The sequence below is a fragment of the Pseudidiomarina sediminum DSM 21906 genome, from assembly GCF_000423165.1.
GTDB lineage: Bacteria > Pseudomonadota > Gammaproteobacteria > Enterobacterales > Alteromonadaceae > Pseudidiomarina > Pseudidiomarina sediminum.
This window is the reverse complement of the sequence record NZ_KE383983.1, coordinates 1,021,634-1,077,365: the sequence shown is the minus strand read 5'-3', so window position 1 is coordinate 1,077,365 and position 55,732 is coordinate 1,021,634. Positions and strand designations below refer to the sequence as shown.

General features: G+C 48.7%; 60 protein-coding genes and 8 tRNA genes (2 of these 68 cut by a window edge). 30 read left to right on the top strand and 38 right to left on the bottom strand.

The features are described 5' to 3' along the window. A protein-coding gene (locus G535_RS0110470) for a TIGR01777 family oxidoreductase (RefSeq protein WP_034728048.1) crosses the window boundary here: on the bottom strand, nt 1–302 show its start. 616 nt of this gene lie to the left of the window's left edge; 302 of the gene's 918 nt are visible here — the first part of the coding sequence; it begins with the start codon at nt 300–302; its stop codon lies beyond the left edge, outside the window. A 123-nt stretch (nt 303–425) separates the two neighbouring features. Here G535_RS0110470 and G535_RS0110465 point away from each other — a divergent pair, with 123 nt between their 5' ends. Continuing rightward, the gene (locus tag G535_RS0110465) at nt 426–980 is read left to right on the top strand and encodes an inner membrane-spanning protein YciB (RefSeq protein WP_026862008.1); all 555 of its coding nucleotides are present in this window, start codon (nt 426–428) and stop codon (nt 978–980) included. Further along, entirely contained in the window at nt 961–1,824 is an 864-nt protein-coding gene (locus G535_RS13485) for an alpha/beta hydrolase family protein (protein ID WP_051207143.1), read from the top strand. The genes G535_RS0110465 and G535_RS13485 overlap by 20 nt, the downstream gene beginning before the upstream one ends. Before the next feature lie 20 nt (nt 1,825–1,844). On the opposite strand, the gene G535_RS0110455 is transcribed toward G535_RS13485, so the two are convergent. Both G535_RS0110455 and G535_RS0110450 read right to left on the bottom strand, forming a co-directional pair. Then, complete coding sequence (locus G535_RS0110455; RefSeq protein WP_034728045.1) at nt 1,845–4,358, bottom strand: ABC transporter permease; 2,514 nt, start codon at nt 4,356–4,358, stop codon at nt 1,845–1,847. Further along, a complete protein-coding gene (locus G535_RS0110450) occupies nt 4,348–5,028 on the bottom strand; it encodes an ABC transporter ATP-binding protein (protein ID WP_026862006.1) in 681 nt (226 codons plus the stop codon). Before G535_RS0110450 ends, G535_RS0110455 begins: the two co-directional genes overlap by 11 nt. A gap of 2 nt (nt 5,029–5,030) precedes the next feature. Here G535_RS0110450 and G535_RS0110445 point away from each other — a divergent pair, with 2 nt between their 5' ends. Beyond that, the gene (locus tag G535_RS0110445) at nt 5,031–5,681 is read left to right on the top strand and encodes an arylesterase (RefSeq protein WP_026862005.1); all 651 of its coding nucleotides are present in this window, start codon (nt 5,031–5,033) and stop codon (nt 5,679–5,681) included. 39 nt (nt 5,682–5,720) lie between these two features. Here G535_RS0110445 and G535_RS0110440 read toward each other — a convergent pair whose 3' ends face one another. The 9 genes from G535_RS0110440 to gltX all read right to left on the bottom strand — a co-directional run bounded on the left by G535_RS0110440 (nt 5,721) and on the right by gltX (nt 11,037). After that, nucleotides 5,721–5,990 carry a hypothetical protein gene (locus G535_RS0110440; RefSeq protein ID WP_026862004.1) on the bottom strand — a complete coding sequence of 90 codons (270 nt, stop codon included), beginning with the start codon at nt 5,988–5,990 and terminating at the stop codon, nt 5,721–5,723. Nucleotides 5,991–6,060: 70 nt separating this feature from the next. Next, entirely contained in the window at nt 6,061–6,792 is a 732-nt protein-coding gene (locus tag G535_RS13940; RefSeq protein ID WP_126775138.1) for a hypothetical protein, read from the bottom strand. A 262-nt stretch (nt 6,793–7,054) separates the two neighbouring features. Beyond that, a tRNA-Glu gene (locus G535_RS0110430) sits at nt 7,055–7,130 on the bottom strand. Nucleotides 7,131–7,253: 123 nt separating this feature from the next. Further along, nucleotides 7,254–7,329: transfer RNA gene (locus tag G535_RS0110425), tRNA-Glu, on the bottom strand. Nucleotides 7,330–7,353: 24 nt separating this feature from the next. Next, nucleotides 7,354–7,429: transfer RNA gene (locus G535_RS0110420), tRNA-Glu, on the bottom strand. Between the two features lie 28 nt (nt 7,430–7,457). After that, a tRNA-Ala gene (locus G535_RS0110415) sits at nt 7,458–7,533 on the bottom strand. A 127-nt stretch (nt 7,534–7,660) separates the two neighbouring features. Beyond that, on the bottom strand, nt 7,661–8,932 hold the full coding sequence (locus G535_RS13935) for a sensor domain-containing diguanylate cyclase (RefSeq protein ID WP_084616848.1): 1,272 nt from the start codon (nt 8,930–8,932) through the stop codon (nt 7,661–7,663). 52 nt (nt 8,933–8,984) lie between these two features. Next, entirely contained in the window at nt 8,985–9,614 is a 630-nt protein-coding gene (gene can / locus G535_RS0110405) for a carbonate dehydratase (protein ID WP_026862002.1), read from the bottom strand. A 10-nt stretch (nt 9,615–9,624) separates the two neighbouring features. Continuing rightward, complete coding sequence (gltX, locus tag G535_RS0110400) at nt 9,625–11,037, bottom strand: glutamate--tRNA ligase (protein WP_026862001.1); 1,413 nt, start codon at nt 11,035–11,037, stop codon at nt 9,625–9,627. A 203-nt stretch (nt 11,038–11,240) separates the two neighbouring features. On the opposite strand from gltX, the gene G535_RS0110395 reads away from it, so the two are divergent. Both G535_RS0110395 and G535_RS0110390 read left to right on the top strand, forming a co-directional pair. Beyond that, nucleotides 11,241–11,316, top strand: a tRNA-Val gene (locus tag G535_RS0110395). Nucleotides 11,317–11,344: 28 nt separating this feature from the next. Next, nucleotides 11,345–11,420 (top strand) — tRNA-Val (locus tag G535_RS0110390). Between the two features lie 124 nt (nt 11,421–11,544). Here the strand turns inward: G535_RS0110390 and G535_RS0110380 are convergent. From G535_RS0110380 to G535_RS0110370, 3 genes are read right to left on the bottom strand one after another with little or no spacing between them, the layout of a single operon-like run. After that, nucleotides 11,545–12,012, bottom strand: a complete 468-nt coding sequence (locus G535_RS0110380; protein ID WP_051207139.1) for a DUF2919 family protein — start codon at nt 12,010–12,012, stop codon at nt 11,545–11,547. Nucleotides 12,013–12,015: 3 nt separating this feature from the next. Then, nucleotides 12,016–14,040, bottom strand: a complete 2,025-nt coding sequence (gene uvrB, locus G535_RS0110375; protein WP_026861999.1) for an excinuclease ABC subunit UvrB — start codon at nt 14,038–14,040, stop codon at nt 12,016–12,018. Then, on the bottom strand, nt 14,040–15,398 hold the full coding sequence (locus tag G535_RS0110370) for an MATE family efflux transporter (RefSeq protein WP_026861998.1): 1,359 nt from the start codon (nt 15,396–15,398) through the stop codon (nt 14,040–14,042). The genes uvrB and G535_RS0110370 overlap by 1 nt, the downstream gene beginning before the upstream one ends. A 259-nt stretch (nt 15,399–15,657) precedes the next feature. Here G535_RS0110370 and G535_RS0110365 point away from each other — a divergent pair, with 259 nt between their 5' ends. The 3 genes from G535_RS0110365 (at nt 15,658) to G535_RS0110355 (ending at nt 17,547) form a co-directional block, all read left to right on the top strand. Next, on the top strand, nt 15,658–16,842 hold the full coding sequence (locus tag G535_RS0110365) for a pyridoxal phosphate-dependent aminotransferase (RefSeq protein WP_026861997.1): 1,185 nt from the start codon (nt 15,658–15,660) through the stop codon (nt 16,840–16,842). 521 nt (nt 16,843–17,363) lie between these two features. Next, nucleotides 17,364–17,440 (top strand) — tRNA-Asn (locus G535_RS0110360). Nucleotides 17,441–17,470: 30 nt separating this feature from the next. After that, nucleotides 17,471–17,547, top strand: a tRNA-Asn gene (locus G535_RS0110355). A 15-nt stretch (nt 17,548–17,562) separates the two neighbouring features. Here G535_RS0110355 and G535_RS13470 read toward each other — a convergent pair. Beyond that, nucleotides 17,563–18,636 carry an MJ1255/VC2487 family glycosyltransferase gene (locus G535_RS13470; protein WP_051207137.1) on the bottom strand — a complete coding sequence of 358 codons (1,074 nt, stop codon included), beginning with the start codon at nt 18,634–18,636 and terminating at the stop codon, nt 17,563–17,565. A 22-nt stretch (nt 18,637–18,658) separates the two neighbouring features. After that, entirely contained in the window at nt 18,659–19,186 is a 528-nt protein-coding gene (locus G535_RS0110345) for a phosphatase PAP2 family protein (protein ID WP_026861996.1), read from the bottom strand. Between the two features lie 176 nt (nt 19,187–19,362). Between G535_RS0110345 and rsxA the strand changes: the two genes are divergently transcribed. Genes rsxA through G535_RS0110295 form a run of 10 tightly spaced genes read left to right on the top strand, consistent with a single transcriptional unit; the run spans nt 19,363 to nt 26,840 of the window. Then, on the top strand, nt 19,363–19,947 hold the full coding sequence (gene rsxA / locus G535_RS0110340; protein ID WP_026861995.1) for an electron transport complex subunit RsxA: 585 nt from the start codon (nt 19,363–19,365) through the stop codon (nt 19,945–19,947). After that, nucleotides 19,944–20,507 carry an electron transport complex subunit RsxB gene (gene rsxB, locus G535_RS0110335; RefSeq protein ID WP_026861994.1) on the top strand — a complete coding sequence of 188 codons (564 nt, stop codon included), beginning with the start codon at nt 19,944–19,946 and terminating at the stop codon, nt 20,505–20,507. The genes rsxA and rsxB overlap by 4 nt, the downstream gene beginning before the upstream one ends. Next, on the top strand, nt 20,507–22,120 hold the full coding sequence (gene rsxC, locus G535_RS0110330) for an electron transport complex subunit RsxC (protein WP_051207135.1): 1,614 nt from the start codon (nt 20,507–20,509) through the stop codon (nt 22,118–22,120). The genes rsxB and rsxC overlap by 1 nt, the downstream gene beginning before the upstream one ends. Continuing rightward, nucleotides 22,117–23,175, top strand: coding sequence for an electron transport complex subunit RsxD (gene rsxD / locus G535_RS0110325; protein ID WP_026861992.1), 1,059 nt, complete (start codon nt 22,117–22,119; stop codon nt 23,173–23,175). Before rsxC ends, rsxD begins: the two co-directional genes overlap by 4 nt. Next, entirely contained in the window at nt 23,172–23,807 is a 636-nt protein-coding gene (gene rsxG / locus G535_RS0110320; RefSeq protein WP_026861991.1) for an electron transport complex subunit RsxG, read from the top strand. The genes rsxD and rsxG overlap by 4 nt, the downstream gene beginning before the upstream one ends. Continuing rightward, nucleotides 23,804–24,490 carry an electron transport complex subunit E gene (locus G535_RS0110315; RefSeq protein WP_034728042.1) on the top strand — a complete coding sequence of 229 codons (687 nt, stop codon included), beginning with the start codon at nt 23,804–23,806 and terminating at the stop codon, nt 24,488–24,490. Before rsxG ends, G535_RS0110315 begins: the two co-directional genes overlap by 4 nt. Nucleotides 24,491–24,508: 18 nt before the next feature. Next, complete coding sequence (gene nth, locus G535_RS0110310; RefSeq protein WP_026861989.1) at nt 24,509–25,147, top strand: endonuclease III; 639 nt, start codon at nt 24,509–24,511, stop codon at nt 25,145–25,147. 10 nt (nt 25,148–25,157) lie between these two features. Continuing rightward, nucleotides 25,158–25,556 carry a lactoylglutathione lyase gene (gloA, locus tag G535_RS0110305; RefSeq protein ID WP_026861988.1) on the top strand — a complete coding sequence of 133 codons (399 nt, stop codon included), beginning with the start codon at nt 25,158–25,160 and terminating at the stop codon, nt 25,554–25,556. Next, the gene (gene rnt / locus G535_RS0110300) at nt 25,553–26,185 is read left to right on the top strand and encodes a ribonuclease T (RefSeq protein WP_026861987.1); all 633 of its coding nucleotides are present in this window, start codon (nt 25,553–25,555) and stop codon (nt 26,183–26,185) included. Before gloA ends, rnt begins: the two co-directional genes overlap by 4 nt. A gap of 37 nt (nt 26,186–26,222) precedes the next feature. Continuing rightward, on the top strand, nt 26,223–26,840 hold the full coding sequence (locus G535_RS0110295; RefSeq protein WP_084616847.1) for a DUF2238 domain-containing protein: 618 nt from the start codon (nt 26,223–26,225) through the stop codon (nt 26,838–26,840). Here G535_RS0110295 and G535_RS0110290 read toward each other — a convergent pair. Continuing rightward, complete coding sequence (locus G535_RS0110290) at nt 26,837–28,144, bottom strand: MFS transporter (RefSeq protein WP_026861985.1); 1,308 nt, start codon at nt 28,142–28,144, stop codon at nt 26,837–26,839. The genes G535_RS0110295 and G535_RS0110290 overlap by 4 nt on opposite strands. 84 nt (nt 28,145–28,228) lie before the next feature. Beyond that, a complete protein-coding gene (locus tag G535_RS0110285; RefSeq protein ID WP_026861984.1) occupies nt 28,229–29,143 on the bottom strand; it encodes a hypothetical protein in 915 nt (304 codons plus the stop codon). Between the two features lie 135 nt (nt 29,144–29,278). Here G535_RS0110285 and G535_RS0110280 point away from each other — a divergent pair, with 135 nt between their 5' ends. Next, nucleotides 29,279–29,956, top strand: a complete 678-nt coding sequence (locus G535_RS0110280; RefSeq protein WP_026861983.1) for a YoaK family protein — start codon at nt 29,279–29,281, stop codon at nt 29,954–29,956. A gap of 21 nt (nt 29,957–29,977) precedes the next feature. Continuing rightward, nucleotides 29,978–30,415, top strand: coding sequence for a hypothetical protein (locus G535_RS0110275; protein ID WP_026861982.1), 438 nt, complete (start codon nt 29,978–29,980; stop codon nt 30,413–30,415). 396 nt (nt 30,416–30,811) lie between these two features. On the opposite strand, the gene G535_RS0110265 is transcribed toward G535_RS0110275, so the two are convergent. The 9 genes from G535_RS0110265 to G535_RS13460 form a co-directional block, all read right to left on the bottom strand. Further along, entirely contained in the window at nt 30,812–31,678 is an 867-nt protein-coding gene (locus tag G535_RS0110265; RefSeq protein ID WP_026861980.1) for a type II toxin-antitoxin system PemK/MazF family toxin, read from the bottom strand. Nucleotides 31,679–31,764: 86 nt separating this feature from the next. Next, nucleotides 31,765–32,889 (bottom strand): hypothetical protein, encoded by a 1,125-nt coding sequence (locus tag G535_RS0110260; protein WP_026861979.1) that lies wholly within the window; start codon nt 32,887–32,889, stop codon nt 31,765–31,767. A gap of 101 nt (nt 32,890–32,990) precedes the next feature. Next, the gene (locus tag G535_RS0110255) at nt 32,991–33,575 is read right to left on the bottom strand and encodes a Swt1 family HEPN domain-containing protein (protein ID WP_026861978.1); all 585 of its coding nucleotides are present in this window, start codon (nt 33,573–33,575) and stop codon (nt 32,991–32,993) included. 3 nt (nt 33,576–33,578) lie between these two features. Beyond that, entirely contained in the window at nt 33,579–34,217 is a 639-nt protein-coding gene (locus tag G535_RS0110250; protein ID WP_241970439.1) for a DUF5343 domain-containing protein, read from the bottom strand. A gap of 548 nt (nt 34,218–34,765) precedes the next feature. Beyond that, nucleotides 34,766–35,389 carry a site-specific integrase gene (locus G535_RS13930; RefSeq protein ID WP_051207134.1) on the bottom strand — a complete coding sequence of 208 codons (624 nt, stop codon included), beginning with the start codon at nt 35,387–35,389 and terminating at the stop codon, nt 34,766–34,768. A 273-nt stretch (nt 35,390–35,662) separates the two neighbouring features. Further along, nucleotides 35,663–36,715, bottom strand: a complete 1,053-nt coding sequence (locus G535_RS0110240) for a hypothetical protein (RefSeq protein WP_026861976.1) — start codon at nt 36,713–36,715, stop codon at nt 35,663–35,665. Nucleotides 36,716–36,798: 83 nt separating this feature from the next. After that, nucleotides 36,799–36,999 carry a helix-turn-helix transcriptional regulator gene (locus G535_RS0110235; RefSeq protein WP_026861975.1) on the bottom strand — a complete coding sequence of 67 codons (201 nt, stop codon included), beginning with the start codon at nt 36,997–36,999 and terminating at the stop codon, nt 36,799–36,801. Further along, nucleotides 36,996–37,406: a hypothetical protein gene (locus tag G535_RS0110230; RefSeq protein WP_034728035.1), complete on the bottom strand. Its 411-nt coding sequence runs from the start codon at nt 37,404–37,406 to the stop codon at nt 36,996–36,998. Before G535_RS0110230 ends, G535_RS0110235 begins: the two co-directional genes overlap by 4 nt. 91 nt (nt 37,407–37,497) lie before the next feature. Then, entirely contained in the window at nt 37,498–37,974 is a 477-nt protein-coding gene (locus G535_RS13460) for an energy transducer TonB (RefSeq protein WP_051207132.1), read from the bottom strand. 173 nt (nt 37,975–38,147) lie between these two features. Here G535_RS13460 and G535_RS0110220 point away from each other — a divergent pair, with 173 nt between their 5' ends. Beyond that, nucleotides 38,148–38,888 carry an HNH endonuclease family protein gene (locus tag G535_RS0110220; protein ID WP_034728033.1) on the top strand — a complete coding sequence of 247 codons (741 nt, stop codon included), beginning with the start codon at nt 38,148–38,150 and terminating at the stop codon, nt 38,886–38,888. A gap of 63 nt (nt 38,889–38,951) precedes the next feature. On the opposite strand, the gene G535_RS0110215 is transcribed toward G535_RS0110220, so the two are convergent. Further along, nucleotides 38,952–40,268, bottom strand: a complete 1,317-nt coding sequence (locus G535_RS0110215; RefSeq protein WP_026861972.1) for a DEAD/DEAH box helicase — start codon at nt 40,266–40,268, stop codon at nt 38,952–38,954. A gap of 205 nt (nt 40,269–40,473) precedes the next feature. On the opposite strand from G535_RS0110215, the gene G535_RS0110210 reads away from it, so the two are divergent. The 3 genes from G535_RS0110210 to G535_RS13455 all read left to right on the top strand — a co-directional run bounded on the left by G535_RS0110210 (nt 40,474) and on the right by G535_RS13455 (nt 42,657). Next, nucleotides 40,474–41,088, top strand: a complete 615-nt coding sequence (locus tag G535_RS0110210; RefSeq protein WP_026861971.1) for a hypothetical protein — start codon at nt 40,474–40,476, stop codon at nt 41,086–41,088. Between the two features lie 70 nt (nt 41,089–41,158). Next, on the top strand, nt 41,159–41,887 hold the full coding sequence (locus tag G535_RS0110205; protein ID WP_034728031.1) for a hypothetical protein: 729 nt from the start codon (nt 41,159–41,161) through the stop codon (nt 41,885–41,887). 29 nt (nt 41,888–41,916) lie between these two features. Next, complete coding sequence (locus tag G535_RS13455; RefSeq protein WP_051207130.1) at nt 41,917–42,657, top strand: class I SAM-dependent methyltransferase; 741 nt, start codon at nt 41,917–41,919, stop codon at nt 42,655–42,657. A 53-nt stretch (nt 42,658–42,710) separates the two neighbouring features. Here G535_RS13455 and G535_RS0110195 read toward each other — a convergent pair whose 3' ends face one another. After that, entirely contained in the window at nt 42,711–43,211 is a 501-nt protein-coding gene (locus G535_RS0110195; RefSeq protein WP_026861969.1) for a lactoylglutathione lyase family protein, read from the bottom strand. 112 nt (nt 43,212–43,323) lie between these two features. On the opposite strand from G535_RS0110195, the gene G535_RS0110190 reads away from it, so the two are divergent. Beyond that, complete coding sequence (locus tag G535_RS0110190) at nt 43,324–44,208, top strand: LysR family transcriptional regulator (protein ID WP_026861968.1); 885 nt, start codon at nt 43,324–43,326, stop codon at nt 44,206–44,208. A 24-nt stretch (nt 44,209–44,232) separates the two neighbouring features. On the opposite strand, the gene G535_RS0110185 is transcribed toward G535_RS0110190, so the two are convergent. Then, complete coding sequence (locus G535_RS0110185) at nt 44,233–46,905, bottom strand: DUF2339 domain-containing protein (protein ID WP_026861967.1); 2,673 nt, start codon at nt 46,903–46,905, stop codon at nt 44,233–44,235. A gap of 166 nt (nt 46,906–47,071) precedes the next feature. Here G535_RS0110185 and G535_RS0110180 point away from each other — a divergent pair, with 166 nt between their 5' ends. From G535_RS0110180 to G535_RS14105, 3 genes are all read left to right on the top strand, one after another. Then, nucleotides 47,072–47,455 (top strand): septal ring lytic transglycosylase RlpA family protein, encoded by a 384-nt coding sequence (locus G535_RS0110180; protein ID WP_026861966.1) that lies wholly within the window; start codon nt 47,072–47,074, stop codon nt 47,453–47,455. Nucleotides 47,456–47,586: 131 nt separating this feature from the next. After that, nucleotides 47,587–48,006 carry a hypothetical protein gene (locus G535_RS0110175; protein WP_026861965.1) on the top strand — a complete coding sequence of 140 codons (420 nt, stop codon included), beginning with the start codon at nt 47,587–47,589 and terminating at the stop codon, nt 48,004–48,006. 144 nt (nt 48,007–48,150) lie between these two features. Further along, on the top strand, nt 48,151–48,522 hold the full coding sequence (locus tag G535_RS14105; protein WP_084616846.1) for a VOC family protein: 372 nt from the start codon (nt 48,151–48,153) through the stop codon (nt 48,520–48,522). Here G535_RS14105 and G535_RS13450 read toward each other — a convergent pair. From G535_RS13450 to G535_RS0110160, 3 genes are all read right to left on the bottom strand, one after another. Beyond that, the gene (locus tag G535_RS13450; RefSeq protein ID WP_084616845.1) at nt 48,422–49,546 is read right to left on the bottom strand and encodes a bifunctional transcriptional activator/DNA repair enzyme AdaA; all 1,125 of its coding nucleotides are present in this window, start codon (nt 49,544–49,546) and stop codon (nt 48,422–48,424) included. The genes G535_RS14105 and G535_RS13450 overlap by 101 nt on opposite strands. A gap of 178 nt (nt 49,547–49,724) precedes the next feature. Further along, entirely contained in the window at nt 49,725–50,039 is a 315-nt protein-coding gene (locus tag G535_RS13445) for a DUF2845 domain-containing protein (RefSeq protein WP_034728028.1), read from the bottom strand. A 74-nt stretch (nt 50,040–50,113) separates the two neighbouring features. Beyond that, entirely contained in the window at nt 50,114–51,430 is a 1,317-nt protein-coding gene (locus G535_RS0110160; protein ID WP_026861963.1) for an APC family permease, read from the bottom strand. 81 nt (nt 51,431–51,511) lie between these two features. On the opposite strand from G535_RS0110160, the gene G535_RS0110155 reads away from it, so the two are divergent. Continuing rightward, nucleotides 51,512–52,792: a retroviral-like aspartic protease family protein gene (locus tag G535_RS0110155; RefSeq protein WP_034728025.1), complete on the top strand. Its 1,281-nt coding sequence runs from the start codon at nt 51,512–51,514 to the stop codon at nt 52,790–52,792. Between the two features lie 49 nt (nt 52,793–52,841). Here the strand turns inward: G535_RS0110155 and G535_RS0110150 are convergent, their stop codons facing one another. Then, nucleotides 52,842–53,447 (bottom strand): peroxiredoxin, encoded by a 606-nt coding sequence (locus G535_RS0110150; protein WP_026861961.1) that lies wholly within the window; start codon nt 53,445–53,447, stop codon nt 52,842–52,844. Between the two features lie 41 nt (nt 53,448–53,488). Beyond that, entirely contained in the window at nt 53,489–53,827 is a 339-nt protein-coding gene (locus G535_RS0110145; protein WP_026861960.1) for a Grx4 family monothiol glutaredoxin, read from the bottom strand. A 243-nt stretch (nt 53,828–54,070) separates the two neighbouring features. Between G535_RS0110145 and sodB the strand changes: the two genes are divergently transcribed. After that, a complete protein-coding gene (sodB, locus tag G535_RS0110140; protein ID WP_026861959.1) occupies nt 54,071–54,652 on the top strand; it encodes a superoxide dismutase [Fe] in 582 nt (193 codons plus the stop codon). A gap of 65 nt (nt 54,653–54,717) precedes the next feature. Here the strand turns inward: sodB and G535_RS0110135 are convergent, their stop codons facing one another. Both G535_RS0110135 and fadR read right to left on the bottom strand, forming a co-directional pair. Further along, the gene (locus G535_RS0110135; protein ID WP_034728022.1) at nt 54,718–55,122 is read right to left on the bottom strand and encodes a hypothetical protein; all 405 of its coding nucleotides are present in this window, start codon (nt 55,120–55,122) and stop codon (nt 54,718–54,720) included. 160 nt (nt 55,123–55,282) lie between these two features. Next, a protein-coding gene (gene fadR, locus G535_RS0110130) for a fatty acid metabolism transcriptional regulator FadR (protein ID WP_026861957.1) crosses the window boundary here: on the bottom strand, nt 55,283–55,732 show its 3' portion. The gene runs 261 nt beyond the window's last position; the window shows 450 of its 711 coding nt (coding positions 262–711); its start codon lies off the right edge, out of view — the gene reads right to left on this strand; its stop codon occupies nt 55,283–55,285.

Genomic DNA, 55,732 nt, shown 5'->3' with positions numbered 1-55,732 from the left:
TTCTGAATCGCCTCAGCCAACGCTGAGGTGATGTTCCAACGGCTTTGCTGCAAACGGTGCTTTTGTTGCGCACTCCAGCGTTTCCCTGCAATACTCTCACCTTGCAAGTTGATCACCGCTAGGTAATCTTCGAGTGACGGCAATTCAGGCACACACAGCACTCCGGCCCCGAAGCGTCGCTCCGCCTGTTGCGGTTGACGTGTCGTCACGGTGATCGCATAACGATCACGCAACGCCATAATTAAGGCGCTGCCGATTAACCCTGTGCCACCGGTGATCAAAATTTTCTGTTGTTGTGTCATGTTCTGCCTCACTTCATCCTGTCCCTGTCAGCCAGCTCAGTTTGCCTATTTGCAGGTAGTCGTTGCGCGACTTTTCTGGCAAACTCTGTTCATCATAGTCTTTGTCGTTAATGGAAGCCAACCATGCTGCTGTTTCTTGAATACTTGCCGTTAGCATTATTTTTTCTGTTTTATTTAATGGGCGACATCTTTCTTGCCACAGGTGTACTTATGCTAGGTACCGTGCTTCAGATCACAGCGCTGAAGTTTATGAAAGAAATTGTCACACCGCGGCACTGGATCATTCTTTGGGTAGTTCTGATTTTCGGTACCATCACCCTGCTGTTGCACGACGAATGGTTTATCAAACTCAAAGTGAGCGTCATTTACGTCGCTATCGCCGCTTTCTTGTTGGGTGGACTATGGTGGAAGAAACGCAGCCCTCTGCAAGCCTTTCTTGGCGAGGAAATTAACCTACCCGATTTCGCTTGGCGTCGACTGACCTATGTTTGGGTCGCTTTCGCAATTGCGGTGGCCTTGGTTAACCTCTATATCGCGGAATACTGGTCGCTGGACGCTTGGGTGAACTTCAAAGTCTTTGGCATTATTGGTGCAACCCTAGTGCTCTCGATTTTTACCGGCGCCTATATGTTCAAACACCACACCGATCGTGACAAAGATGCCGAAGAACTTGAGTAATGCCTTTCAACTGACGACCGCTCCGGGACGTCAGATTAGCGTGCATCACTATCCTGCTGAGCACGCTCAGAAAGTTGTCATTATGGCGCCGGCGATGGCGGTCCCACACAGCTATTACCGCGCTTACTGCGAATGGTTAGCAGCACAGGGCTACCACGTACTCGGCTTCGACTATTACGGCATAGGGGCAAGCGGTAACGGCACCACCAAGCAACGCAATAGTAGTATCACTGAGTGGGCTCACCATGATGCACAAGCGGTACTTAATCACGCATTAGACAACTACCCAGATTTACCTACAGTGTGGTTTGCCCATAGTATCGGCGGTCAAATTTTCGGCTTGCTCGAGCGCCATCAGGAAGTGGAACGGATGATCACCATCGCGACCGGGACTGGGTTTTGGCGCGACACGCAACCCAAATTAAAGTACAGCTCCTGGTTACTATGGCGCGGTATTGTGCCTTGGCTTGTGCCTCTGGCCGGTTATTTTCCTGGACAACGCTTAGGAATGATTGGCGACGTGCCGAAAAGCGCGATGCTGCAGTGGCGACGCTGGTGTTTGCATCCCGATTATGTGGTCGGTGCCGAACACGCCTACCAACGTTACGCAGCAGTACGCACGCCCATTATCAGCTTATCGTTCAGTGATGATGAACTACTGACAGCGCGCAATATTCAGGCCATGCACGACTTTTACAAAAATGCGCCACAGCAGCGTATTGAAGTGCGTCCCGAACAGTTTCAGTTAGAGCAATTGGGGCATTTTGGCATCTTTCGTCCGCATGCTGAACAGCTCTGGCGCGAACTCTTCGCGCCACAATTGCAGACCGCACTGCCCCAATAACACTCGAGGTGAGCCGCCCCTTACGCGAGGCGGCGGATCAACTGTGCGGTATTCCGTCGAATCAAACGCGTACAAGCAAGACGTCCCATGCTGCCAACCACCAAGGCCCCAGCTAAAGGCCCCACCAACCAGAAGCGCCAATGCAAGGTCGCCTCTAATTCAAAGACTTGCGTTTGTAAGATCCATAGCGACAACTCCATTGCCAAAGTAGCAATGACGCCACTAATCGCGCCTAGAATGACAAATTCGTAGGTTACGCTACGTCGTAGGAGTTTTGCCGGCGCACCAAGAGTACGCAGTATCACCAGCTCTTTTTCACGTTCCTCTAGCGAGGCTTGAACTTGCGCGAGTAAGACTAAAATACCCGCCAGAATCACCAACACCAACACAAACAAAATCGCTAAACTGACCTGTGCTATCACCTCACGTAACTGATCGATAATGGCATCGAGATCGATCAGCGACACTTGCGGAAACGGCCGAAACAGTTCATAAAGTTCGCTTTTACGTTCCTGCGGTAAGTTAAAGCTCGAGATATAGGTCGCGGGGAATTCAGAAAGCGTTGCCGTATTAAAGATCATAAAGAAATTCGGCTGCATCGAACTCCAATTCACTTCACGAATGCTAGTCACGGGTACAGTAAAGACCTCACCACCGATATTAAAGGTCAGCTCATCGCCCAGCGTTAGCCGCAGACGCTCTGCCACGCCACTTTCAATGGAGACTTGTGGCTTGGGATCTTCCTCCCACCATTGGCCCGCACTAATGGTGTTGTTCGGTGGCAAGGTATCGCGCCAGGTTAATGACAATTCACGGCCAAAACCTTCCCGCTGCTCACTCTGTGGCGCTTGCTCCGACTCACGCTCTTCCTTGGTCACTTCATCGACCACAGGCACAGCATTGACCGCTGTCATCCGCCCCGGCACCACCGGATACATATCGTTGGCTTCAATATCGCGTTCGGCGAAGCGCTGTTGTAACGCAGGCACATCACTTTGCGCGACATTCACCAAGAAATAGTTTGGCGCATCATCAGGCAACTGGCGTTGCCAGTCTTCGAGCAAGTCATAGCGCAACGCCAATACCAACAACAACAGCATAATTGCCGTGGAAAAGCTCAGCATTTGTACGCTGTTCGCTTGCGCGCGACGTTGCAAGCCGGCCATGGCAAGACGCCACGCACTGCCCGCTTGCATCCCAGCTTGACGACTGGCCTTGATGAACACGCGGCTAATCAACAGCAGGACTGCCGCCGCCACCGCGCCGCCAACAAAGAGCGCTGTCGCTAATAAGCCTTGACCGCTGTAGAGCCATAGCAGCGCATAGATAGTGCCGCCAGAGGCCAACCAATGCAGCCAACGCCAACGTTCAGCACCGCCCAATTGTCGATTAAGCACCCGTAACGGCGGTACATCAATCAACCGCAATAGCGGGTACAAGGTGAACATCACCGCACACAGCAAGCCAGTACCGGCAGCAAGCCCAACGCCGCGCAGGGAGCCCTCAGGCAAAGTTACCCCGAGGTGGTTGCCAACCCAAGCAATAACGACGGCTTGGAGCAGCCAGCCCAACAGCAAGCCAATGCCAATGCTCAAGCTGGTTAACAACAGTAAATGTAAGATGAATATTTTCTGAATCTTACGACGCTCAGCGCCCAACGTTTTGAGGATAGCCACGACATCGTAGTTCCGCTGACAGTAGCGTTGCGCCGCAACAGCGACCGCCGTAGCCGCGAGTACCACCCCAAGCAAACTTGCCAACAGCATAAAGCGTTCAGCCCGCTGTAAACTGCGGGCCAGTGGCGAATCACCATCTTCAACACTGCGCCAATTGTGCGTGTCTTCGTTTAACTGAGGCGTCAACCAGGCTTCATAATCGGCCAGGTCATCGCTCGCGCCGGCATAAAGAATGTTGTAGCGTACGCGGCTACCGGGTTGAATCAAACCGGTCCCCTGTAGCTCGCTGTAGTTAATCAATACATTAGGACTGTCGGTGAAGACCGAGAAGCCGACATCAGGCTCATAGGTCAGCACCCGGGTTATCTCAAAGCGGCTGTCCCCCACCTCGATGGTGTCCCCCACCTGCAACCCTAGCTCTTGAAACAGCGCCGCCGCTACCCAAGCTTCGCCTGCAGCAGGAATACCCTGCGCCACACGTTCATCGCCATAAGGCTGATCAGCAATCAACAACTCACCGCGTAACGGATAGCCAGCTGACACGGCTTTGACATCGACCAACGCCAGTTGCTCATTGGCAAACGCCATCGAGTTAAACACCACACGTTGCGCGGTTTGCAGCTCACTCGCTTGCGCTTTGTCGAGCCATTCTTGAGGCACATCACGACGTGAGCTTAACACCCGATCGGCGGCAAGAAACTCAGCGCTTCGGGCGGTTAAACCGCCCTGTAGGCGTTCGGTAAATAGCGCCAAGGATAAAACCGCAGTCACCGACAGCACAATGGCCGCCGCCATTATGGTCAGTTCACCACGACGTAGTTCTTGCTTGAGTAATCGCCACGAAATACTAGCCCACATCGCCAGTCACCTCGGTCAGTTGCCCACCGTCCATGCGGAACACCCGTTGGCAGCGCTTTGCCAGTGCATTGTCATGCGTCACCATCACTAAGGTGGTACCCGAGGCTTGATTCATCTCAAACAACAAATCTTCGATTTTGCCGCCCGTCGCGGCATCGAGATTCCCCGTCGGCTCATCCGCAAACAAAATTTTGGGTGTGCCGACAAAGGCACGTGCAATAGCAACCCGCTGCTGCTCACCACCGGATAACTGGTTTGGGTAATGCTGCACCCGCTCTTGCAAGCCCACTTTTGTTAGCAGTTCACGCGCCTGCTGTTCGGCAGCCTTGTTGCCCGCAAGTTCGGCGGGCAACATCACGTTTTCCAACGCCGTAAGGCTTGGTACCAATAAGAACGATTGAAAGATGAAGCCGACTTTGTCCGCACGAACTTTCGCCCGCTGTTCTTCATCCAAATCACCTAAATTTACGTTATCTATGGAAACATCTCCGCTACTGGCAAGGTCTAAACCTGCAAGTAAACCCAGTAAGGTCGATTTCCCAGAACCGGAAGCGCCGACAATGGCTACGGTTTCACCGGCGGTAATTTGTAAGTCAGTGGGGTGTAAAATGTGTAAAATACCCTCACTAGTTTCAACATTTTTCGTTAATTGAGTGGTTTGAATCAGCATCTATGAAAAATTTCCTTATCAAATTCGCATGGCTTTTTATCGTCGTTGTTCTTATACGTCCAGCCTATGCAAATGTCTCACTGGTCGTATTAGGTGACAGTTTAAGTGCCGGTTACGGCATGTCAGCCAAAGAGTCATGGGTAGGCATCCTACAGCAACGCTGGCAGGAGACCCACCCTTCCGTCACCCTAATTAATGCCAGCATCAGCGGCGACACCACCCAAGGCGCATTAAACCGTCTCGATGGTGTGCTTCGTTCGCACGCACCAGATGCGGTATTTATTGAGCTTGGTGGTAATGATGGTCTACGTGGTTTCACGCCAACGACGATCAGTTCTAATTTGTTACAAATCATCAATCGCTTGCAAGACGATAGTATCAAAGTTGCGGTGAGTCAGATAAGAATTCCGCCCAACTACGGCCGTCGCTACAGCGACATGTTCTCGGCTATCTTTCCAGAGATTACTGAAGAAACGGATACTTTATTGATCCCCTTCTTCATGGAACAGATCGCGACTCAGCCGGAATTAATGCAAAACGACGGTATTCATCCGAATCGTGAAGCGCAGGAAAAAATTGCAGATATTATGGAGCCGCATTTGTTGCAGCTGATTGGCAAACTAAACAATAGAACTAGAGAACGTAAAAACTAACCTTTACGATCAATGCGTATTTGATGACATATTACTTTTTCAAGTTACACTTACGGAAAACGGAACTAACTGCATTGACCTCATGAGATCAGTAACGATATCAACAAGTATCATCTTGCTCATTCCAGCATGCTTTCTTATAGATAATGTAATACTGCGAAAAGTACGACCTACATTTATATTTTTTGTTTTAATAACAGGTTCGCCCATATTTTCCTCAAACCGCTCCTTAAGAATTGAAAGAACCTGTTTCAACTCTTCTTCAGAGGCAGAACCGCTATCAATTTCTACGTTGTAAAAATCCGTCATAAATTGCTCGCCGCCTATCTAACTAATTAAACACCAACTTTATAATTGGGACAGTATATTTTATGTACCCTTAATTCTGACGAAAGTGTTTCATGACCTTGTAAGTTAACGACGCATTTGAGACGTCTATAACCTCAAACATCGCGCCTTTGAACCCTATAAGCTTATCGTCTTTAATGTCAAATGAGACGGATTGAGTAAATGCAGGCCTAGCAAGACCACCGATATACTCACGGTACTCAAAATTCACCAAAGTTCCAGCTCTTCCTGTAAAGATAAACTCTTGCCGAAAATCACCGCGCTCCGTGGTTTCTATGTCAGTAAAACTATATGTTGGTACGAAAGGCAAAAGTTCTAATGCAGTAGAATAATTATCAATAAACAAGCCGTGTTGCATATCTGGGTTATTTGGCACAAATATCCCGCCGTCAACAAAAATGTCAGTATTAGATGCTGAAACTTTCTGTCTAACTTTGTTATCCGCTCCGAAAAAACGACCGGTGCGATTTTGACCAACTAATGGCAATACACTTGGTGATATTTCGTAAGAATTTACGAATCCATTATACGTTCCGTCGAACTTCACGGCCTCCTTTAACTCTATTGCTGGTCTCACTGTTACATCAAAACTTTCTAATACGGGGTCTCCCGGAGAGATTGAAGATACCTTACTAATAGCGGGATTATTCTGTTGTTGATTACTCGTCAAATATTGAGAATTTCTATCAATAACGATTTTTTCTCCCGTAGATGCACAGCCAACAAGGAGCAGGGCCCCCAAATAAACGAGATAGTTTTTCATAAAAAGCCTCATACCCAGCATTTAAAAATAGTTTTCACAGAGCGTTAATTAAATGTCAGGCTACAAAATCGCTAAAGTAATACTTATTGTCAAGGGGAAAGGTGCGAGTCAAAATTATATCTGAGGTTGAAGTCATACTTTAAGAGATAGTCCGCCAAGCGGATACGAATAAATCATAAGCCGCGCAATACGTAACTGGTTTACGAACAACTTTTACATAGATGTAAGATGCCGATAAAAAGGCAAAGAAAATATCAAAAGATGGCGTCCCCTAGGGGATTCGAACCCCTGTTACCGCCGTGAAAGGGCGGTGTCCTAGGCCTCTAGACGAAGGGGACCCTGGACTGGTTGTCATTCACTCGACGAGCGAACAACTTTTAATGCAGATTTGTATGCTTTGTTTTGGCTCTGGCTCTACGCTAAACAAGCAGCAAGCAACCAACAACATGCAACAAAAGATATGGCGTCCCCTAGGGGATTCGAACCCCTGTTACCGCCGTGAAAGGGCGGTGTCCTAGGCCTCTAGACGAAGGGGACCCCGGACAATGCTGTGAAATGAAGTGGCGTCCCCTAGGGGATTCGAACCCCTGTTACCGCCGTGAAAGGGCGGTGTCCTAGGCCTCTAGACGAAGGGGACGCATTCTTTTCACTACTATCAGACACTTTGGTGGAGCTAAGCGGGATCGAACCGCTGACCTCCTGCGTGCAAGGCAGGCGCTCTCCCAGCTGAGCTATAGCCCCAAGTGCTTCAGTGCCCTGACAGCGGGGCGAATTCTATGGTAATTCGTTGCTAACCGTCAACCCTTTTTTTCAGCAAAATGTTTTGTTTGCCGAAAAATAAGACAGGTTGCACAAAAGGTCGTCAATTTTAACCTTTTTTGCTACAACAACCGCTTACAAAGCGTACCTGATTGCGCCCGCGCTCTTTAGCATCATAAAGCTGTCGATCGGCAAGCTCAAGTCGCGCGCTAAGATTTGTTGGATCATTTTGTGCAAACCACGCCCCTCCGCCACTGATGGTGACTTGCATGGTCGCGTCATCAATAGCAAAGGTTTGCGCCGCAACCGCACAACGAATACGTTCAGCGACCGCTTCTGCCTGTTTTGGCGTGACATCGGTCAGTACCACTAAAAACTCTTCGCCACCATAACGTCCAACGCGATCATTCGGACGCACCGATTGCTGAATTTGCAAGGCGACGGTGCGCAAAACTAAATCACCATGTAAATGGCCGTAGGTATCGTTCACTTTCTTGAAGAAGTCGATATCAAACATCAATACAGCAGTATCATGTTGCACGTCGCTTTGCAGTTGTTGCTGTAAAAACTCCATGATGGCGCCACGATTCAACACGCCCGTTAACGCATCGCGCGACGCTTTATCCTGCAATTGTTCATTAGCTGCCAGCAACCGCTGATTTAAGTCGACAATATGTTGGTACAGTCGACTTTTTTCAATCAAGTGCGCCACCTGCGAGGCAATATAAAGAAAAACCTCTTGGTGTAAGTGCTGGTAAGTCCCCTTCTCGCGACTCGAGAAAAATAAGAATCCGACCGGCTTGCCATCCGCTAACAATGGACAGGTGAGACTCGAACGAATGCCCTCATTAACAATACGTTGGGTCGACTCCGAGTTGGGGTGTTCCGCAAGATAGGCTTCAAGATCATTCAAAATACGCGGTTTTCCGCTGGCCACAATGTCCGCCAAGCTCGAGCCTGCTAACGGCGCACTATAACCTGGGGTAATTTCGGGCTGATTGTCGTAGGTAAACTTCGCCCAATAGGCAGTTACAGTCTGCTGATCACTGTCAATCAGCGCACAACCAATACGATCGTAGGGGATCACATCACGAAAGAACGTGTAGATACGCGCCAAAATATCATCCAGCAACACGGCGCGATTCAGTTCCGTACTGATTTTTAACAGCTGCAATAACTCATCAAAGCGCGCATTTAACCAAAGCCCTAGTTGCTCTAGTTCTACACCGAGATCATCCAACGCTTCAGCAACCTCGACACTATCTCTTACATCATCAGTCTGACGTAACGTCTCGAGTTGTTCTTGCAGTCCTTCGGTAAATGAATGACGGCGTACATCCACGAGCCCCGCCGACGAACTTCCTTGGTCCTTTGACGACATTCCCTACTCCACATGCGTAAAGCGACGATGCTGCCGTTGCGGCAGCATCCAATTATTCCCCGAAATGATAGATCCGTTCTAACGACTCTCGGTCACGTACCGTTACTTCCATGTCACGCACTAAACCATCCTCAAGACTGTATACCCAACCGTGAATCGCTAACGGTTGGCCGCGATCCCAAGCATTTTGGATAATGGTGGTCTTTGCTAGGTTACGTACCTGTTCAATCACATTCAACTCGCACAGACGATCAATCCGCGCTTTGTCGTCCAACGCTTCAAGTTCATCATGATTCTCACGATAAATATCTTTGATTGGATACAGCCAATGATCCACCAAGCCATGTGAGCAATTTTCGGTTGCTGCACGCACACCACCACAACCGTAGTGTCCGACGACCAAAATATGCTTCACTTTCAACGCATCAACGGCATATTGCACGACTGACAAACAATTGAAGTCGGTTTGAATCACTTGATTTGCCACATTGCGATGCACAAACAGCTCACCAGGCGCCATATCCACCACTTGGTTTGCAGGAACACGGCTATCGGAGCAGCCAATCCACAAGTATTCCGGGTTTTGTTGTGCCACAAGATCCGCGAAAAATTGCGGATCTTGTTCAACTTGGCGCTGTGCCCATTCTTTGTTGTTCGCGATCAGTTGACGAACTTTTGCCATAGCAGCTTTCCTATTGTTGTGCTTGTTCGCGTTCCATAATATAGGAAATAGCTCGGGCGATACGTCCTACCACTTGCTCTTGCTCGATAAGTTCAAGCGTCACGTCAAGTGAAGGCGAGTTACCAGAACCCGTAACCGCGACCCGTAATGGCATACCTACTTTACCCATGCCCACGTCAAGATCAGCCGCAGCGGCTTGAATCGCGCCTTGAATCGCTTCGGCATGCCACTCGGTTAATGAGGCCAGACGATCTTGCACCACTTCCAACGCTTCCCGGGCCACTGGGCGTAAATGCTTTTTCGCCGCAGCTTCGTCAAACGCTTCATATTCTTCATAGAAATAACGCGCCGAGCTTGCCATTTCTTTTAAGGTTTTCACGCGGTCAGCCAATAAAGGAATGATTTTCTCAAGCGCAGGGCCTTTGCTCACGTCAATGGCTTGGTCAGTAAAGTGCCACTGCAAGTAGCTCGCCACTTCTGCCACCGGCAGTGATTTCATATAGTGCTGGTTCAGCCAGTTTAACTTTTCAGTGTTGAAGGCTGACGCTGCTTTATTGACGTCATCTAATTTAAACAGCTGCACCATTTCATCGACGCTGAAGATTTCCTGATCGCCATGCGACCAACCCAAACGTACTAAATAGTTCAGGACTGCTTGTGGTAAATAGCCGTCATCACGGTACTGCATTACGCTCACCGCACCATGACGCTTCGACAGTTTCTTACCATCGTCGCCGAGAATCATCGCAACGTGCGCATATTCAGGTACTGGCGCACCTAAGGCTTGCAAGATATTAATCTGGCGCGGCGTGTTGTTAATATGATCTTCACCACGCACCACATGGGTAATGCCCATCTCCCAGTCGTCAATCACGACACAGAAGTTATAGGTAGGCGTACCGTCACTACGGGCAATAATCAAATCATCCAATTCGGTATTGGCAAACTCAATGGGGCCACGAATATGGTCATTGAATTTCACTGAACCTTCTTGCGGGTTGCGAAAACGAATCACATAACGGTCGCCACTCGCATTTGGGTTATCACGGCAGTGGCCGTCATAGCGCGGCTTTTCACCATTCGCCATTTGTTCTTCACGCATTTGCTCAAGACGCTCGGTCGAGCAATAGCATTTGTAAGCTTTATCTTCGGCAAGCAACTGGTCAATGTACTGCTGATAGCGGTCAAAGCGTTTGGTTTGGTAAAAAGGACCCTCGTCCCAGTTCAATCCTAACCATTCCATGCCTTCTAAAATGGCATCAATGGCCGGCTGCGTTGAACGCTCACGATCCGTATCTTCAATTCGCAACACAAATTTTCCACCGGCTGCTTTCGCAACCAACCATGAATAAAGTGCTGTACGCGCACCTCCAACGTGGAGGTAACCGGTTGGGCTAGGGGCAAAACGAGTGACTACCGTCATAATAGTTGCATTCTCCGCATCATTCGGGTTATTTTGCACGTAGTTTATCAATAACCAACGGTCCTCGCACCATTGGTTTTGGCCTGAATTGAACGATTCACCAGCGATTCGGTGAAAAAGACAGCAGTCAGTTCAATTGCCTAAGATTTTCTGTTGACAGTATTGTGAAGGGCCCTATAATACGCCCCGCAACGCAGAGAAATGGATGGTTAGCTCAGTTGGGAGAGCACCGCCCTTACAAGGCGGGGGTCACTGGTTCGAGCCCAGTACCATCCACCACTCTACATTATCTCTGCAGACCGACCCTGGATGGTTAGCTCAGTTGGGAGAGCACCGCCCTTACAAGGCGGGGGTCACTGGTTCGAGCCCAGTACCATCCACCACTTCTTTTGTTACTCGCTGCTTGTTCCTTGCTGCTTGTCAAAACCAAAACCAAAGTCCAAACCAACGTATTGGTTGTCTTTTTGTTTTTTCAAACAACAAGCAACAAACAACCAGCAACGCCTTTTAACCAGCTACGAGCTGGAAGAAACGCTTCAAATGCCGCGAATACAACAACAACCACAGCACCACCAACCAACTAAACAACAGTAATGCCTTCACAAAAGCGAAATGTGGCCAGTTCGACGCAATAATGCTGCCCAGTAAAACGCCATCGGCCAGCCAACTTAACCACAGCAGTAACGGCGCCACCTTGGCAACCCGAGCTACCCAACTTGGAATTTCCTCACGAATTTGGGTAAGCATCACCAATACCAAGAGCGCCGGCGCTCCTACAGCAAGCGCTAGCACGAATTGCTCGGTATTGGCGTAAAAAAACTGCAGCATGCGGCTGCGATCTTCGACAAAGGTTAACGAAATCACCCACGCCGCATAGCCCCGTAAGAACAACAGTAAGATAAAGAACAATGCGAGCGGCGTACGTACGACACCTTCAGCCGTAAGATAGCGCTCGTCACCAGGTTGTAATTGCATACCCTACCCTAGTAATTTCAGGCGTTCACGGAGTTTGGCAACGTCATCACGAAGTTGCGCTGCCTTCTCAAACTCGAGGTCCTGTGCCGCTTGGTACATCTGCTTCTCGGTTTTCTCAAGAACTTTCATAATGGCGACAGGATCATTGAGATCCACGTTGTATTTGGCTTCCGCTTCGGCCACAGCTTTACGTGCTTCATACGAAGAGCGCCGTTGACGTGCACCACCGAGATCCATGACATCGGTAACGCGCTTTTTCAATCCTTGCGGGGTAATGCCATGCGCTTCGTTATGGGCAATCTGCTTCGCCCGACGGCGTTCAGTTTCATCCATCGCCCGCTGCATCGAACCGGTGATCTTATCCGCGTACAAAATGGCTTTACCATTCACGTTCCGCGCCGCGCGACCTATGGTCTGAATTAAGGAACGGTCTGAACGTAAGAAGCCTTCTTTGTCGGCATCGAGAATTGCCACCAAGCCGACTTCTGGCATATCCAAGCCTTCACGCAACAAGTTAATGCCGACCAGTACATCAAATTCGCCTAAACGTAAGTCGCGAATAATTTCCATCCGCTCCACCGTATCGATATCCGAGTGCAAGTAACGTACTTTAATGCCGTGTTCATCAAGGTAATCACTCAGATCTTCGGCCATTTTCTTGGTCAAAGTGGTGGCCAACACACGCTCATTTTGCGCGACACGGGCATGCACTTCCGACATTAAATCATCGACCTGCGTCGCCACCGGCCGTATTTCAATCACAGGATCGATCAAGCCCGTCGGTCGCACGACTTGCTCCACCACTTCGCCCGAAGATTTTTCTAACTCATATTTACCCGGTGTTGCCGACACATAAATGGTTTGCGGCGCAATGGCCTCAAACTCATCAAATTTAAGGGGGCGGTTGTCCAATGCCGAAGGCAAACGAAAACCATAATTCACCAAGTTTTCTTTCCGCGACCGATCGCCTTTATACATGGCGCCGACTTGCGAGACCGTCACGTGCGACTCATCAATGATTAATAAGGCATCGTCCGGTAAGTAATCCAATAAGGTTGGTGGTGGCTCGCCCGGTGCACGCCCTGACAAATAACGCGAGTAGTTCTCGATACCTGAGCAGTAGCCCAGTTCCAACATCATCTCGATATCGTACTGGGTGCGCTGACTAATGCGTTGTTCTTCAATCAGTTTGTTGGCATCCAACAACTGTTGCTTACGCTCTTTAAGCTCGTCTTTAATGTGTTCGACAGCTTTAAGTAGCGTTTCGCGCGGCGTCACGTAGTGGGTTTTCGGGTAGATGGTCGCACGCGCCACATCCGCTTGGGTAATTTGCCCCGTCAGCGGCTCAAAAAAACTGATGCGATCAATTTCATCATCAAAGAGTTCAACGCGTACCGCCATTTCATCCGACTCCGCAGGGAAGATATCAATCACTTCACCGCGAACACGGTAGGTTCCCCGCTCGAAGGCGGCATCATTACGTTTGTACTGAAGTTGTGCCAAACGACGCAACACATCCCGCTGGTCAATAATGTCACCGCGGCGTAGATGCAACATCATTTGCATATAAGATTCCGGATCACCCAAACCGTAAATACAGGAGACCGAAGCAACCAGCACGACGTCGCGACGCTCCATTAACGCCTTGGTGGCCGACAAGCGCATTTGCTCGATATGATCGTTAATCGAAGCATCCTTCTCAATAAAGGTATCCGTGGTCGGCACATAGGCTTCGGGTTGGTAATAGTCATAGTACGACACAAAATACTCGACCGCGTTATTCGGAAAGAACTCTTTCATTTCGCCGTACAGCTGCGCGGCCAGGGTTTTATTATGGGCAAGAATCAGTGTGGGCCGTTGCACCTTGTTGATCACATTGGCCATGGTAAAGGTTTTCCCTGAGCCAGTTACCCCCAACAAGGTTTGATGTGCCAGACCGGCCTCAAGGTTATCCACCAATTGCTCAATTGCTTTCGGTTGATCGCCGGCAGGTTGGTAGTCCGACACTAACTCAAATGCACGCGCCATCAGGCGACCTCCTCTTGCCACTCTTTCGCTAAATGCTGCTTAAACCAACGCCATGCAATCCACGCGGTGATACCGTTGGCGATAACCCCACCGATAAACAAACCAGGAATATCAGCAAGCAGCGCACCAAGATAACTTAGCGGCACAAACATCACGAACAACCGTACCACACTCAACCACAGCGCTGACATTGGCGCATGCATGGCGTTAAAGCTGGAATTGGTCAAAATGATAATGCCTTGGACCCCATAGCCCAACGGCATGATATAGATAAACAAACGGATCAACCAAGCGACCTCAGGATCGTCAGTGAAGACCGTTGCCACCCATGGCGCTACGAGTACCAAGACGATATAGATCGCAAATTGAATCATTAAAATAGCTCGCGTTGCAGTCAGATAGGCATCTTGCACGCGTTGATACTTCATCGCCCCAAGGTTTTGGCTGATCAAGGGCGGTAAACTCATCGACAAGGCTAAGATAATCACACTCGCCAGCGACTCGATACGCGAGCCCACGCCAAAGGCGGCGACGGCAGGCGCACCATAGCCAGCAATAATTGCAGTCATCACCGCCATTGCGATGGGCGTCAGCATATTCGCGCCTGCCGCAGGAATACCAATATTCAGCAACTCTTTCGCAGAACGCAGTGGATGTGCATTGGCTGGTATTTTGAAACGAATCAAACCTTTGTACCACAAGTACCAAAGCACTAAGACAGTACCAATGGCCCAACTGATCAAACTCGCCAGAGCGGCACCTTTGACCCCCATGGCAGGAATAGGACCGATACCGAAGATCAAAATGGGATCAAAAATCGCGTTTAATAAGCCACCTGAAGCCATGATTAGTGATGGCGTACGGGTATCGCCGGCGGCGCGTAACACGGCATTACCGACCATTGGCATAACCAACAAGGTAGCGCCAGCAAACCATACATACATATAGTCATGCACTAACGGCATTAAGCGTGGTTGGGCGCGTAGCAAGCTGAAAATGGGGTCCATTAAGACAAAACCGATCAGCGACAGCACCGCCACCAACAAGGCTGACACGGCCAGCGCAACGACACCGTCAAAACGCGCTTCGTCTTCTTTACCAGCACCGCGTTTGCGCGCCAGCACCGCTGAAGTACCGATTCCTAAGCCAATGGCAAGACTCACCACACTAAAGGTGACCGGAAAGGTAAAACTCACGGCAGCGAGCGGATCGGTGCCCAGTAAGCCTACAAAAAAAGTATCGACGACGTTGAAACTGATCAGCGTTAGCACCCCAATCACTACCGGCCAAGTCATTTGCCAGAGCGTTGTGGGAATAGGATCGTTAACAAGTGATTTTGCCGATACAGCTGAGGCCATGATAATTCCTACGTTTGTACACAAATCGGTGCCACTTTCGATACTAAAGTAAGTACCGTTCAAGGCGGCAATAGTTATGAATGCTTCTGCGGCTTGCGAGCGAGCGCTCTAGTGTATCGGAATTCTGAAATTGAAGCCACGAAAGCACATTATTTTGCGCTTAGATCCTACAAGGATCGTGGACAATAATCCTTGAGGATCATATAGTACGCCTCATCTTGTTACCCTTAGGCTTCAATCAGATCCACAGGAAAATGCCGTGAACTATCCATTGTCCGATCGTGTTAATGCCATCCAACCCTCTCCTACCCTTGCTGTCTCACAAAAAGCAGCCGAATTACGTGCCGCTGGTCATGATGTGATCGGGCTGGGTGTTGGCGAGCCGGATTTTGATACTCCTGAATTCATCAAAACTGCAGCGAAAGCTGCGATTGATGCAGGCTACACCAAATACACTGCTGTTGATGGTATTGTGCCATTGAAACAAGCAGTGATTAACAAGTTTAAGCGTGACAATCAATTGGAGTATGCTCTGAACGAGATCTTGATCTCGGCTGGCGGCAAACACAGCATTTTCAATTTGCTTAGCGCGTGGTTGAACCCAGGCGATGAAGTAGTGATCCCTGCACCTTATTGGGTGTCTTATCCTGACATGGCCAAGTTAGTGGGTGCAGAGCCGAAGTTTATTCAAGCAGGTATCGATCAGCGTTATAAGATCACCCCAGCACAATTGGCCGAAGCCATTACACCTAAGACCCGCTTGTTATTCTTGAACAGCCCTTCGAACCCTACGGGTACGGCGTATAGCCTTGAAGAGTTGAAGGCCCTTGCCGAAGTATTGCGTGCGCATCCGCAAGTGTTGATTGCTACCGACGATATGTACGAGCATATTTTGTGGGCAGATTTCCCGTTTGCCAACATCGCAATGGCTGCGCCTGATCTTCGGGATCGTATCGTGGTGCTCTCAGGTGTTTCGAAAGCCTATTCAATGACGGGCTGGCGTATTGGTTATGCCGCGGGTCCTGCACCTTTGATTGCAGCAATGAAAAAAATGCAATCACAAAGTACCTCAAACCCAGCCAGCATTAGCCAATATGCTGCGCTAGCGGCACTTGAAGGTGACCAAAGCTGCATTACCGACATGGTCAAAGCCTTTAAACAGCGTCACGACTACTTGGTTGACGCGCTGAACCAAATTCCAGGCATGCGCTGCATTGCTGGTGATGGCACTTTCTATACCTTTGCCAACATTGAAGAAATGATGGCAAGCAAAGGTTTCGCTACCGATGTCGAATGGTGTGAAGCCGTGCTTGGTGAAGTCAAAGTTGCACTTGTGCCAGGCTCTGCCTTTGGTGCACCGGGTCATTGTCGCTTCTCATTTGCGACCAGCCTCGACACCCTTAAAGAAGCCGTTGCCCGTATCGCCAAATTTGCCAGCAACTAATCGTTGCCAAAACGTTCAGCGATTGATCTTACAACAACCACCCAGAAACATTTGTTTTTGGGTGGTTGTCAAGTCAAATTTTAAGCGAATGAGCGAAGAAATACACAAGTAACGGTCATTTGTAATGCAGTTTTAAGATTTCGTAAAATAAATTCATCTCATATCAACGATTTATTGTAACCGATTGATTTTAATGAAGAAATAAATTAACTGTTACTTTTTAATCAACCCCAAAATCGCGCGCTACCTACCGCCATTTAAGGCTTCTCACAGTTCTACCCACAAGGTTATCCACAGAATTTGTGAATAAGATCGGCAACCCCAACAACCACGCGAGTTTGCCCTCACTGTGGATAACCACAGAGGTATTTTGGCTATGCTTTTCGTCATAGTTCTGTCACCGTTCCATGCTTGACAAAACTTATTTTGCGTCGCTTGCACATAAAACGCGCAAACAAGCTTTTTAGCTATTGACAGGTGCTGCGCGCATCATTAACATTCGCATCCGTTGTTTGATGAGTTCCCCAGTAGCTCAGTTGGTTAGAGCGGTGGACTGTTAATCCATGTGTCGTTGGTTCGAATCCAACCTGGGGAGCCAACTCATCACAACAACATGCTTCAAAGCGATTCCCCAGTAGCTCAGTTGGTTAGAGCGGTGGACTGTTAATCCATGTGTCGTTGGTTCGAATCCAACCTGGGGAGCCACTTCTTAGCGGAGACTCATCCGCGCTGTAAACGCAAATCACTCCGTAATAAATCTTTGTAATCTGCGACATCCGCTTGACGCCACAGCCGTCGACCTAATTCACTTATGTTTTCAGTTGCGCCAGCCGCTAACCACGCTGCCAGTTCCTCGGCTACATTAGGCCAAAAACATTGATGCCGTTCGCCCTTTGCGAACCATGCTTGTAAACCCTCTTCAGAAAGCTCTGTAAGCTGCGTAGCTAGCCCTAACTCTGCTAGACAACGGGCATTAGCCAGTTGCTCAAATTGTCCCGCAAGCGGCCGTACCAGCAGTTTTTTGCCATATGCCAGAGCTTCACACGCCGTTTCAAAGCCCGCATTACTGATCACCCCTTCTGCGCGAACAAAATGTTCGGCAAACTTCGTTCGCGACGGCGGGTAATAATCGATGCCAGCCAAGGTCTGACGTTTCGCATCTGGGTGAAACACACTAAAGCGGTAGTGCGGAAACTTCACCAATAAGCGGTGCACACTAATCAACGACTCAAACGGCAGGTAAACCAAGAAATGATCTTTTTCAGCTTGTTGCGCTGTGGTGCGATGATGCACGATTGGCGGCAGTACATGTTGGCCGTCTGCAATCCAGTGCATGCCGACAACATCGGTCACCGGTGCGAACCAACGGATCATCTGTTGGTACATCCACGGCAAACGCAACGATTGGGTATGGTGATAAAAGGCGTATTGGCGCCCCATCCCTATACAACGTACCTTTTGTCGCCGAGCCGCCCACGCCACCACTGGCTCATAGTCGGTCACGACCAAATCGTAGCTGCTAAGATCAAGCGCTTTCACATCGCGCCAAAATTGTTTCCACTGGTTTTGTCGTAAGGTTGCTCCCAAATCAATGCGGCCGTTTCGCACCGCAAATGATAAGCCTTGACGCCATTGCCATTGTGGAAACGATTCCATATCAAAAAAATGTTCTGGCGCGCGACCAGAAATCAAGTAATCCACCTCAACGTCGTGTTGCATTAAGGCTTCGGACAACGCGCTGCAGCGACTCAAATGGCCGTTCCCTGTACCTTGAACACCAAGTAAAATGCGCATCGGCAACTCCTTTTCTTAAGCGTTACGAACTAACTAAACTGAGCGTCAAACGCGCCAGAGCACTACCTAGCAGTGCGCCAGCAACGATATCTCCGGGATAGTGCACGCCAAGTAGTAAGCGTGACAGTCCAACCACTGTCGCCCAAACAAACCAAAGTGCAGCTAAACTAGGAAAGTAAAAGCTGGCTAACCCAGCAAAAAGAAATGCGGCCGTGGTATGGCCGGATGGAAAACTAAATTGATCGTGTGCTTTGATCACTGCGGTGATCGACAACGTATGGTATGGTCGAGGGCGCTTTAACACGCGCTTAATGGCGATAAACAGCGGCACTTCAATAGCGAAGCCCAGCGCCAGTGCAGCAAACAAAGGGCGCCCCTGTTCTGGAGCTAAGCCGTACAAAAGTGCCGCCATCGCTGCGTAGCAATAGCCGTCGCCCGAGCGTGAGATCCAACGGATCCAGCCTTGTTTGTGGAAACTTTGTGAGCGCTGCGAACACCAACAAAACCATTGCTGATCATAGCGGCTTAAGGTGGCTAACCAACGCACCATAACAGGCTCCTCTGTTCCTGTAGTGGTGCTTAAGTTACGAGAGCCAAGTGGCGGTTTTGCTACAACTTGATGAAGATTCCATGACAAAGTGGATTAACACTACATTATGTCGGTTGTTTCAAAGCGCCAAACATTCGATAATACACATGATTTATTAGCGATTCTGGATGATTCTCATGGGTGAGTATCTACTGTTGTTAGTTGCAACGGTATTGGTCAACAATTTCGTGTTAGTGAAGTTTCTTGGTTTGTGTCCCTTTATGGGGGTTTCCAACAAACTGGAAACCGCGATCGGCATGTCTGCCGCCACAACCTTCGTGCTAACCTTGGCATCGGTCTGCAGTTATTTGGTAAACCATTACCTGCTGCAGCCACTTGGCCTTATGGCGTTGCAAACACTGAGCTTTATTTTGGTGATCGCCGTGGTGGTGCAATTCACCGAAATGGTGGTGCATAAAACCAGCCCAACACTTTACCGCTTGCTCGGTATTTTCTTACCGTTGATCACCACCAACTGTGCGGTCTTGGGTGTCGCCCTGCTGAACATCAACGAACAACACAACTTTATCGAGTCCATTATTTATGGCTTTGGCGCGGCGCTTGGCTTTTCGTTAGTGCTGATCCTTTTTTCTGCCCTGCGTGAGCGCTTGGCAGCAGCCGATGTACCGGTCCCGTTTAAAGGGGCTGCGGTAGGTATGATCACGGCCGGCTTAATGTCATTGGCCTTTATGGGCTTCACAGGATTGGTGAGTGTCTCATGAGTTTAATTACCGCACTTATTGCCATTGGTGTACTTGCCTTAGTATTTGGCTTGGTTTTAGGCTTCGCAGCGGTACGCTTTAAAGTCGAAAGTGATCCTATTGTCGATCAGATTGATGCGATTTTGCCGCAGACCCAATGTGGCCAATGCGGTTATCCAGGCTGCCGCCCCTATGCCGAAGCCATTGCCAACGGCGATGAAATCAATAAATGCCCACCCGGTGGTGAGAGCACCATCAAAGCCCTCGCCGATTTGATGGGCGTGGAGGCGAAACCTTTAGATGCCGCGCACGGCGAAGAAGACGTCAAAAAGGTCGCGGTGATCCGCGAGGACGAGTGCATTGGCTGCACCAAGTGTATCCAAGCCTGTCCGGTTGACGCTATTTTAGGTGCCGCCAAACAAATGCACACCGTGATTGCCCATGAGTGCACCGGCTGTGACCTTTGTGTCGAGCCCTGCCCCGTCGATTGTATCGATATGGTTCCGGTACCGACGCGCCCAGAAAACTGGCAATGGGATCTTGAACAGATTCCAGTGCAAATTGTGGAGGCAACGTCGTAATGTCGACCGCAGCAAATTCAAAAGCAATCGAAGCTGGACAGATTTGGGACTTCCCTGGCGGTATCCATCCACCGCAGCGCAAAGAACTGTCCAACCAAACACCTATTGCGAAGCTTCCGCTCGCCAATACCTACGTCGTGCCCGTAAAGCAGCACGCTGGTGCACCCGCTGAGCTTTGCGTCAGCGTGGGTGAACAGGTGCTACGGGGGCAACCGCTTACCCGTGCGGGGGTGAGCTTGGGATTACCGGTGCATGCCCCGACCTCGGGCACAGTCACTTCGATTGGCCCTGGCCGGATTGCCCACCCGTCAGGAATGACCGATGTGGTGGTGCGTATTGAAGCCGATGGCAACGACACGCCTGCACCACCTCAGCCTTTGCCAGATTATCGTCAAGCCGCACGTGCGGACGTGTTAGAGCGACTGCGTAATGCTGGGATTGCAGGGCTTGGTGGCGCTGGCTTCCCCACCGCCCAAAAACTGGCACTGCAGCGACCGATCGATTATTTGATCATTAACGGTATTGAGTGTGAACCCTACATTAGTGCCGATGATCGTTTGATGCGCGAACATGCTGCGACCATTTTAGATGGTGCTGCCATTTTGATGCACTTGGCCGATGCCAAAAAAGCCCTGATTGCTATTGAAGATAATAAGCCCGAAGCCATTGCCGCAATGAAAGCGGAGCTGACGGATTATCCGAACATGAGTTTGCGCATCGTCCCGACAAAGTATCCCTCAGGTGGTGAGAAGCAGTTGATTCAACTGCTTACCGGTCGCCAAGTACCGAGCAAAGGCTTACCTATTGATATCGGCCTGTTAATGCAAAACGTCGGTACTGCCTACGCCGTTAGCCGCGCCATTCGCCAAGGTGAGCCGCTGATCGAACGGGTCGTTACGGTAACCGGTGAAGCCGTGGAAAAGCCCGGCAATTATTGGGTTCGCCTCGGGACGCCGGTCGGCGAAGTGCTGCACTACACCGGGTTTCAACAAAGCGATCCGGCCCAACGCATTATTATGGGTGGCCCAATGATGGGCTTTACCCTGCCGGATACCGACGTCCCGGTGGTGAAAATTACCAACTGTTTGTTGTTGCCAAGCGTGCAAGAATTGGCGCCGGCGCAACACGAAATGAACTGTATTCGTTGTGGCGCCTGTGCCGATGTCTGTCCCGCACAACTGCTGCCACAACAATTGCAATGGCTCGCCAAAGCCAAAGATTACGACGGGCTTGAAGGGCAAAACCTGTTTGACTGCATCGAGTGCGGCGCCTGCGCCTATGTGTGCCCAAGTGAAATTCCACTGGTGCATTATTACCGCAAAGCGAAAGCGGAAATTCGCACCTTAGCGCGTGAGAAAGCCAAAGCAGAAGTTGCGCGCGAACGCTTCGAGGCACGTCAAGTACGTCTTGAACGCGAGAAGGAAGAGCGTTTGGAGCGTCACCGCAAAGCCGCTGAGGCACGTAAGAAAGCGCAAGCTGAGCAAGTCAAAGCTGGTGGTGATAATCCACAAGATGCTGTCCAAGCCGCTATCGCCCGCGCCAAAGCCCGTAAGGCCGCTCAGCAAAAAGCAGCGGCCGAGCAACCGTCATCGCACGAGGATAACAACGAATGACCTTTAAACTCGCGGCCTCTCCTCACAGCCACCAACGCCGTACCACGCAACAAGTGATGCGTTGGGTTTACGTGGCACTTATTCCAGGCTTGCTAACGCTGATGTATTTCTTTGGTTGGGGGGTGCTGTGGCAACTGGCCTTAGCCGTTAGCACGGCTTTTGTCGTAGAAGCACTTAGCATGCGGTTGCGCGGTCGTACCATTCAATCAGCGTGGCAAGACCATACCGCCTTGGTTACCGCCATTTTACTGGCGATTAGTATTCCGAGTTTAGCGCCTTGGTGGTTGATCGTGATTGGTACCGCCTTTGCTATTGGCGTGGTAAAACACGTGTACGGCGGCGTTGGGCAAAATATCTTTAACCCTGCGATGGCCGGTTATGTGGTGCTCCTTATTAGTTTCCCGGTACAAATGACCAGTTGGCCACTGCCGACGCAAATCAGTCAGTTTGAGCTGAGCTTTATGGATGCCGCTTCAGTCATTTTCACCGGTTTCACACCCGCTGGCTATGATCTTGAACAGTTGCGCATGGGCGCCGATGGCTTGACCATGGCTACGCCATTGGACAGCCTACGCACCGCCTTGAACCATCAACTCACCATTGGTGAAGCACTGCAACAACCAATTTTTGGCACACTTGCTGGCCTTGGTTGGCAGTGGGTCAACCTCGCGTTTTTACTCGGTGGCGTGGTACTCATTAAACAACGCATTATCAGCTGGCACATTCCAACCGGTATGTTGCTTGGCTTAGCAGTGCCAGCGGCGCTGGCGTGGTTGTTTGCCCCGGATCAAAGTGTGTCACCGCTCATGCACTTGTTAAGTGGTGCTACCATGTTGGGTGCGTTCTTCATTGCCACCGACCCAGTGACCGCGGCCACCTCGAATCGCGGACGCTTGTACTTTGGTCTGTTAGTGGGCTTCTTGGTGTTCGTTATTCGCACCTGGGGTGGCTACCCTGACGCCGTGGCCTTTGCCGTGCTCTTGGCAAATATGACGGTGCCGATTATTGATAAATACACGCAACCCGTTGCCTATGGTCATGGAGGTCGCTCATGATTGCCAAAAGCATGCAGCGCAATGGTTTGATTCTGGCCGGTTTTGCCGTGGTGGCGACCTTATTAGTAATGCTCACCGCTAAGCTTACCGCCGAGCCTATTGCCCGTGAACAACAACGTGAATTGCTGCAAGTACTCAATCAATTGTTGCCCGCCGAAGTTCACGACAACGACTTGTACGCCAGTTGCCGTTTGGTCGAGCACTCTGCCCTTGCCAAGCAGCCAACACCGCTGTATTTAGCCACGCGTGACGGCAAACCCACCGCAGCAGCGGTTGAAGTGATCGCCCCGAATGGCTACTCAGGTGCAATTCGCTTATTGGTCGCCATCAACTGGGACGGTACCGTGGCTGGTGTGCGCACCCTCGAGCACAAAGAAACGCCGGGCCTTGGTGACAAAATTGAAATCCGTAAAAGCGCTTGGATCACCAGCTTTGATGGCATGACCGTGAACGGCAACGATGACAACCGTTGGGCGGTAAAACGGGACGGTGGCGTATTTGACTCCTTTACCGGTGCGACCATCACACCGCGCGCGGTGGTGCAAGCTACCGCCCGAGCGGTGCAAACCTTTCAAGCCGAACGTGACAACTGGGCTGCCCTGCCCGCGAATTGTGGAGGTGCCGAAGCATGAGTTATCGTGACATCACATGGCAAGGGCTATGGGAGAACAACCCGGCATTAGTGCAGCTATTAGGCTTATGTCCATTGCTGGCGGTAACCGCTACCGTCACCAACGCCCTTGGTTTAGGTTTGGCCACCTTATTGGTATTAATAGGTTCAAACATTACCGTGTCGTTGGTACGTGATTTCGTGCCCAAAGAAATTCGCATTCCGGTGTTTGTAATGGTGATTGCGACCTACGTTACCGTCATCCAGTTGTTGATGAATGCGTACGTTTACGGCCTTTATCAATCGCTGGGTATTTTTATTCCTCTGATTGTCACCAACTGCGCCATTATTGGCCGTGCCGAAGCCTTTGCCTCAAAAAATCCGTGGCAACGTGCCGCTTTTGACGGGTTGATGATGGGCTTAGGCTTTACCTTGGTGCTGTTAGTGCTCGGTGCGATTCGAGAAGTGATTGGCAACGGTACCTTATTTGATGGCGCGAACCTGTTATTAGGTGATTGGGCGGCAGCCCTGCGCATTGAGCTCTTTAGCGTGGATTACCCCTTGCTGCTGGCGATTCTACCACCGGGTGCCTTTATCGCCATGGGCTTTATTATTGCCTTGAAAAACATTATCGATCAACGGCGTGCCGAACGAGCGAGCAAGCCGGTAAAAGAAGTGACGCGCGCCCGCGTAACCTCACAATAACGACAACGATTGAGACCGATGAATAAACAAAAACGTGTTGAGATTTTAGAGCGTTTACGCGCCAACAACCCAAACCCCACGACAGAGCTCGAGTATTCCTCGAGCTTTGAGCTATTAATTGCAGTGTTACTGTCAGCGCAAGCTACCGACGTTGGCGTGAACAAAGCGACCCGTAAGCTCTTCCCGGTTGCCAATACGCCACAAGCCATCTTAGATCTTGGCCTTGAGGGCGTGAAGGAGTACATCAAAACCATCGGCTTATTCAATTCTAAAGCCGAAAATATGATGAAAACCTGTGCTATTTTGGTCAACGAGCATCATGGCGAGGTACCAGAAAACCGCGAAGCGCTCGAAGCTTTGCCGGGCGTGGGGCGCAAAACTGCGAATGTGGTGCTCAACACTGCCTTTGGTTGGCCCACGATCGCCGTCGACACCCATATTTTTCGGGTATCGAATCGCACCAAGTTTGCCCCAGGTAAAACCGTGCGCGCGGTAGAAGATCGCTTAGAAAAAGTGATCCCCGCCGAATTTAAAGTGGACGCCCATCACTGGTTTATCCTGCATGGGCGCTACACCTGCATTGCGCGTAAACCGCGCTGCGGCAGTTGTATTATTGAAGACTTGTGTGAATTTAAAGAAAAAACCTCAGACGATTAAGGAGTAGTCTATGCGCATGTTACATACCATGCTTCGTGTTGGTGATTTGGACCGTTCGATCAAGTTCTATACCGAATTAATGGGCATGAAGTTACTCCGTCAAGCGGACAACGAAGAATACAAATACACCCTCGCTTTTGTCGGCTATGGTGACGAAAAAGACCATACCGTACTTGAGTTAACCTACAACTGGGGTCAAAGCGAGTATGACATGGGCAACGCCTACGGCCACATCGCTATTGGTGTCGATGACATCTACGCCTTGTGTGAAAAGCTTGAAGCCCAAGGTGCGGACGTTTACCGTAAGCCTGGTCCAGTGAAAGGCGGCAAAACCGTGATCGCCTTCGTTCGTGACCCTGATGGCTACGCCATTGAACTGATTGAACGCAGTGACGACGACGATCTATGAGTGAGCAAGACGTGAGTCTCATGAAGCAACGTTTTCGCGGCTATTTGCCGGTGGTCATTGATGTTGAAACCGCCGGCTTTAACGCGAAAACCGATGCGCTACTGGAAGTGGCGGCAGTGACCCTTGCTTTTGACGAGCAAGGGTGGCTGCATCCCGATCAAACCTTTCACTACCATGTCGAGCCCTTCGAAGGAGCCAACCTTGAACCCGCGGCATTAGAGTTTAATGGCATTGACCCGAATTCGCCGTTACGCGGCGCAGTACCAGAAGGTGAAGCGCTGAAAGAGATCTTCAAGCCTATCCGTAAAGCGCAAAAAGATGCGGGCTGCCAACGTTCCATTCTGGTCGGTCACAATGCCACCTTTGATCACGGCTTTGTGATGGCCGCCGCAGAACGTGCCAACTTGAAACGCAACCCATTTCATCCATTTGTTACCTTTGATACCGCAGCACTAGCGGCGTTAACGCTGGGGCAAACGGTGCTGATCAAAGCCTGCCAAGAAGCTGGCATCGCGTTTGATAGTCGCCAAGCGCACTCTGCGCTGTACGATACCGAACGTACCGCAGAGCTGTTTTGCTGGATGGTCAATCGCTACAAAAATCTCGGTGGCTGGCCACTGGTCAAATAACTCCGACACCGACACCAACAAGAACAAGGAACGCAGCATGCAAACGATGGATCTAAGCCCCGCGGAATACCGCTCAAAAGTCCCGCCACTGTTGGCAGTGATCATCATTGCCACCATGGTATGGTCGTTTATCAATCCAGCGGATAGTGCCGTTTGGTGGGCTGAAATGCTCCCGATAATGATGATTTTTGCTGGGCTGGCGTTGACCTATCGAACCTTTCGCTTTAGCACCGTCAGCTATGTGTTAATGAGCGTGCTGCTCATCATGCATACCATCGGCGCGCACTACACTTTTGCCAATGTTCCTTTTGATTGGTTTACCGAGCTTGGCAACTTCGAGCGCAATCACTATGACCGGATCGCGCACTTTACCGTGGGCTTTTATGCGTATCCTGCCGCCGAGTGGTTGGTACGAAAACAGTGGGCTCGACCGGTAACCGCGATGTTCTTCGGCTTATTCTTCATTATGGCCGTTGCGGCCGCGTATGAAATCATTGAATGGCAATTTGCCGTCATTGAGGGCGGTGATGCTGGCATTGAGTTCTTAGGCTCGCAAGGCGATGTCTGGGACGCACAAAAAGACATGCTGGCCGATACCCTTGGCGCGCTTGCTGCACTGATCGGTTTTGCGTTCTCACGCTGGCGCAAAGGTTAGTGAAGCAACTTCATTCGTGTCAACGGAATCATTGCTAATAACACTGCAAAAAGAGGCAAAAAGGTCATTGCCTCTTTGATGCCAAACGCCGTCCATTCACTGTCGAGGCCTTGATAACCGGTCAGCGCTAGAATCGCACCAACCAAGGCCGCAGAAATGCCCGCGCAAATCTTCATGAGCGGCACAATAATGCCGAAGGTGAAGGCTTCATGACGGCGGCCAAATAGCTGCTCATTGATATCAATGGCGTCAGGCAACAACGACCAGATGATCACATTGATGCCAGCGAAGGCGAATCCGGCAATGAAAAAGGCCAGTGCCGAAGCAATAAAAGACACAGGTGCAAACAACAAGGTTAAGCTGGCCCCAGTAAACACCATCAACGCCAACTTGACCGTATGATATTTGCCAAAGCACTTCGCCGTACGCAACCAACACGGTAACGACAGCAACTGCCCAAGGGTGTATGCCGCCACCAAATAGGTGCTCTGCTCTGCCCCGCCAAGGTACTCTTTGCTATAGAACACGGCGAAACGCGGCATAATAGTGACAAACAATGACACTAAGATGACGAACAACGACAACCACATCAGATAACGGTTCTGCAGGAGTTCTAGGAACGACGCGCCCATGCTGCTGCTGCGGCGGCTGCTGACCATCTGTAACTGACCACGACGACCAATCGCCGCCACACAGCTGTACATCACCAATAAATACGCCACACCAACCATCACCGAGAACATCACAAAAGGTTCGGCGGTGGTTTCTTGCCGCAACACTGGCGCTGCCAACCATAACAACAACAAGGTACCGACCGAACTAAAGAAAAACCGATAAGCTGACAACACAGTGCGTTCATGACCATCGCTGGTGAGGTTTGCCAATAAAGAGTTGTGAGCAATATCGATAAAGGTGTAACCAATCCGAAACAACAGCCCAGCGACCAACACGGCTGCAATTGTGTGCGTCGGGAACAGTACCGGTAAGGCAAAAATGCCGCTAAAAGCCAACGCACAAAAGGGAATGGAGCAGGCTAAGATACGTCGATAACTTTTAAAAAAGTGACTGTAACGATCCACCAAGAAGCCAGCCAAAGGGTCCGACAGACCATCCCACACCAAGGTCAGAAAAATCAGACCTCCAGCCAAAGCCGGTGGCAAACCCAGAATATCGGTTAAGTAATACAAGTAGAACAGCTCGACAGTGTTCCATTGCAGTGACTTCCCCATATTGCCCGACGAATAGCCGATGCGGAGGGTTTGCGGTAGCGGGTATGCGCCCGAGGTTGCCATGCGCTGCGCCATAACTGCGCCATAGGTTGGTAGAAATGCGCGTCATAGTGCATGACAATCACCGCAAAGAAAAGTGACGTTTTTAAGACACTAACTTTAATCGAGAGCTTCAATTTCCTCGTACAATGCCACTAAGTGTTGCCGCTGCTGTGTCAAAAAACGCGTTTTTTCTGGCGATAAATAGCCACTTGCCACCAGTGTGTCCAATTGAAAGAGATAGCGTGTCAGACTTTGCAACATACTCGTCCGCATTCTCGGTAGCAACGCTGCATCGTTATATTTTTCAGGCCAAGTATTCAGGGCATTCGTCACGCTAATGTCCACTCGCTCATACAGGGTGTTGGTGATGGCGTCATTGAGCTGTCCCCTCCCTTGTCCAAGCAAGTGCTGATAGACTTGCTGATTACCGCTAAGCATCGCACGTTCAAACAACAGTTGATAATGCTCAGGACCAAAACCGCCTTGCTCCAAGAGTACATCCAGAGCTTCAGGATCTGCTAGGTTTCCAGCGGCGCTAATCCATATTTGGTTCGTGAAGGCAAAGCTGCCATGGTCAAAAAATGCTTGTATTTGTTCGGCGCTAATCGACCGATCGAGCACCAAGGCTGCAAACAACGGGCTATACGGCATTGCACCATTCTGCGGCCCTTCTTTCAGCGACGCATTCACACGAATAATGCCAGCATCGAGTAACGCCAACAGTAATTTCGCAACTGGAATTCCGTCCGCTTGAACCGACTGTTTTGCCACCTGAGTTAGCAATTCTTGAGGTAATAAGTTTTCGTATGCGGTTAAATCCAAGGCAACCGGTTGTTGGTCATCCAACGCTGGAGCAGGCTCAGAAAAGTGACGCAGTTGTACCGGGGTTTGCGTCAAGTTATCTGCCGCAGACGACGCCTCTGACTGTTCTGCCTTGGGCTTCAACATTACCGCCCCGGTACTCCAGAGAAAACCGACGGCTCCGACCAAGACGATACCAACAACTACGGTCAATGAACGTTGCGAAATCATTTTTTTCTTCCTTAAAAACAATAACAAATAAGAATAATTCTCATTAAGATAAATGTCAAAGCAATCCATACGACGTCCTTCGCTAAGAGGTGATACACTGCTAGTCCTCATTCTTATTGTCGTGCGGACGGAGTCATGATTTCACGTTTACCGAACTGGGTTGAAACGGGCGCTTTTGTGCTTGCGCTCATTGCTGGCTACGTGAATGCCATTGGCTTTTTGAGTTTTGAGCACCAGTCGGTATCGCACGTTTCAGGTACCGCCACTTTGATTGGCGTAGGTTTGTTGTCGAGTTCAATGGCACAACTATTGCACTTGGTCGGGGTGTTGGTGGCGTTTTTCTTCGGTGCAGCCATTGCAGGCGTATTGGTACACGGCGCTACGCTCAAGCTGGGACGGCATTACGATACCGCTCTTGTTATCGAAGCTCTGTTATTGCTCGGCGCCATGGTGTTACTGAGCGAGGGTTCATCATACGGGCATTTCCTAGCATCTGCGGCATGTGGCCTACAAAACGCCCTCGCCACCACCTACAGCGGTGCTATTGTGCGTACCACCCATGTGACCGGGATCTTCACCGATCTCGGTTTAATGCTCGGTGCGGCCTTGCGCAAACAGCCCTTTGATCATCGCAAAGCCAAACTCTTTTTAATCATTGTCTGTGGTTTTATTTTCGGCGGCACTGCTGGTACCTACGCCTACACGCAATGGCTCTACACCGCGTTAGTCCTTCCCAGCGGCGCGTGCTTGCTCTTAGCAGCGCTCTACCACGGCTATCGCCGTCGCCGCCGCGAAGATTTGCAAGTGGAATAATTGATGTTTACAGGAACAAACATGCGTAACAACAACTCGCTATTACTCGTCGCAGCCACAAGCGCGCTGCTTGCCGCCGTCGCCCATCTTATTTGCATTGTTTGGGGGCCTGATGGCTATCGCTTCTTCGGGGCTGGTGAACAAATGGCGCGCCTCGCCGAACAAGGACATTGGTATCCAGTGACCATCACCCTTGTCATCGTTGGCGTGCTTATTGTGTTCGCGCTCTATGCACTCTCTGGCGCCGGCATCATCCGTCGCCTGCCCCTGCTCCGCTTCGCTCTTGTGGGGATTAGTCTGGTCTTTTTAGCGCGTGCCCTTGGCTTTGTTGCCATCATGCCAATGTTTCCTGAGAACAGCCTTACCTTCTGGCTTGTTTCGTCTGGCATCTGTTTCATTATTGGCGCGAGTTTCGCCTGCGGCACCTATCAACGCTGGCGCGCACTTAGTAAAGGATAAAACCTACGATAGCGCAGCGATAAGTGCGCCCTGCCCGACTCGCACTTCCAAAACGTACGATCGACTGTTCACCCAAAGTGGAATGGCAGGTCTGTGCCAAGGGCGGACGCTAACTGTGTTATAAATGGGGTATTTACACAGCTACCTCTGGTAAAAATAACGCCGCTACAACCTACGGGCAAAGTGCAGCCTGTATTGGATTACAATGGCAGGAGGCGCAGCGTAGAACGCAAAAAGCCACCCGAAGGTGGCTTTTCTTGGAACTTCTTTTAGCAGCGAGCCGTTTCCGACAAACACCTCAGTTTTAGCTGCTTCCACTAAGGCTATATCTCTTACTAGGTGAGCTTGCGCTCTCAGTCTGAGATTATAACACAAAGCCTCGCTCCTGCAACAATGCTATTTTGTATATTCTTCAAGCATCTCCCAAAGCTCGGCATTCTTCGCGTTGAGACACTTTATTCTATTGTTTTTAATGGTTATTTCACCATTAAGTGCGTCTATCTGTTCATCCTTAGATTCGATAGAGCGAAGGATGTTATCACCACCAACTGCCGTAAAAACAGCTTTCTTTATGTTTACAACGTCATCATTTGAAAGTTTTTTTTCGACTCGATAGTCGTATTGTCGTCTACCTTCATCCGTATTGAACCTAACAGGGAATAGTCTATGGCCCGATACATATGATATGGCAGCAGTTTTTGCAAAACACCTAGGGTTGTTAAAAGTGACCAAATCCGGTGGCAAGCTGGTTATTCCCACGACGGTCCGATGATCTTTGGCCTTATTCCCTTTACTTATAGGGACTACCAATGCAGGATCTTCTTTGTTTGACAAGACAACCACCAGCCTTCGCTTAACCATTTCATATGGAAGCTTGCTGTTGAAGTTTGAAATGGTTGTGGACGGTTGATTTCCAAGGGAGATATCTTGTGAGAAATAACCGAAGTCGCACTCTAAAAGTCGCCCACGAACCAGCTTACTGCCATTCGAGCTATGCTTTTCTGAAATCGATTTTGGAAGGTATTGTAACGGCGAAAGTGTTATTTCACATTCAATAGTCGCATTCTGAGTATCCTGTATCGTATCAATTTTTTCTACTTTCCAGTTTTTGATTTCGCTAGAAGTGAACTCTTTTCGAATAAAAATATTCTGATCAACTGGGTCATGCGGCAATTCGCGAACGGCGATATCAGATGAAGCTTCCTCACCTAGAATAACAGTAGGCTCTTCCGCGTTTAAAAAAGTCACCTTGATAATAGTCATATTTCCCTTGAAATCATTACCATACGACACTTTCCAGACTGGACTTGTAATGCCGCATTAAGCGGCTTGTCCGCTGAAATGCTTTGTTAACCATTGGAGCTATCTGGGTTAATAGGATGAAGAGTAATATCTTCAAAATTTTCAAAGTCACCTTCCCACCCTTCTTCCCCGGGGATTTTATGAATCATTTTCCAATATTGAACTTTAGACCACTCAATCTCATTGACTCTACCTATGATACTTTGAAAGCTTTTGGATTTGCGCTTAATTAAGTAGCAATCTAAGTTATTTCTCTCGTAGTCCATACCACGAAGCTTACATGCACATACCAGAAGATCAACTAATACGCTCAAGGAAGCATTCGCACTTTCAAATGAGGGTTCAGTCCCTCTATGAATAAATTTGTTGCGTTCGTCGCGGACTGAACTGAGATTATCGTATGTTTTATCCGAGATTATATCTTTCTGAAAAAGTAGTTCTGATTTGTGTGCTGCTGTCCATTGTTGCGATGCTAAAAACTTACTTCTTTTGTGGATATGCTCATTCTTGGACTCTGCAACCACCACGAAATGCCATATGTGATCTAGAAGCTGCTCAATAGATATCCATGAGTGAGTTAGCGACTCTTTAGTTTGCCTATTAATGTAATTAGTAAAACCTGTAACCAACAACGAAGGTGACAGGTTCTCAATAGACTTTAGTATTCTAGCCCCATATAGATAAGCAGACTCAATCTCTGAAGCCAATATCGTCGGAGGGTCTAAAAGCTTTATTCTATCGTTACTGCCAGCATTCTTATTTCCTAACTCTTGATGTAACAAACCATTCCGACCGAAACTCTGGACATGCCGAAAATACCCGACTTCTGTCATTTCTCCTCGAGACAAATCCTGTTGCTCTACACTCTCGATGTAAACGCCACCTAAAAGTATTGACGCAAAGATTCTATTATATTCACTTAGCGTTGCTTCAAGAGAAGAGTACTCTCTAATCGCAGGTAAGATGAAACTTCCATCATAAGCCACACATAGTGGAAAAGGCTTTGCGATTTCAGCGTCAAAAAACTTTGATGTTCTGTGGAGCTTAACGTAGTCATAGCTATTGCTGTTAATTTGCTGAATAGTGCACATCCACGCGTCACTTTCATCATCCCTCAAGATCAATCGAAAAGGGCTGGGATTAGCTATGTAAATTGGAACGGTTACGCTCATAATACCTTCTGGTTAATGCCGCCATAAACAGTACGAGCTTTCGAGCGTCCTGCGACCAACGGCAGCGAATTTAATGGTTTTGTTAGAAATAGGTATATTCATCAGCTAGTAATTCTAAACCAGTCTCTAAGTGCCAATTCAAGCCTAAGAACTTCATCCTCTGCCAATGGAGAACAATGTGCAATTGGATTTCTTAATGAGTTAAGAGCCGACATCACTTTCTCCATGGCTTTTAGATCGTTAAACACCACTCCACCAAACAAGCTCCAGTTAGCTTTTATTATCTCACCAAGTTCTCCAAATGTAGTGTAATCAATAGGATCTGAAGACCGCGGTGTTACCGCAGATTCCTTCTCTCTTTTAATGCTTTTTTTAACATTTATCTTTACGGTCTCGGGAACGAGATTTTCCCACCACTCTTGATCTTCCGTACCTTCAAATACATCTACAATTAGCTGTCGAATCGACTTTTCCAGGCAATAAAATACTTCGTAATGTTTCGCCATCCCATGAGCCTCTATCCGCAATGCGGCATCAAATTGGGGATAATAAGCATCTTCTATTTGGCTTGTTTTATCAGTTCCACGACCTAAATTTATCTGATACTTTTTCTCAATTAGGTCAAGATCAGCCTCTAAGAGCATATTGGTCATGGCGAAGCTTTTAATGGCTGCTGCACGGTTCACAAACTACTCCTGGATGAGATGTTGTTTAAGACTTTTAAAAATAGCATTAAACACTTCAATATCTGTAGTAGCAGGTAAGTTTAAGTTAATCGTATACGACAAATTAATTCCTTCACCACTACTATTGCTTGGCTGCTGGCTATGTATTTGCGGCAAAGTATATGCTGGCGTAGGAGTTGCAGCTTCTTCCAACGCCGCAATCTCCTCTTCTGAATCAGAGTCAAAATCCGCAATCTTCCTTAACGCTTGAAAGGTCGAAAGTGTCTTGCTGACAACTGTTGAGTTTTGCTCGGCACCTGTTGCTTCTACGATTAGCCCTTTAAGGGTCGTTTGGTTTGTTTCATATACATATTCATTCATCTCAAACAGCTCTTCGTATAACTCACGCATGGCAGCAGCGATTGCATTTCCTGATTTAGCTGGGTTTCGAAATTCTTTGTATCTCTCTGTTGGAGTGCCGTCGGTAGCTACAAATCCCATTTTTTTGATAAATGGAATGATAGACCTCGGAGTTCCACCCTTCATAAGGAGTTTCTCAGCCACAAAATCTTGTGAAAACTTTTCTGGAACTGAGGCTGTCTTGATTTTATCAAGCATCGTCATCAACGTTGCAGTACGTTGTGCGTATGGAAGATTTGCCACAATTTTTCTCCTTATTCTAGCAAAGCACTCATGATTTATAACATTTTATTACTAAGCACGCCCCATGTTTCCAACACACCGTGCCTGCACGATAACAAACAAAGCGTGCATACGTGTTAACGTTTGCGAATGTCATGTTAGGCTTCGTTATAGCGTCTTTTTGTTTATTAATGCGCACAAACAAGAAGCACGACGCAGTTAAAACCGAGCATGAATTTAGTATGGATTGGCAAAATATGAGAAAGGCTCGTCCGTGAGGATACTGCCTAAGCGGGTTCATTAATCGCCACTGCTTCGCTTGCCATAACTCCTTCGACGCGCGTTTTTTATACTTTGGTTAACTTACTGGATGGTTTTAGGAATGGCAAGCTCATAAGAAGATGCAGCAGTAGGCCAGATGCGGGTTAGTAGTTCCGTGTAAGGGATTGTTCGGCTGCTCGCAATTCATAGCTAAATTAGGTCGTTAGGGTCGAAGATGGTTGAATGCATAACGTCGTGCTCTGGGGCAAATTGGAGCGCAGCGTAGGTTTGCCCCTAGCAGCACTTTATTAAATGCTCTTTTGCTTTCGCATTGCATCTTTCAGCTGCTCTATTGTTGGTGGCTTATTTGACCGATGTAGCATGGCATGACAATTTGGACAAATTGGAACCAAGTCTTTCTCGGGGTTAACCTGATACGTATTGTCTATGGTGTGTAGCGGTATTAGGTGATGAACATGTATAAACCCGATACCTATCTCACCATAAATCTTTTCAAAATTCATGGTGCATACGAAACAATTTAAACCATGTATTTCAATCGCTTTATTTCGTGCTTTACGATCTCGTTCGTAGGAATTAACAGTTATTTGCTTTATAGCCCCTTCGACGAAATTTCCGGGATTTGAAATTTCCTCAGGGTAACGAAATTCCGATTGCTCTTGACCAAGAAAACGCAAATACGCTCTTAGTGCTGTGCCACAGTTGTTCTTATAACGCTCAGCTAAGTTTGTCTCTGAAAGGCGAGCTAGTATTTCTCTAACTTGACGATCAGAAGCTACCGTAGATCTGTTTAGATTGATATCAAGATGCCTTGAAACTGCTTCCAGGTATCGACCGTAGCTATACGCACTGTTATTTTGCAAGCCACCTTGGACCAAGAACTCTATATATTCGAATTCACTTTCGACCATGGCTCTGATTCCGATGGTTATTTAACGCTGAATTTATGAATCGCCACTAATTCACTAAGCTTTCACTAGCTTCGTTTGGGAGGTTCGCTTCGTATACATAACACAGTACTTAAAAGGTAAGGTACGTCACACCATTAATTTATTCCACCGTCCGCTGTTCGCGCAAAGCAGACATTTAATATCTAAGACCGTCTTCAAATAACCAGTACACTCAGCTCCTCGACCGGAGCATTGCGCCCAAGAATGAACGCCAATGTATGCGCACTTATAGCCTTAATTACAAACTCTAAATGTGTAGGAGGAAAGCCCTCCTTGCTCAAAGGTGTAGGTTCCGCAGCCACTGGTGGTAGGGAAAGACCAACCTGAACCCGATAAAGCTGGTACGCCGTCGCCCACAGAGCCAGCGGCGTCACTGGTACTAGGAGTTAAAACTTGGTTATTTACCGCATCTTCGAATGCCTGCTTTACACACGCATTATCAATTGACAGGGAGCCAACGCCGTCGCCACCTCGCAAATTTTTTAATTGATAGCCAGCAACTCGTGACTCTTCCAAAAGAGTAAAGCGCATCACCGGAAGCAGTTCCGCATCAAAGGCAAGAATGTCGACGTAGTAAGCTAAGAAGTCTTTCCTCCAACTAGATCGCTCTGACTCGTCAAAAGTAACGATGTAAACTGGAGTTGTTATGTCGCCATCTACTGCAGTAGAACTACTTAGTCCGCCGAAACTTAAGGTATAGCTGTTGTTAATTTTAACCGGATTAAAATTCAGCTGATTATTTGTACTGAGAAGCTGTTTTCCAATAGCAATTGAAGCTTCAGTTTTAATGGCATCCAAAGTGTTGGGATCTGTAAGTACTTTCAATGCCGTATTTTCTGGGCAAATGCCACCAGAGCCTGACGAAGTATTCGCACTCACTGTGCTCATATGCGCCTTGTTTAAGAGTTGATTGAAGTCGGTCGACGCTTCTTCTATCGCGCTGTTTGAATCTTTGACAAACTCCATCAATAAGCTGAAAGATTCTTCGCGGGTGGCCGAGAGCGGAATTCTCTCAACGTGAACCTCCCATGGATAACTGCGCTCGTGAAATACCTTGTATTGATACGCCTGTCCTGAACCATAATCAACAAAGGTAACGACCTTGCTTTCAGACTGGCACACCCTATCGGCGCCAGGTTTTTCTGAGCACTGTAAACTGTTCGCTTGTGATTTTGCGAAAGATTCTGCCGCTGACTCAGTACTGCAATCCTGACAAACTATTGCCGTTTCAGAAAAAGCAGCACTGGAAAAGAACAACGTAAACAGAGCAATGAACTTGGTTTGCATAACTTCCCTTTAAACCTTTGAACAACTGAAGGTGGTCAAGCCAACTATCATCTCGAATCATGCTGCGGATGCAGCAACAAGCGTTATGCACCTTCTTCGTCGTCGAAGATGTCCTCAATGCGTAATTGAAACACCCGAGCGGCTTTAAAGGCCAAAGGTAAACTCGGATCGAATTTACCTGTTTCAATCGCATTGATGGTTTGGCGACTCACGTCTAAGGCTAAGGCAAGGTCAGCTTGCGTCCAGTTGCGCTCTGCACGTAAGACTTTTAAACGATTCTTCATTGGTACTTCCTAAATCCAATGAAAATACTCACCATGTAACTGATCCCCATCACAAAAAGGATATTGGCTGGATTCGGTGTCTCGCTTAATAATCTTACCGCTTCCAGTAAACCGTATAGGGCACCAAACACCATACTCACGCCCAATGAAATCGCCATCGCATTGAAATGAATCCGCCGCTGCAACTCATCACAACCGTCCAAATGACGCTTGTTGGCTAGGATCATTTTGTAGCCGAAAAACAGATTTACTGCGATTGCGATAAGCGTATAGGTTTCCGCAAAATCCCACAAAAACTTAGGGCCGAATGCGACCAGCGCCAATGACAAAACCCAGCCCGAGGTCCAAATAAAAAGGCTGCGGGTGGTACGCTTATTGCGCTCTGCTAACGTTGTTTCTGTACTCATCATACTCTCCTCACACAAAGTAAAGCTTACTTGACTTTGTGTAAGGTTAGTTTGTCACCGGTTTCATGTCAAGCACACTTGACATAAACAACTACGCTTTAGTAACGACACCCACCGAGGCAACAACATCGCTACCACTGCACTGGGTCTTAGCGACTAATCTCGGCATTGCGCAACGGCCGCTGCCATCGTCTATGCAATACTCAAATCGGGTCTGCAGCTTGATTGGGGTCTCCAATGTCCCCACCGGCAAGCTTTGCCAATCCCACTTTGGAATGACTTTTTCGGCCGCAGCGCCAAAGTCATAATGGCTCGCGCTGACCACTTTAATCTCGGAAATTTGGTGATCTTGCGAAACCACGTATTCAACCGTGGCACAGCCTTCTCCGAAGACCTTTGCTTGTTGCCGTGGATAACGTGGCGGAAAACGATTTAACGCCGCCAGTGGCGAATTCTCGGCGGTCGCGTTGGTCACCTGCACATCAATTGGAGGCTGTACTCTGTCCTTATTGGTTGCGCCACAACCAACGAGAAAGATGCCCATTGAAATAGCCACTAACAGTTTCATAAACCTTCCTTGTACGAATTGAACGTCCGAACAGGACTGACGTTAAGAAATAAAAACACAACCAAACATAACAAATGTTTTATCAATGTTAAACCTCTAACATTGCAAAGGTACTTTTAACATGCGAAATGTCTTACACTGTCGCCATCAAATATCTCAGCTAAAAAGAAGACATGCGCAGTATCAATCCTTCAGCGAAAACGCTTCGTTCCTTGCTCGTCATCTCAGCATTTACCTTGCTCCCCTCTGTTGCATTGCTGTTTTCGAGCACAACCTTGGCCGAGACCGTGAAAATGACGGCCAGCAACATCTGTCACGACAGTTCGAGCTCCTATTACGCTCGGACGAAAAATTTTACCCCTTACCCGTCGCTTAAAGCATGCCTCGCCGCGGGCGGGAAACTACCGAAAGGACAGCAGCACAGCGACACTTCGTCAGCCAGTGACTATTCAAGAAATGCTTTTACGCATTGGGTGGATGATGACGGCGACTGTTTAAATACCCGTCATGAATTGCTCCAAAAGCTATCGACGGGGACGATTACCCTGTCAGACGACGGTTGCCGTGTGCTTCGTGGACGCTGGAACGACCCGTACTCAGGTGACATTCTCTACGACAGCACAAACATCGACGTTGATCACTTGGTACCGCTAGCTTGGGCGTGGGAGCACGGTGCACAAGCCTGGACAGCGCAACAGCGCCGCCAGTTTGCCAATGACGAACGTAACTTGTTTGCGGTCACTGCCTCACTCAACCGCAGTAAAGGTGCACAAGGCCCTGAATCATGGCTGCCACCCAACACGCAGTTCCATTGCCAATACGTTACGCGGTATCTAAGGGTAATGCTTGTCTATCCGTTTGAAGCGAGCGCGCGCGACAGTATCCGGGCGCTGCAGCAGCGTATTTGTAACTAACTAAATAGGTTACAAACAAAAAAGGGACGCTAACCTAGCGTCCCTTTTCTTTGGATAAGACTGTTACTGCGGCTTTCGCCCAGCCGGCTTCGGCTTGCTCCGGCGTTTCTGCCCACCCGCAGGCTTATGCCCCTCACCAGACTTCTGACCGCCGCGCTTCGCGCCTGCGGCAGGCTTGTTGTCACCACCACGACTTTTGCGTGGCTGACGCGCTGGCTTCTTCGGAACTGGGGTGCGCCCGTTCAGTTCAACTTCAGGAAAGCCTTCAAGCTGACACCGCTCAATAGGTTGACCGATCAACTTCTCAATCGCTTTCAACAACTTAAACTCTTCGTCCATCACCAAAGAAATGGCATGCCCGACTTGTCCTGCACGACCGGTTCGGCCAATACGGTGAACATAATCTTCCGCGACTTGCGGTAGATCGTAGTTGATCACGTAAGGAAGCTTCTCTATATCAATCCCACGCGCGGCAATATCTGTTGCCACCAGCACTTGCACCTGGCCCGATTTAAAGTCTGCTAACGCTTTGGTACGCGCACCTTGGCTTTTGTTGCCGTGAATGGCTGCAGCTAAAAAGCCATCGCCATCCAGCTGTTTCACCAAACGATTCGCGCCATGCTTGGTTTTCGAGAACACAATCACTTGCGGCAAATTCAAGTTGCGTAGCAATTGCATCAACATGCGCGGCTTGTCGTTCTTGTTGGCCGCGTAAAGGGTCTGCTCAATACGCTCTGCCGTGGTATTTGGCGGTGCGACCGAGATCTCAACCGGGTTATTAACCAAGGTTTTGGCAAGGCTACGGATCTCATCTGAGAAGGTCGCCGAGAACATCAAGGTTTGTCGCTTAGCTGGCAATAACTTAATGATTTTGCGGATGTCATGGATAAAGCCCATATCGAGCATGCGATCGGCTTCATCCAGCACTAACATTTCTAGGTTCGGGAAACGCACGGCATTTTGCTGATACAAGTCCAACAAACGCCCTGGCGTTGCCACTAAAATATCCACGCCTTTGCGCAGCTTCATCATCTGCGGATTGATTTTTACGCCACCAAACACCACCGCGTAGTTCATTGGTAAGCCTGAGCCGTAGGTCATGACGCTGTCACCCACCTGCGCTGCCAGCTCACGTGTCGGTGTCAAAATAAGCACACGTGCGGTATTGGATTTCGCCCGCTCGCCATCTTTGAGCATTTCTAAAATCGGCAAGGTAAAGCCCGCAGTTTTACCTGTGCCTGTTTGTGCTGCGGCCATCACGTCATTGCCCGCCAGTACGGCAGGAATTGCTTGGGCTTGAATAGGAGTAGGTTCGGTATACCCTTGGCGGGTCAAAGCGGCGAGAATGTCAGGACAAAGTCCGAGTTCAGCAAAAGTCATGTAGTAATAAGCAACTCTTTAAGAATAAGGACGCCCATTCTACCTTATTGCAGCGCTCACCGCAGTTTATTTCATAACACTAGAACTTCGACGACTTCAGTAGCGGATAAAACTAGGTATTAAAACGCTTTTCAGGTCTAGCTAGAAACCAACCCTCTAAAGAGTTACATTAAAAAAACAATATACACACAAAGAGAGAGTGATCATGAAGCGTTCGCTGTTAACTCTAACTGTTTCACTAGCATTAATTTCTTGTGCTTCTGTTGATTACACAAAAATAGATAATAGAATTCCGGCAAATGTGATTCTCACTCAAGGTGATCACAAAAACATCAAATACATAGATAGCATCAACTATCGACACAACATAGAGTATTCACCTTCCTTAAGTGCTAAATGCTTGATTCTGCATGTTGATAATCACGGTATAACGTTAAAAGATTCCTCCAACACTTTTGTTGGTCCTTACACTGGACGTTTGTATTCAATAGATTCATCTACAGATATTCAGGGAGATAGCGTATTACTTTTTAATGATGAACATGCCACAATTGGTCAAGGGTTAGTAAAGGGTAGCTTTGTTTTTGGCATCGCCACAATTGAAAAAATATACCGATTCAAACTTATCCTCGAGCCAATCGACGGGCAAACAGTTCTAAGCTATAGCAATATTCAAGCAGCACAAGTTGATACTGGTTATTCCCCCAATAGCGGTTTCGTAAAAGTCGGAGCGTGGCCGGAAGCCCAGCCGATGTTACTTGTCAACCTCATTAATGCAAAAACGGAAGCTTTGAAGAAATGCTTGAGCAGCTCGGAATAAGAGTATCGATAATTAATATTCAGGCACATATAAAATCAAAATTCGGCCCCCTAAAAGCATAAGGAACAACATGAGTCGTGCACCAACCAAAGATTTCAAAAAATGGGCGCTCGGTTTCGGCGGTGCCGATGGAGGTGATCTCGGTTTCTCCCACCGCCCCTCTCGTTGGGTGTGTGGTATCGAATGGGGGGGCGGACACACCGTTGCTGACTTAAGAGAGGCTCTTCGCTCTGATGTCACGCATCCACCTAAAGGCTACTGTAATACTGAATATAATCTCAAGTTTCATTACAACAGACAAAAAATGAAGCTTTTTAGTGCAATAAACGGTGGTATCGTCCATGATTTTAGGTCGTTTGCCACCAATGAAAAGCCGTTTACTTCCGGAGCTACAGGCTACTTTAAAACAAATCTTTATCCAATCAGCTTTCGCAATACGAGTGCTTCACTTTGGAAAAACGAATTTGGTGTTCTCACGGGCTTTGATACTAAAAGAGACTACGCACAATGGTGTGAGGAAAATAGATTTAACATGCTGCGGCAGCTCTCACAAAAGCATCGACCGGAGCTAATTGTTTGTGCCGGGAAAACATACGTAGATAAATTTAAAAAAGCTTTCTGTGAACCTGAGGATAACTTTACCGCCGAAGAAATCGAACAACGTACTCTTTATTGGTTACGTAACAAAGATGGAACTTTGGTCATAGTTATTCCATTTATGTCTGGACGCTGGGGACTCGTTCGCAATATCGCAATACAAGCTTTTGGTGAACGTATTGGAGAGCTTCTAGCTAACTAACTCACCTAAAACAAAATGGTAGAAGTAACATGAACGAACACGACCAATACATGCAAGATTTTTTTGAAATATTCGGTGCTGTTGAGCGCTGGGGACCTGGTAGTGAAGCCGACACCTTGCACGCGTTAGGTTTGTTACCCACACCACCGCAACACTTATTGGAACTTGGCTGTGGCAAAGGCGTCGCTACCCTCACTTTGGCGCGTGCCACACAAGCGCAGATCACCGCCGTTGATAATGAACCCTCAGCGCTTGCCAAGCTTACTGAGAGTGTGCAACAACACGACCTTGCCAAACGCATTCTCGCGCTAGACATGGATATGCAGGCGCTAAACTTGGCCGATGCCTCATTCGACACCCTTTGGTGCGAAGCATCTATTTATGTGATGGGGGTGACCCAAGCACTGACGGCGTGGCGACGCTTGCTCAAACCTGAAGGCTATCTCGTGTTCAACGATTTGGTTTGGCTTACCGATGAGCCTAGCCAAGCAGCGGTGGCATTTTGGCAACAGAATTACCCCGACATGGCGCCCTTGGCAACCCGCCTCGCGCAAGTTGAGCAAGCAGGCTATCAAGTCATAGCTACCTTTCCTCTTAGTGAGCAAGGTTGGCACGATTATTACGCGCCGTTAAAAGCACGCAGCGCAGAACTTGCGGCCACCCGTCCAAGTTCACAGGCGGTCAAAGACATTGCAAAAGAAATCACAATCTACGAACGCCACTTAGGTGAATTCGGCTACCAGTTCTTCATCCTGCGTCGCAAAGATTAACTGTTTTCAAAGATAAAAATGAAGCCGCGTGAGCGCGGCTTCATTGGGCTCTCTTAATAAGCGCCAGCGCTGTAAATCAGCTCATAGCTGTGGCTGTAAATCTCTAAGATATTGCCGAACGGGTCTTCCATATAAATCATTCGATACGGCTTTTCGCCGGGATAGTAATAACGCGGTTTTTCCATCCGCTTTTTCCCGCCTGCGGCAACAATACGCTCGGCAAGTTCTTCCACGTTGGGATCTTGCACACAAAAATGGAAAATGCCGGTTTTCCAATATTCAAAATTATTGTCTGGGTTCTCTTGCTGCTCGAACTGGAACAATTCAACGCCAATCCGATCGCCAGTGGCTAAATGAGCAATACGAAACCGTTGCCAACCCGCGCCAAACACATCAGTGCACATTTCTCCAATGGCGCTATCGTCTTCAACAATTTCGGTCGGCTCCATGATCAAGTACCACCCTAACACTTGGGTGTAAAACGCAACGGCTTGTTCTAAATCGGGTACTGAAATACCGATATGGGAAAAATTACGTGGGTAAACAGCTGACATAGCAAATTCCTCTTACTGAACGAATGTGCGCTAGCCTAACCGCCACCTTTGATTATTAAAAATAATGATTTATTATTTAATCAATCATTATTTATAATAAACGAGCTTCAAGATGATCAACACGCTTTGGTTACGGACCTTTTGTACACTGGCGGAAATTAAACACTTTACTCGTACCGCGGAAGCGTTACACATGACTCAATCAGGAGTCAGCCAGCATATTCAGAAGCTAGAGGAGCAACTCGAAACACAGCTGTTACAACGGGAGCGCCCAAAATTTACCCTGACTGAAGCCGGGCAGCGCTTGTACCACGAGGGCCAGCGCATCCTTACATCTCTGAGTAATTTAAATTACCTTGTCACTGATGATCCAAGTGATGCTGGCTGCATCCGCATGCTGTCACCGGGCAGCGTAGGTTTACGACTCTATCCGCAACTACTCGCGCTACAACAGCAGTATCCGAAGCTTCATTTAGACTACCGCTTTGCGCCGAACAGCGCTATCGAACAAGCCTTGACTGATGCGCATGCAGAGCTGGCCCTGATGTCGGCCAAACCCCGTCTTGCTGAGATTCATTATGAAGCAATTGCCAGCGAAGCGCTGTTGCTTGTGACGCCGGCCGCAATCACAACGCCAACTTGGCAGACGCTGCTCGACTTAGGCTTTATTGATCACCCCGATGGGCAACATTACGCGGATGCGCTACTCAGCGCGAACTATCCAGAGTTTCAGCACAGCGCGCAATTTAGAAAAAATGGCTTTTCCAATCAAATTGCCTTACTGCTTCAACCGGTGAGCATGGGATTGGGCTTTACTGTTCTACCGGCCTATGCTGTCAGCGCTTTTTCAGAACCTTGCCGTATTCGCGCGCACCATCTTGCGAATCCGATCGAGCAACAACTCTACCTTTGCTCACACCAACAAAAAGTACTCCCCAATCGCTATCACACCGTCATTACCCGCATCAAACAGGCACTGTACGACACTAGCCCCTAGAAGAACTAACATAACAACTCATACTTAAGGTGCAGTCTGCGGCGACTGAGTTTTCGGCTGGATGCGTTGGAACAACCAGCCGATACCAACAAGGCACAAGCCTAAACCGATAAAGGATAAGGCACGCAGCAGCCCTTCAAGGTTGGCCATATCAATACCAAAGGCTTTCAAAATGACCAGCGCCAGCCCAATGAAACCGGCATTAAGTAGCGGTTTATGGGCCCAGCGTTGGCCAAGGAATATGGTCACGGTTGACAGCACCAGCCAGACGATGGAGTAGGTATAAAGTTCGGCTTGTGCCATAGGACTCGACCAAAGTAACGCTCCTTCGTTAAACAGGTTGCGAATTTGGGCGTTCACAAACAAGAAACCAAAGAGTGCTATCACTGCATAAATAAAGCGATGCATGGTCACGGCGAGCAACTTCAAGCGGATCAACGCGTACAGCACCACGCACGGTAACAACCACTGAATGATGGTCCAATTCAATAGCCCCGCCCCTACCTCTTGCGAAGTAAGAAATGGGTTTCGGAACAGACTCACATCAAGCTGCAATACGCCCGCGCCGATGAACAGCAACACGCCGGCAATTTCGTACAACTTGCGTAGCGATTGGGTCAAACGCATCCGCCACAGATACACTCCGGCTAGAATCAGCCAGTTGAGCGATAGCAACACGCTTTCGTGATACGACAAGTGATCAAAATGCGGATAGTCACCGGTCAGTAAATAACTGGTTTCAGTGGTCACCAGTAGCGCCACCACATGGATCATAACGCCGGTAAACCAAGCCTGCAGCGACTGCGACGGATTATGTTTAATGGCAAACCAAAGCATCGCCAGTACCAGTGGATACACTACCAGCGTCCAATGCACGCCAAGCAGCAGCTCGTCGGCATAGCTCGGCAACCAAGGCGCAAAGGTTAGGCGCGTGACCACCAGCAACAGCGCCACTTTGTAAATCCAATCGGGAATGCGCACCTCATAGGTGCGGCTAAGGTAGCTCATCGACGCAACTTGCGCAGCAAGCGCCAAAGTTAAAACGCTCTCTGACAGTAACATGGTCAAACAGAGCGTGACCATGGCATTACTCAGCACCAAATAAGCAACTTGGCGCTGGTTCAACCTGGTTTTTATGGCGGCATAGGCAGCGATTGCGGCAATGATAAGCACCTCGAACGCCCATAATGGGTACAAGAATTGTGCCGCCGCTGACGCTGATGTGGCATAGCTCACACCGTACAAACTCAATGGCGTAACGACTAACAGCAGCAAATAAGCAGGACGGTCTTGAAAGCGCTTAAGCATCAACACGCTAAAGCCCATCATTACCACAACAGCGACTTGTACTAACAAATACTTCCCTTCAAACGGGAACAGAATGTCGTTGTAGTCGAATGACCGCCGCATGAGGTGGATCACAAACAGCACAAAGGCCAACACTAAAAATGGCCAGCTATCAAAGGCGCTATGGCGATACGCCACGGCCATCGCTACTGCGGCCAACACAAGACAGGTATAGGCTACACGCATTTCGCCGGCGGTAATGACCAAAGCAAGCGCGACCAAGAGTAAGGTCAGAACTACCACAACTTGCTCTTTACGTGGCATCAGGAGTTGTTTTAGCGGTAAGGCTGAGGTCATTTGTTGGTTGAGTTTCCAACCCAGCACGCCAGCAAACACGTACAAGTAGAGTGTCACTAGCGCGAACAGCAAAATGCTCAAGAAATAGTCTTCGTTACCGAATGCAACCGCCGCCATGAACCATAAAAAATGACCACTAAAACTCAGCCACCAGAGCCATTTTTGTTTTACATAGTCCGCAACCCAAATAGCCGAAAGCGACACAAAGCCCACGTATAACAGCAGTGCCATTACATTGGTAGAGTTGGTCTCTGCAAGGACGGGTACCAGATAGGCACCGATAATACCTATGCCCGCCAAGACAGGTCCAAAACGCAGCGCCAAAGAGATTGCCGACAAGGCAATCACCGCCAATACGAAGAACGCTACGTGTACGTCAATAAACTGATAATAGTCAAAAGCGACGAGGGTCATGGCGAAACAGGTGACGATCCCGCCACTGGCAAGCGCAGCAGAAATATAGGGCGTTTGCACGTTGAGCTTAGCTTTAAAGCGGTGCACGACTTCTGCCCCAGCGACTAAAGCCACACCGAATAAGGCGCCTAAAGTGACGCGTATCACAGGTGACAACAACCCTGCCTCGATGGCGTAATTCGCTAACAAGATGCCACCAATAGCTAGCACTAGTGCGCCAAGCCAGAACAGTCCATTACCTTTTAACAAGCGCTCAAAATTGAAGGTGAAACGGTCGGTATTTGCCGGCGTTGCGGGTTGCTTGGCCTGCAATTGTGTCCAAGGATCATTCGACGCGGATGGCGCAGTTTTTTCCGTTGCTGGGCTCGCAATTATTGCATCTTGAGGCGTTTCGGGTTGCAGATCGGGCTGCTGTACCTGCGGATCATCCTCCTTCTTGTCTGCTGCGCCGTCCAACTGATGGATCAGCTTTTCTAGCTGACCACGCTGCCGATGAAACGCCACCTCCAAACGATTGAATTTCTCCATCAGCTCGCGCAAACGCCGGCGGTCCTTCAACGCAACAATAACGCCCCAGAGTAAAAATACATTCAACAAAAATAAGATGGCTTCCATACCTTGGGCCCTATTCCAAATCACTAATACCGCCGTAAGTGGTTAGTGTGCGTTAAAAAGAAACGCCCCGCAAGGTAATCAAAATGTTAACTGAAAAACCTAAGTAAATACTGAGCAAGTACTGTCGCGTTACAAACATTGCTTCGCTAGACTCTTTCGATTTAGGGCAATCGGCGAGATTTAAGCAAACATGATAAAAAACCTTTTTGGCCTGACCTTGGCACTGCTCGTACTCAGTGGTTGCTCGAGTCTGCCATCGGATAACCCGAGCGAACTTGTCGGTTACAAACAGTCCGGCAAGGCGTCCTTCTACGCCATGAAGTATCAATCACGCACCACCGCCAATGGTGAACGTTTTGACCAAGGAAAACTTACTGCCGCTCACCGTGAACTGCCCTTCGGCACGAAAGTAAAAGTCACGAACCCTGAAAACGGTAAAAGTGTCGTGGTGCGCATTAATGACCGTGGCCCCTTCATCCGTGGGCGTATCATTGATCTCTCGCGCACCGGTTTCAGCGCCATTGGTAACCTCAATGACGGCGTCATTCCCGTCACAATTGAAGTTGTCAATTAAGGTTAACTTTATGTAACATAAGCCTCATTATTTAACTCTTAAAATGACGGCTTATGATTTACATCGAACTTTTTTTATCGCGGCCTGTGTGATCTTGACCGTTGTTGGATATCGCAAACGACTCTAACGTCATGAACTCTACAACCTTCACTAAGCTCATGCGGCACTATCAATTTCAAAGTGCCGCGGAAATTGTTCTGAGCGCAGACCGCTTCCAGTTTATCGACACACAACCATTGTCAGGTTGTGGTTTTGTTTACCTCTGGGTGGAAGTTGGTAGCGATGATTTCACCATTGTCTATGTTGGCAAAGCAGGCAATACGCTCAAACAACGTTATCGCGAACATCGCAATGGCTTGCATGGTGGCAGTGGCTCCGGGCGTAAAAATGCCGCCTTATTTAAAGCCGGAATGGCAAACGGCAAACGTTATTTCGTTTATGCCCGTAAATCGCCAGAAGTCATACTGCACGACCAATGTGTTCCATCTGAAGTGCTTGAGGAGCTCGCCTTCATGCAAAAATTTAAAGGCGCGCTCTGGAACCGTACGTAGTTGATCAGCCCTTCACGATACCACGACATTTAGGGTACGCAGTACATCCCCAAAACTGTTGCCCTGCCTTATTGCCGCGCTTTGTTGAGTTAGTGTAGGAAGTCAACTAACCTGAGTTTAGGTTTATCAACCGTTGAGAACGCCATGCCAAACCACGAAAAACTAAATTATGTCGAGTTTTCCGCCTATGACTTAGCAGCGACCAAAGCCTTTTTTACGGCTGTCTTCGATTGGCAGTTTGTGGATTATGGAGAGGACTACACCGCCTTTGCAAATCAAGGGCTTGATGGTGGCTTTTATCGCGGTGAACAGTGCAGCCAAACGGCGACCGGTGGCGCGCTTTTAGTGTTTTATAGCGCCGATATTGACGCTACATATCACAAGATAGAGGCACATGGCGGTAAAATCACGCAGCCTATTTTTGAGTTTCCGGGAGGCTGTCGCTTCCATTTTCTGGAACCAAGCGGAAATGAGTTTGCTGTTTGGTCTGAAGCACGCGCTGCTCATGCTCAATAAGCCAACGCTTGCGCTCTAAACCGCCACCATACCCGGTTAGCTGACCATTTTTACCAATCACGCGGTGGCATGGGATGATAATCGCGACGCGATTCATTCCATTGGCACCCGCCACCGCGCGCACAGCTTTAGGGTTACCCAAGGCTTCAGCTTGCTGTTGATAGCTTCGTAATTCAGCAAAAGGGATCTCCTGCAACACCTGCCATACCCGTTGTTGAAACGCTGTACCAGGCGTATCAAGCGGCACTTCAAAATCTGTGCGCTGACCCGCAAAATACTCCGCAAGCTCGCGCTTGGCTTGCGTAATCCAACGGTTCTCAGCCACAATAATCGGCGCTTGTAGACGGCGTTGGAGATCTTCAAATTCAGTTTCCAGCATGCGCCGGTCGACAAACTCCAACAAGCATAGCCCCTCATCCGTTGCAGCAAGAAACATGGGGCCGAGCGGCGTTGTGATTCGGCTCAGGCGGATCACTTGCGTCGACGAATGTTGCTGTGGCGTTTTACCAAGGCACTTTTTATAGGTATAGGCAAAACCACTTAGCGAGTCATAGCCATTATCTAATGCGGTATCTGTCATCGTTTTACCATGTTGTAGTTCTTCAAAGGCAGTATTGATACGTAGCATGCGCTGGTAGGCTTGAAAGGTCATGCCATAGTTCGCGTTAAACCATCGGCGAATTTTTTCGGGTGCTATGCCCTGTTCGCGTAAGAAAGTATCCGATACTTTGGCTTTGGGGGTTTGCCGCACCAACGCTAACGCCTGTAATACTTCCGTGGGCGGTTCATGTGCATGTTCTGTCGGACGACAGACTTTACAAGGCCGATAGCCTGCAGCAAGCACATCTCTCACCTCAGTAAAAAATTCAATATTTTCGAACTTAGGTTTACGCGCACGACAGGTCGCAATGCAAAACACCGAGGTGGTTTTGACACCGACAAAAAAACTACCCACATAGCTTACATCGCGCTCGAGGAGCGCTTGGTAGAAACGTTGTTGTACTGCAATATCGGTGATCCGCATAGCTACCTCTTAGTGCATGACGCAAACAATCTTCACTGATGTCCTAAGCGTACGCAAAACCCAAGCGATGCAGCAACCGAAAATTGAACAAGTATTTTGGGAGTTATCCATTATGTTTCCATTTTTATTACTAAGGGAAACTAGGACAACCCAAAAAAATAGTGCTTCCTATCTATAGTTAGCGAACCTGCTTCGATTTAATATCGACAACTTTATCGCCAGAAAAATACACAGTCACGTAGTACTTACCACCAATATCACCACGCGTGACATACGACCATGTTTCAGAGCTACGACCACCACGTCTATACCCCGTGTTCACGCCGACCGATTCGGTATTCCGCATATCTGGCCGACCGATTTTATCCATCACTTCTATTTTGCTCATACCGCAACGAACAAGATCACCACCTTTCACCCGAAATGAACATCCATATGCTGCCGACGACAGCATCAAAGCGCTCAATGCAACGACCCACACACTTGTTTTCATTACTGCAACCCATGTTAATAAAATGTATCAATTGCGTGTAGGATAACGCTTATGACCCGAGTGCACAATGCACTTTAACGCGGTTGTCGCTTGGCATAACCAAAAGCTCCGAGGGTAAGCGCAAGGTATAACCCTAGAATAAAGAGGAGCTGCTCGGGTTGATGCTTCCACTCATAGTAAAGAATCAGTAGCGTTCCAACGAGCAGCCCCGCCACCGCCAACAACGTCAACGCAAGCGAGGACTGCGTTTGTTTATGAATCCGCAAATTAGCGTAGGCCATCAATAGCGACACCAATAAAAAGGTCACACTACCAAACTCTAAAATCACCTCTAAGCTACCTAATAAAATCAAACCAAACGCTGCCAAAGTCATCGCGATGATGGCGTAAATGGGAGTATGTTCGACCCGTTGCGCCAATAGCTTCGGAAGATAGCCATCGGCCGCGATCACCGCCATTTGTCGCGAGGCTCCGAACACGGTGCCACTGATCGCGCTGCTCGTTGCTAATAAAGCTCCGGCAATCACCAACTCCGACCCCCAATGTCCCAAAACGTTGCCGGCGCCGGCTGCAAGCGCGTATTCTTTGTTCGCAATGATGTCGGCAAATGGAATTGCAACTATCGCGCCAATCGCAATCACCACATAAATAAGCACTGCAAGAAAAATAGCCGAGTACACCGCTTTAGGAATGTTGGTCTCAGGCGTTGCCATTTCATTCACGGCATTGATCACCAACTGAAACCCTTCATACGCCACAAAAGTGAGCGAGGCGACCATTAGCACGGTAAATAAACTTACATTTTGCTGCTCATGCAATAATGTTGGCAGCGTGGTTGAACTGTTATTGATCAGCACGAAGGAAATCACTACCAGAATCACCAACTTGGTATACACCATCAGGTCTTCCAGTTTGCCCATACCCTTAACGCTCCAAATATTGATTAGCATAAAGAGCAAAAGTATTCCCCCTGCAACCAGCTTGCGCATCCAGTCACTATCGGCCAACGCAAAACCACTAAGTGCATAGGACGCAAAGGTATAGGCGTACAGCGCCATGGTGCTGATGTAGCCAAAAATCACCCACCAACCAATCAGCGAGGCGGCAAACGGCGACCTAGGAAAGGTTCGTTTAAAAAAGGAATAGGTTGCGCCCTCATCTTTATAATAAACCCCGAGCTTGATGTACGAGTAAGCCGCTAATGCTGCAAGTAGACCGCCAAAGATAATCACTAGCGGGGTGTATGCCCCTACCAGCGCCACTGAGATGCCGAGGATAGTGAAGATACCGCCGCCGACCATGCCGCCAAGCGCGATTGCAATTAACTCGGGTACGCCTAAGCTTTTGCCACGCGGTCGATGTGCTGCGGGAAAGTGTTTTCGGAAGTGCATCGCTTGACCCTTTTCTGCCGTGAGCTACCTTTTTATATGATGTATCATAGTGGCATTCAACTCTTTGGAGGGATTCACAGCATGACACGGACCTCTTTGTTCACCTGCGCCTTGCTTAGTTTAGGCCTACTCACGCTACCTGGCTGTCAAAGCACTTCTGCACCCCAAAGCTCTAACGTCGCCCCAACGCAAGTTGAGTTGGCGCCACTGCCTCCGCTTGCCGAGGCCATTTGGGCGCCACAGCAAAACGCGGTCAGTGTGCCGTTCACCTTACTCAACAACCACATCTTGTTGGATGTTACGGTCAATGGTGGTGCCCCTTTAACCTTTTTGCTCGACTCCGGCGCCAGTACCTCTTTTATTGCCGAGACCATTAACACCCAGTGGATGCCATTGACATCCGGTGATCCGGTCCACCTTTCAGGGGTCGGTGATGGCGCCAAAGCTTTGGCCTACTGGTTACCTAATACCCGCTTAGGCATTGGTGATTTGCAGCTGAATGAGGTTACTGCCATTTACTTACCGCTTACCGCACAACCCTTTGCTTCGCGAGCAACCAGTTATTTTGACGGCATTCTCGGAGCCGATGCGTTTAACTGCTGTTTGGTGGAAATCGACTATGATGCAATGCAACTCACCTTTCATCAGAACACTGCGGACCAGCGTCAGCATTTCAGCAACGGCAACTGGCAACAGCTTCCGTTAGATGTCGTACGCAATGCGCCCTATCTGACCACCACAGTGACCACCACAGCTGGCAACAAACCAGCACGCCTGTTACTCGATACAGGTTCAAATGCCACCATGAGTCTGCATGGGTCGCAATACCCGCGGCCAAGCGCCAGCTACCAACGCTCGATCACCGGCGTCAATGGCGATAGCCAACGCGCCCTGGGACTTTTACCACAAGTGCAACTCGGTGAGACGACGTTACAGCAGGTTCCGACCTACTATGCCAGTCACGGCAAAGCCGCAGCACCAAATGTCGATGGTAGTCTTGGCAACCAAGTGCTACGAAAATTCAATCAAGTCTATGACTTCAGTGGCGGCAACCTCTGGTTGCAGCCGAATCAGAACGCTACGCATCCACTCCGGGCCGACCGTTCTGGCATTCAATTATTGCCACACCCGCGCGGTGCTTATGTGCTGAATATCGATCCAGCCACTCAGGCTCAAGGCTTTAGTCTGCGCCGTGGCGATGTATTGACGCGCATCAATGGCAAGCACATCAAACCTAGCAACTTTGATAGCCTTCGCGCATTGTTCCGTTCCGAGCAGCACGAGCGACTGCAAATCTGTTGGCAACGCGCCCACGCCCGCCATTGTGCCGACTTAAAGCTCGAACCTAAGCTGACGCCATAAACAAAAAAAGCCGCTCAATGAGCGGCTTTTTGCTAACTTTGACGGCAGCTTACAGCTTGTCAGAGTTCTTAGAAAGGTAATCAGCAACGCCTTTCGCGTCAGCTTTCATACCTTCGTCACCTTCTTTCCAGCCCGCAGGACATACGTCGCCGTGCTCTTGGTGGAAATTCAATGCGTCAACCAAACGAATCATTTCGTCGATGTTACGACCTAATGGTAAGTCGTTCACGATCTGGTGACGTACAGTGCCTTCTTCGTCGATCAAGAATGATGCACGGAACGCAACGCCAGCTTCTGGGTGCTCAACGTCGTAAGACTTACAAATGGTGTGCTTCACGTCAGCAACCAATGGATATTTCACTTCACCGATACCGCCGTCTTTAACGTCGGTGTTACGCCATGCGTTGTGCGTGAATTGTGAGTCGATAGAAACACCAATCACTTCTACGCCGCGCTTTTGGAACTCAGCCAAGCGGTGATCGAAAGCGATCAACTCAGATGGGCACACGAAAGTGAAGTCGAGCGGATAGAAGAAAACAACCGCTTTCTTACCTTTGATATGCGCGTGCAAGTTAAAATCTTCAACAATCTCGCCAGAACCTAATACTGCTGCTGCAGTGAAATTAGGAGCTTTACGGCCTACTAATACACCCATGTTAACTCTCCATTCATTGTGTTTAGAGTGAAAGAAAAAACTTAGTCTTCTGAAGGTTCAGGATGACGCTCTGCCACTTCGTTAATTAATTCTTGCAGTTCGCCCTTTTGGAACATCTCGATAATGATGTCACAACCACCAATCAACTCACCTTCAACCCACAATTGCGGGAAGGTCGGCCAATCAGCGTAGTTTGGCAATTCTGCACGAATATCAGGATTCTGTAGAATATCAACGTACGCAAAAGCTTGGCCACAGCTCATTAAGGCTTGAGCAGCTTGCGCAGAGAAACCACAACTCGGTAGCTTCGGTGAACCTTTCATGTACAACAGAACCGGGTTATCGCTGATCTGTTGTTTGATTTTGTCTACAGTTTCCATGCTGTTATCCTCACATCGACATAAGCGTTAATGGCCGTGGAGTTTAACACATCCGCGAACGCAAATGCAGTACACTAGACCACCAAAACACTTTGCGCTTGGTAATAAAAATAGTTGCCGATTACCCTTGAAATCAGCATTTCTGTCTCAACTTTAAGATATTGAGTCTGCAAGAATCGTTTTCAATGGTAAAATGACAACGATTTCAAAAAATTCACCCATAACGAGGAATGGAGAGTCGAAATGGCATTTGAACTACCAGCATTACCTTATGAAAAGAATGCACTAGAGCCACACATTTCTGCTGAAACAATTGAGTATCACTATGGCAAGCACCACGCGACCTACGTGACCAAATTGAATGATGCTGTGAAAGGCACCGATATGGAAAACAAATCGCTTGAAGAGATCATCAAAACCTCTTCTGGCGGTGTCTTTAACAACGCTGCGCAAGTATGGAACCACACGTTCTACTGGCACTGCTTGAGCCCAAATGGTGGCGGTGAACCTACCGGCGCTTTGGCTGATGCAATCAACGCTGCGTTCGGTTCTTTCGATAAATTCAAAGAAGAATTTAACGCGCAAGCAGCTGGCAACTTCGGTTCTGGCTGGACTTGGTTAGTGAAAAAAGCTGACGGTTCAGTTGCAATCGTGAACACCAGCAACGCTGAAACCCCATTAACTGACGAATCAGTAACGCCAATCTTGACCGTTGACGTTTGGGAGCACGCGTACTACATCGATTACCGCAATGCTCGTCCTAACTACTTGGGCGCATTCTGGAACTTGGTGAACTGGGACTTCGTAGCGAAAAACTTCGCTTAAGTTTGCAGTAAACAACAAAAAGCCGACGCATGCGTCGGCTTTTTTGTGTCTGGTAAACACACAGACTAGAAGTACAAGGTCTCGACCACTTGACCTTCAATCTTCATTTCACACTTGTCGCCAGTGCTCTTTTTCGCTGACTGAATCACGCCAGCTACTGCGCCAAATACGCCACCTTGGTTGCCCAATACTGAACCGAAATAACAATGGCTTGAAATATCCGTTTCTTGATACTTGGCATTCAAGTTTTGCGTCGGCGTGTATGGAGGGAATTTACCCTTCATGATCGCGTCGCCATTTACGGTCAATTGCAATTCATTGCGTTTCTTATCGTACTGACCACCAAAAACGAAGGTTTTACCTTCATGCACAATGGTTTTCTCTTGTGCTTGAATCGGTGGTGTTGAACCACAACCAGCTAATACTGAAGACGCGACAACGACCGCCGCAACTGATGCTTTTTTTAACATAACGTCTATTTCCATATATGTACTTAGGGGGAAGGTGCGTTAAATTACGGGAATTAGTGCCTTTTTTCAACATTCGTTAATGTAAAATCAACGAATATTCATAGCGTTGATACAAAAAAGCCCCTCGTGTGAGGGGCTTTTTGAAATACTGTTAAGTGCATTACTCAACCAGGTTTGCAGGGATGTCGCCACGCAATCCATGCCAAATACGACCTGAGGCATAACCGTAGTCACGAACCAGCAACACAGCCTTGTCCGCTTTCTCTTTATCCGCAACAGCGCTGAGATCAGCATAATATTTTCGCGCCAATTCGCGTGCATCCGGCTGTGAGAAATAGAAGGTACCAATACGTGAATACAAGCCTTTAAAGCCGTTCAACACCAAGACGTAAATAGGATTGCCCGAAGCCATCGCTAAATCGTGGTTCAAACGGTAATCGAACTCGCTAAACACTTCGGCTTTATCTTCCAGCTCACGGGCTTGCGCAAGCAACTCTTTCACACGCTCAGGGGCGTTACGTACCGCTGCACGTATATAAATAGCACTGATGTTAGTGCGGGCCGAGAGGAGCTGATCAACCAACTCAGGCATGCCATCCTCATCCAGACG

Excerpts from the sequence above, each read along its gene's own strand:
- G535_RS0110465 (WP_026862008.1), top strand. The coding sequence starts at position 426 with ATGCTGCTGTTTCTTGAATACTTGCCGTTAGCATTATTTTTTCTGTTT.
- G535_RS13485 (WP_051207143.1), top strand. The coding sequence starts at position 961 with ATGCCGAAGAACTTGAGTAATGCCTTTCAACTGACGACCGCTCCGGGA.
- G535_RS0110455 (WP_034728045.1), bottom strand. The coding sequence starts at position 4,358 with ATGTGGGCTAGTATTTCGTGGCGATTACTCAAGCAAGAACTACGTCGT.
- G535_RS0110450 (WP_026862006.1), bottom strand. The coding sequence starts at position 5,028 with ATGCTGATTCAAACCACTCAATTAACGAAAAATGTTGAAACTAGTGAG.
- G535_RS0110445 (WP_026862005.1), top strand. The coding sequence starts at position 5,031 with ATGAAAAATTTCCTTATCAAATTCGCATGGCTTTTTATCGTCGTTGTT.
- G535_RS0110440 (WP_026862004.1), bottom strand. The coding sequence starts at position 5,990 with ATGACGGATTTTTACAACGTAGAAATTGATAGCGGTTCTGCCTCTGAA.
- G535_RS13940 (WP_126775138.1), bottom strand. The coding sequence starts at position 6,792 with ATGAAAAACTATCTCGTTTATTTGGGGGCCCTGCTCCTTGTTGGCTGT.
- G535_RS13935 (WP_084616848.1), bottom strand. The coding sequence starts at position 8,932 with ATGTCGTCAAAGGACCAAGGAAGTTCGTCGGCGGGGCTCGTGGATGTA.
- can (WP_026862002.1), bottom strand. The coding sequence starts at position 9,614 with ATGGCAAAAGTTCGTCAACTGATCGCGAACAACAAAGAATGGGCACAG.
- gltX (WP_026862001.1), bottom strand. The coding sequence starts at position 11,037 with ATGACGGTAGTCACTCGTTTTGCCCCTAGCCCAACCGGTTACCTCCAC.
- G535_RS0110380 (WP_051207139.1), bottom strand. The coding sequence starts at position 12,012 with ATGCAATTACAACCTGGTGACGAGCGCTATCTTACGGCTGAAGGTGTC.
- uvrB (WP_026861999.1), bottom strand. The coding sequence starts at position 14,040 with ATGGCGCGTGCATTTGAGTTAGTGTCGGACTACCAACCTGCCGGCGAT.
- G535_RS0110370 (WP_026861998.1), bottom strand. The coding sequence starts at position 15,398 with ATGGCCTCAGCTGTATCGGCAAAATCACTTGTTAACGATCCTATTCCC.
- G535_RS13470 (WP_051207137.1), bottom strand. The coding sequence starts at position 18,636 with ATGCGCATTTTACTTGGTGTTCAAGGTACAGGGAACGGCCATTTGAGT.
- G535_RS0110345 (WP_026861996.1), bottom strand. The coding sequence starts at position 19,186 with ATGGTGCGTTGGTTAGCCACCTTAAGCCGCTATGATCAGCAATGGTTT.
- rsxA (WP_026861995.1), top strand. The coding sequence starts at position 19,363 with ATGGGTGAGTATCTACTGTTGTTAGTTGCAACGGTATTGGTCAACAAT.
- rsxB (WP_026861994.1), top strand. The coding sequence starts at position 19,944 with ATGAGTTTAATTACCGCACTTATTGCCATTGGTGTACTTGCCTTAGTA.
- rsxC (WP_051207135.1), top strand. The coding sequence starts at position 20,507 with ATGTCGACCGCAGCAAATTCAAAAGCAATCGAAGCTGGACAGATTTGG.
- rsxD (WP_026861992.1), top strand. The coding sequence starts at position 22,117 with ATGACCTTTAAACTCGCGGCCTCTCCTCACAGCCACCAACGCCGTACC.
- rsxG (WP_026861991.1), top strand. The coding sequence starts at position 23,172 with ATGATTGCCAAAAGCATGCAGCGCAATGGTTTGATTCTGGCCGGTTTT.
- G535_RS0110315 (WP_034728042.1), top strand. The coding sequence starts at position 23,804 with ATGAGTTATCGTGACATCACATGGCAAGGGCTATGGGAGAACAACCCG.
- nth (WP_026861989.1), top strand. The coding sequence starts at position 24,509 with ATGAATAAACAAAAACGTGTTGAGATTTTAGAGCGTTTACGCGCCAAC.
- gloA (WP_026861988.1), top strand. The coding sequence starts at position 25,158 with ATGCGCATGTTACATACCATGCTTCGTGTTGGTGATTTGGACCGTTCG.
- rnt (WP_026861987.1), top strand. The coding sequence starts at position 25,553 with ATGAGTGAGCAAGACGTGAGTCTCATGAAGCAACGTTTTCGCGGCTAT.
- G535_RS0110295 (WP_084616847.1), top strand. The coding sequence starts at position 26,223 with ATGCAAACGATGGATCTAAGCCCCGCGGAATACCGCTCAAAAGTCCCG.
- G535_RS0110290 (WP_026861985.1), bottom strand. The coding sequence starts at position 28,144 with ATGGCGCAGCGCATGGCAACCTCGGGCGCATACCCGCTACCGCAAACC.
- G535_RS0110285 (WP_026861984.1), bottom strand. The coding sequence starts at position 29,143 with ATGATTTCGCAACGTTCATTGACCGTAGTTGTTGGTATCGTCTTGGTC.
- G535_RS0110280 (WP_026861983.1), top strand. The coding sequence starts at position 29,279 with ATGATTTCACGTTTACCGAACTGGGTTGAAACGGGCGCTTTTGTGCTT.
- G535_RS0110275 (WP_026861982.1), top strand. The coding sequence starts at position 29,978 with ATGCGTAACAACAACTCGCTATTACTCGTCGCAGCCACAAGCGCGCTG.
- G535_RS0110265 (WP_026861980.1), bottom strand. The coding sequence starts at position 31,678 with ATGACTATTATCAAGGTGACTTTTTTAAACGCGGAAGAGCCTACTGTT.
- G535_RS0110260 (WP_026861979.1), bottom strand. The coding sequence starts at position 32,889 with ATGAGCGTAACCGTTCCAATTTACATAGCTAATCCCAGCCCTTTTCGA.
- G535_RS13930 (WP_051207134.1), bottom strand. The coding sequence starts at position 35,389 with ATGGTCGAAAGTGAATTCGAATATATAGAGTTCTTGGTCCAAGGTGGC.
- G535_RS0110240 (WP_026861976.1), bottom strand. The coding sequence starts at position 36,715 with ATGCAAACCAAGTTCATTGCTCTGTTTACGTTGTTCTTTTCCAGTGCT.
- G535_RS0110235 (WP_026861975.1), bottom strand. The coding sequence starts at position 36,999 with ATGAAGAATCGTTTAAAAGTCTTACGTGCAGAGCGCAACTGGACGCAA.
- G535_RS0110230 (WP_034728035.1), bottom strand. The coding sequence starts at position 37,406 with ATGAGTACAGAAACAACGTTAGCAGAGCGCAATAAGCGTACCACCCGC.
- G535_RS13460 (WP_051207132.1), bottom strand. The coding sequence starts at position 37,974 with ATGAAACTGTTAGTGGCTATTTCAATGGGCATCTTTCTCGTTGGTTGT.
- G535_RS0110220 (WP_034728033.1), top strand. The coding sequence starts at position 38,148 with ATGCGCAGTATCAATCCTTCAGCGAAAACGCTTCGTTCCTTGCTCGTC.
- G535_RS0110215 (WP_026861972.1), bottom strand. The coding sequence starts at position 40,268 with ATGACTTTTGCTGAACTCGGACTTTGTCCTGACATTCTCGCCGCTTTG.
- G535_RS0110210 (WP_026861971.1), top strand. The coding sequence starts at position 40,474 with ATGAAGCGTTCGCTGTTAACTCTAACTGTTTCACTAGCATTAATTTCT.
- G535_RS0110205 (WP_034728031.1), top strand. The coding sequence starts at position 41,159 with ATGAGTCGTGCACCAACCAAAGATTTCAAAAAATGGGCGCTCGGTTTC.
- G535_RS13455 (WP_051207130.1), top strand. The coding sequence starts at position 41,917 with ATGAACGAACACGACCAATACATGCAAGATTTTTTTGAAATATTCGGT.
- G535_RS0110195 (WP_026861969.1), bottom strand. The coding sequence starts at position 43,211 with ATGTCAGCTGTTTACCCACGTAATTTTTCCCATATCGGTATTTCAGTA.
- G535_RS0110190 (WP_026861968.1), top strand. The coding sequence starts at position 43,324 with ATGATCAACACGCTTTGGTTACGGACCTTTTGTACACTGGCGGAAATT.
- G535_RS0110180 (WP_026861966.1), top strand. The coding sequence starts at position 47,072 with ATGATAAAAAACCTTTTTGGCCTGACCTTGGCACTGCTCGTACTCAGT.
- G535_RS0110175 (WP_026861965.1), top strand. The coding sequence starts at position 47,587 with ATGAACTCTACAACCTTCACTAAGCTCATGCGGCACTATCAATTTCAA.
- G535_RS14105 (WP_084616846.1), top strand. The coding sequence starts at position 48,151 with ATGCCAAACCACGAAAAACTAAATTATGTCGAGTTTTCCGCCTATGAC.
- G535_RS13450 (WP_084616845.1), bottom strand. The coding sequence starts at position 49,546 with ATGCGGATCACCGATATTGCAGTACAACAACGTTTCTACCAAGCGCTC.
- G535_RS13445 (WP_034728028.1), bottom strand. The coding sequence starts at position 50,039 with ATGAAAACAAGTGTGTGGGTCGTTGCATTGAGCGCTTTGATGCTGTCG.
- G535_RS0110160 (WP_026861963.1), bottom strand. The coding sequence starts at position 51,430 with ATGCACTTCCGAAAACACTTTCCCGCAGCACATCGACCGCGTGGCAAA.
- G535_RS0110155 (WP_034728025.1), top strand. The coding sequence starts at position 51,512 with ATGACACGGACCTCTTTGTTCACCTGCGCCTTGCTTAGTTTAGGCCTA.
- G535_RS0110150 (WP_026861961.1), bottom strand. The coding sequence starts at position 53,447 with ATGGGTGTATTAGTAGGCCGTAAAGCTCCTAATTTCACTGCAGCAGCA.
- G535_RS0110145 (WP_026861960.1), bottom strand. The coding sequence starts at position 53,827 with ATGGAAACTGTAGACAAAATCAAACAACAGATCAGCGATAACCCGGTT.
- sodB (WP_026861959.1), top strand. The coding sequence starts at position 54,071 with ATGGCATTTGAACTACCAGCATTACCTTATGAAAAGAATGCACTAGAG.
- G535_RS0110135 (WP_034728022.1), bottom strand. The coding sequence starts at position 55,122 with ATGTTAAAAAAAGCATCAGTTGCGGCGGTCGTTGTCGCGTCTTCAGTA.